At 66.9% G+C, this 53,736-nt stretch carries 56 protein-coding genes and 1 tRNA gene (1 of these 57 only partly in view); 29 read left to right on the top strand and 28 right to left on the bottom strand.

What is annotated here, in order from left to right; translation table 11 throughout:
• Positions 1-152 precede the first annotated feature (152 nt).
• Positions 153-983 carry a MipA/OmpV family protein gene (locus tag FBZ89_RS09695; protein WP_145749814.1) on the bottom strand — a complete coding sequence of 277 codons (831 nt, stop codon included), beginning with the start codon at positions 981-983 and terminating at the stop codon, positions 153-155.
• A gap of 210 nt (positions 984-1,193) precedes the next feature.
• Between FBZ89_RS09695 and FBZ89_RS09700 the strand changes: the two genes are divergently transcribed.
• Both FBZ89_RS09700 and FBZ89_RS09705 read left to right on the top strand, forming a co-directional pair.
• Positions 1,194-1,940, top strand: coding sequence for a response regulator (locus tag FBZ89_RS09700; RefSeq protein ID WP_145749815.1), 747 nt, complete (start codon positions 1,194-1,196; stop codon positions 1,938-1,940).
• Entirely contained in the window at positions 1,937-3,328 is a 1,392-nt protein-coding gene (locus FBZ89_RS09705) for an ATP-binding protein (RefSeq protein WP_145749816.1), read from the top strand. Before FBZ89_RS09700 ends, FBZ89_RS09705 begins: the two co-directional genes overlap by 4 nt.
• A gap of 66 nt (positions 3,329-3,394) precedes the next feature.
• On the opposite strand, the gene FBZ89_RS09710 is transcribed toward FBZ89_RS09705, so the two are convergent.
• From FBZ89_RS09710 to ggt (FBZ89_RS09730), 5 genes are all read right to left on the bottom strand, one after another.
• The gene (locus tag FBZ89_RS09710; protein ID WP_145749817.1) at positions 3,395-4,207 is read right to left on the bottom strand and encodes an inositol monophosphatase family protein; all 813 of its coding nucleotides are present in this window, start codon (positions 4,205-4,207) and stop codon (positions 3,395-3,397) included.
• Between the two features lie 139 nt (positions 4,208-4,346).
• Positions 4,347-4,916: an elongation factor P gene (efp, locus tag FBZ89_RS09715; protein ID WP_004271878.1), complete on the bottom strand. Its 570-nt coding sequence runs from the start codon at positions 4,914-4,916 to the stop codon at positions 4,347-4,349.
• Positions 4,917-5,192: 276 nt separating this feature from the next.
• Entirely contained in the window at positions 5,193-5,405 is a 213-nt protein-coding gene (locus tag FBZ89_RS09720; protein WP_145729569.1) for a hypothetical protein, read from the bottom strand.
• Positions 5,406-5,520: 115 nt separating this feature from the next.
• The gene (locus tag FBZ89_RS09725) at positions 5,521-5,835 is read right to left on the bottom strand and encodes a hypothetical protein (protein WP_186457279.1); all 315 of its coding nucleotides are present in this window, start codon (positions 5,833-5,835) and stop codon (positions 5,521-5,523) included.
• Between the two features lie 187 nt (positions 5,836-6,022).
• Positions 6,023-7,765 carry a gamma-glutamyltransferase gene (gene ggt / locus FBZ89_RS09730; RefSeq protein WP_246172117.1) on the bottom strand — a complete coding sequence of 581 codons (1,743 nt, stop codon included), beginning with the start codon at positions 7,763-7,765 and terminating at the stop codon, positions 6,023-6,025.
• A gap of 152 nt (positions 7,766-7,917) precedes the next feature.
• Here ggt (FBZ89_RS09730) and FBZ89_RS09735 point away from each other — a divergent pair, with 152 nt between their 5' ends.
• From FBZ89_RS09735 to FBZ89_RS09760, 6 genes are all read left to right on the top strand, one after another.
• Positions 7,918-8,487, top strand: coding sequence for a helix-turn-helix domain-containing protein (locus FBZ89_RS09735; RefSeq protein ID WP_186457280.1), 570 nt, complete (start codon positions 7,918-7,920; stop codon positions 8,485-8,487).
• A 19-nt stretch (positions 8,488-8,506) separates the two neighbouring features.
• Positions 8,507-9,031 (top strand): GNAT family N-acetyltransferase, encoded by a 525-nt coding sequence (locus tag FBZ89_RS09740; RefSeq protein ID WP_145749819.1) that lies wholly within the window; start codon positions 8,507-8,509, stop codon positions 9,029-9,031.
• Between the two features lie 227 nt (positions 9,032-9,258).
• Complete coding sequence (locus tag FBZ89_RS09745; protein WP_004273582.1) at positions 9,259-10,191, top strand: ABC transporter permease subunit; 933 nt, start codon at positions 9,259-9,261, stop codon at positions 10,189-10,191.
• Positions 10,192-10,195: 4 nt separating this feature from the next.
• Positions 10,196-11,509 carry a high-affinity branched-chain amino acid ABC transporter permease LivM gene (gene livM / locus FBZ89_RS09750; RefSeq protein WP_145749820.1) on the top strand — a complete coding sequence of 438 codons (1,314 nt, stop codon included), beginning with the start codon at positions 10,196-10,198 and terminating at the stop codon, positions 11,507-11,509.
• A 1-nt stretch (position 11,510) separates the two neighbouring features.
• The gene (gene livG, locus FBZ89_RS09755) at positions 11,511-12,353 is read left to right on the top strand and encodes a high-affinity branched-chain amino acid ABC transporter ATP-binding protein LivG (protein WP_281292011.1); all 843 of its coding nucleotides are present in this window, start codon (positions 11,511-11,513) and stop codon (positions 12,351-12,353) included.
• Positions 12,353-13,078 carry an ABC transporter ATP-binding protein gene (locus FBZ89_RS09760; protein ID WP_145749821.1) on the top strand — a complete coding sequence of 242 codons (726 nt, stop codon included), beginning with the start codon at positions 12,353-12,355 and terminating at the stop codon, positions 13,076-13,078. Before livG ends, FBZ89_RS09760 begins: the two co-directional genes overlap by 1 nt.
• A 2-nt stretch (positions 13,079-13,080) precedes the next feature.
• On the opposite strand, the gene FBZ89_RS09765 is transcribed toward FBZ89_RS09760, so the two are convergent.
• The 3 genes from FBZ89_RS09765 to FBZ89_RS09775 all read right to left on the bottom strand — a co-directional run bounded on the left by FBZ89_RS09765 (position 13,081) and on the right by FBZ89_RS09775 (position 15,685).
• Positions 13,081-13,413: a helix-turn-helix domain-containing protein gene (locus tag FBZ89_RS09765; protein ID WP_145749822.1), complete on the bottom strand. Its 333-nt coding sequence runs from the start codon at positions 13,411-13,413 to the stop codon at positions 13,081-13,083.
• Positions 13,394-13,777 (bottom strand): type II toxin-antitoxin system RelE/ParE family toxin, encoded by a 384-nt coding sequence (locus FBZ89_RS09770; RefSeq protein ID WP_145749823.1) that lies wholly within the window; start codon positions 13,775-13,777, stop codon positions 13,394-13,396. Before FBZ89_RS09770 ends, FBZ89_RS09765 begins: the two co-directional genes overlap by 20 nt.
• A 69-nt stretch (positions 13,778-13,846) precedes the next feature.
• Positions 13,847-15,685, bottom strand: coding sequence for an ABC transporter transmembrane domain-containing protein (locus tag FBZ89_RS09775; RefSeq protein WP_246172118.1), 1,839 nt, complete (start codon positions 15,683-15,685; stop codon positions 13,847-13,849).
• A gap of 285 nt (positions 15,686-15,970) precedes the next feature.
• Here FBZ89_RS09775 and rpmE point away from each other — a divergent pair, with 285 nt between their 5' ends.
• Positions 15,971-16,192 carry a 50S ribosomal protein L31 gene (rpmE, locus tag FBZ89_RS09780; protein WP_040848326.1) on the top strand — a complete coding sequence of 74 codons (222 nt, stop codon included), beginning with the start codon at positions 15,971-15,973 and terminating at the stop codon, positions 16,190-16,192.
• Positions 16,193-16,398: 206 nt separating this feature from the next.
• Here the strand turns inward: rpmE and FBZ89_RS09785 are convergent, their stop codons facing one another.
• Positions 16,399-16,800, bottom strand: a complete 402-nt coding sequence (locus tag FBZ89_RS09785; RefSeq protein ID WP_145749824.1) for a DUF1465 family protein — start codon at positions 16,798-16,800, stop codon at positions 16,399-16,401.
• 407 nt (positions 16,801-17,207) lie between these two features.
• On the opposite strand from FBZ89_RS09785, the gene FBZ89_RS09790 reads away from it, so the two are divergent.
• Positions 17,208-17,684, top strand: a complete 477-nt coding sequence (locus tag FBZ89_RS09790) for an Hsp20 family protein (RefSeq protein ID WP_145749825.1) — start codon at positions 17,208-17,210, stop codon at positions 17,682-17,684.
• A gap of 322 nt (positions 17,685-18,006) precedes the next feature.
• Here the strand turns inward: FBZ89_RS09790 and FBZ89_RS09795 are convergent, their stop codons facing one another.
• Together FBZ89_RS09795 and FBZ89_RS09800 are read right to left on the bottom strand one after the other, a co-directional pair.
• Complete coding sequence (locus FBZ89_RS09795) at positions 18,007-19,908, bottom strand: propionyl-CoA synthetase (protein WP_145749826.1); 1,902 nt, start codon at positions 19,906-19,908, stop codon at positions 18,007-18,009.
• A 349-nt stretch (positions 19,909-20,257) separates the two neighbouring features.
• Positions 20,258-21,376 carry a patatin-like phospholipase family protein gene (locus FBZ89_RS09800; protein WP_246172120.1) on the bottom strand — a complete coding sequence of 373 codons (1,119 nt, stop codon included), beginning with the start codon at positions 21,374-21,376 and terminating at the stop codon, positions 20,258-20,260.
• A 319-nt stretch (positions 21,377-21,695) separates the two neighbouring features.
• Between FBZ89_RS09800 and FBZ89_RS09805 the strand changes: the two genes are divergently transcribed.
• The gene (locus tag FBZ89_RS09805) at positions 21,696-21,887 is read left to right on the top strand and encodes a DUF4169 family protein (RefSeq protein WP_145749828.1); all 192 of its coding nucleotides are present in this window, start codon (positions 21,696-21,698) and stop codon (positions 21,885-21,887) included.
• Between the two features lie 46 nt (positions 21,888-21,933).
• Here FBZ89_RS09805 and FBZ89_RS09810 read toward each other — a convergent pair whose 3' ends face one another.
• Positions 21,934-22,311 carry a VOC family protein gene (locus FBZ89_RS09810; protein ID WP_145749829.1) on the bottom strand — a complete coding sequence of 126 codons (378 nt, stop codon included), beginning with the start codon at positions 22,309-22,311 and terminating at the stop codon, positions 21,934-21,936.
• 113 nt (positions 22,312-22,424) lie between these two features.
• Here FBZ89_RS09810 and FBZ89_RS09815 point away from each other — a divergent pair, with 113 nt between their 5' ends.
• The gene (locus FBZ89_RS09815; protein WP_145749830.1) at positions 22,425-22,991 is read left to right on the top strand and encodes a TetR/AcrR family transcriptional regulator; all 567 of its coding nucleotides are present in this window, start codon (positions 22,425-22,427) and stop codon (positions 22,989-22,991) included.
• A gap of 26 nt (positions 22,992-23,017) precedes the next feature.
• Here FBZ89_RS09815 and FBZ89_RS09820 read toward each other — a convergent pair whose 3' ends face one another.
• The 3 genes from FBZ89_RS09820 to FBZ89_RS09830 all read right to left on the bottom strand — a co-directional run bounded on the left by FBZ89_RS09820 (position 23,018) and on the right by FBZ89_RS09830 (position 24,934).
• A complete protein-coding gene (locus FBZ89_RS09820) occupies positions 23,018-24,097 on the bottom strand; it encodes a 5-(carboxyamino)imidazole ribonucleotide synthase (protein WP_145749831.1) in 1,080 nt (359 codons plus the stop codon).
• Complete coding sequence (purE, locus tag FBZ89_RS09825; RefSeq protein WP_040848330.1) at positions 24,094-24,558, bottom strand: 5-(carboxyamino)imidazole ribonucleotide mutase; 465 nt, start codon at positions 24,556-24,558, stop codon at positions 24,094-24,096. The genes FBZ89_RS09820 and purE overlap by 4 nt, the downstream gene beginning before the upstream one ends.
• 175 nt (positions 24,559-24,733) lie before the next feature.
• On the bottom strand, positions 24,734-24,934 hold the full coding sequence (locus tag FBZ89_RS09830) for a YdcH family protein (protein ID WP_040848320.1): 201 nt from the start codon (positions 24,932-24,934) through the stop codon (positions 24,734-24,736).
• A 164-nt stretch (positions 24,935-25,098) separates the two neighbouring features.
• Here FBZ89_RS09830 and FBZ89_RS09840 point away from each other — a divergent pair, with 164 nt between their 5' ends.
• From FBZ89_RS09840 to FBZ89_RS09855, 4 genes are all read left to right on the top strand, one after another.
• The gene (locus FBZ89_RS09840) at positions 25,099-26,193 is read left to right on the top strand and encodes an ATP-dependent 6-phosphofructokinase (RefSeq protein WP_145749832.1); all 1,095 of its coding nucleotides are present in this window, start codon (positions 25,099-25,101) and stop codon (positions 26,191-26,193) included.
• A complete protein-coding gene (locus FBZ89_RS09845) occupies positions 26,186-26,656 on the top strand; it encodes a TIGR02444 family protein (RefSeq protein ID WP_211115178.1) in 471 nt (156 codons plus the stop codon). Before FBZ89_RS09840 ends, FBZ89_RS09845 begins: the two co-directional genes overlap by 8 nt.
• A gap of 181 nt (positions 26,657-26,837) precedes the next feature.
• A complete protein-coding gene (locus FBZ89_RS09850) occupies positions 26,838-28,901 on the top strand; it encodes a M13 family metallopeptidase (protein ID WP_246172121.1) in 2,064 nt (687 codons plus the stop codon).
• 97 nt (positions 28,902-28,998) lie between these two features.
• A complete protein-coding gene (locus tag FBZ89_RS09855; RefSeq protein ID WP_246172122.1) occupies positions 28,999-31,077 on the top strand; it encodes a M13 family metallopeptidase in 2,079 nt (692 codons plus the stop codon).
• A gap of 228 nt (positions 31,078-31,305) precedes the next feature.
• Here the strand turns inward: FBZ89_RS09855 and ykgO are convergent, their stop codons facing one another.
• Together ykgO and FBZ89_RS09865 are read right to left on the bottom strand one after the other, a co-directional pair.
• Positions 31,306-31,431, bottom strand: coding sequence for a type B 50S ribosomal protein L36 (gene ykgO / locus FBZ89_RS09860; protein ID WP_012973122.1), 126 nt, complete (start codon positions 31,429-31,431; stop codon positions 31,306-31,308).
• Positions 31,432-31,528: 97 nt separating this feature from the next.
• Complete coding sequence (locus tag FBZ89_RS09865) at positions 31,529-32,530, bottom strand: methyltransferase domain-containing protein (RefSeq protein WP_145749834.1); 1,002 nt, start codon at positions 32,528-32,530, stop codon at positions 31,529-31,531.
• A gap of 237 nt (positions 32,531-32,767) precedes the next feature.
• Here FBZ89_RS09865 and FBZ89_RS09870 point away from each other — a divergent pair, with 237 nt between their 5' ends.
• The 3 genes from FBZ89_RS09870 (at position 32,768) to ggt (FBZ89_RS09880) (ending at position 37,230) form a co-directional block, all read left to right on the top strand.
• Positions 32,768-34,216: a sigma-54-dependent transcriptional regulator gene (locus tag FBZ89_RS09870; protein ID WP_145749835.1), complete on the top strand. Its 1,449-nt coding sequence runs from the start codon at positions 32,768-32,770 to the stop codon at positions 34,214-34,216.
• A 294-nt stretch (positions 34,217-34,510) separates the two neighbouring features.
• A complete protein-coding gene (locus tag FBZ89_RS09875) occupies positions 34,511-35,089 on the top strand; it encodes a cold-shock protein (RefSeq protein ID WP_145749836.1) in 579 nt (192 codons plus the stop codon).
• Between the two features lie 308 nt (positions 35,090-35,397).
• Complete coding sequence (gene ggt / locus FBZ89_RS09880) at positions 35,398-37,230, top strand: gamma-glutamyltransferase (protein WP_246172123.1); 1,833 nt, start codon at positions 35,398-35,400, stop codon at positions 37,228-37,230.
• 10 nt (positions 37,231-37,240) lie between these two features.
• Here the strand turns inward: ggt (FBZ89_RS09880) and FBZ89_RS09885 are convergent, their stop codons facing one another.
• A complete protein-coding gene (locus FBZ89_RS09885) occupies positions 37,241-38,206 on the bottom strand; it encodes an RNA polymerase factor sigma-32 (RefSeq protein WP_145749837.1) in 966 nt (321 codons plus the stop codon).
• Between the two features lie 367 nt (positions 38,207-38,573).
• On the opposite strand from FBZ89_RS09885, the gene FBZ89_RS09890 reads away from it, so the two are divergent.
• Positions 38,574-39,323: an enoyl-CoA hydratase-related protein gene (locus FBZ89_RS09890; protein WP_145749838.1), complete on the top strand. Its 750-nt coding sequence runs from the start codon at positions 38,574-38,576 to the stop codon at positions 39,321-39,323.
• A 162-nt stretch (positions 39,324-39,485) separates the two neighbouring features.
• Here FBZ89_RS09890 and FBZ89_RS09895 read toward each other — a convergent pair.
• A tRNA-Val gene (locus FBZ89_RS09895) sits at positions 39,486-39,560 on the bottom strand.
• A gap of 704 nt (positions 39,561-40,264) precedes the next feature.
• Here FBZ89_RS09895 and FBZ89_RS09900 point away from each other — a divergent pair.
• Positions 40,265-40,693 carry a hypothetical protein gene (locus FBZ89_RS09900; protein ID WP_145749839.1) on the top strand — a complete coding sequence of 143 codons (429 nt, stop codon included), beginning with the start codon at positions 40,265-40,267 and terminating at the stop codon, positions 40,691-40,693.
• Positions 40,694-40,950: 257 nt separating this feature from the next.
• Positions 40,951-41,247: a hypothetical protein gene (locus FBZ89_RS09905; protein WP_145749840.1), complete on the top strand. Its 297-nt coding sequence runs from the start codon at positions 40,951-40,953 to the stop codon at positions 41,245-41,247.
• Between the two features lie 6 nt (positions 41,248-41,253).
• Here FBZ89_RS09905 and FBZ89_RS09910 read toward each other — a convergent pair whose 3' ends face one another.
• Positions 41,254-42,231 (bottom strand): IS1595 family transposase, encoded by a 978-nt coding sequence (locus tag FBZ89_RS09910; RefSeq protein WP_145749841.1) that lies wholly within the window; start codon positions 42,229-42,231, stop codon positions 41,254-41,256.
• 113 nt (positions 42,232-42,344) lie between these two features.
• On the opposite strand from FBZ89_RS09910, the gene FBZ89_RS09915 reads away from it, so the two are divergent.
• From FBZ89_RS09915 to FBZ89_RS09925, 3 genes are all read left to right on the top strand, one after another.
• Positions 42,345-42,572: a DUF6471 domain-containing protein gene (locus FBZ89_RS09915; RefSeq protein ID WP_145749842.1), complete on the top strand. Its 228-nt coding sequence runs from the start codon at positions 42,345-42,347 to the stop codon at positions 42,570-42,572.
• An 11-nt stretch (positions 42,573-42,583) separates the two neighbouring features.
• Complete coding sequence (locus FBZ89_RS09920; RefSeq protein ID WP_145749843.1) at positions 42,584-43,543, top strand: hypothetical protein; 960 nt, start codon at positions 42,584-42,586, stop codon at positions 43,541-43,543.
• Positions 43,544-43,867: 324 nt separating this feature from the next.
• The gene (locus FBZ89_RS09925) at positions 43,868-44,896 is read left to right on the top strand and encodes a glucokinase (RefSeq protein WP_281292012.1); all 1,029 of its coding nucleotides are present in this window, start codon (positions 43,868-43,870) and stop codon (positions 44,894-44,896) included.
• Positions 44,897-44,955: 59 nt separating this feature from the next.
• Here FBZ89_RS09925 and FBZ89_RS09930 read toward each other — a convergent pair whose 3' ends face one another.
• Positions 44,956-45,555 carry a UbiX family flavin prenyltransferase gene (locus FBZ89_RS09930; protein ID WP_145749845.1) on the bottom strand — a complete coding sequence of 200 codons (600 nt, stop codon included), beginning with the start codon at positions 45,553-45,555 and terminating at the stop codon, positions 44,956-44,958.
• 214 nt (positions 45,556-45,769) lie between these two features.
• Between FBZ89_RS09930 and FBZ89_RS09935 the strand changes: the two genes are divergently transcribed.
• Positions 45,770-46,858 (top strand): alkene reductase, encoded by a 1,089-nt coding sequence (locus FBZ89_RS09935; protein WP_145749846.1) that lies wholly within the window; start codon positions 45,770-45,772, stop codon positions 46,856-46,858.
• Positions 46,859-47,000: 142 nt separating this feature from the next.
• Here the strand turns inward: FBZ89_RS09935 and FBZ89_RS09940 are convergent, their stop codons facing one another.
• Positions 47,001-47,636, bottom strand: a complete 636-nt coding sequence (locus FBZ89_RS09940; protein ID WP_145749847.1) for a DUF1013 domain-containing protein — start codon at positions 47,634-47,636, stop codon at positions 47,001-47,003.
• A 215-nt stretch (positions 47,637-47,851) separates the two neighbouring features.
• The gene (locus FBZ89_RS09945) at positions 47,852-48,829 is read right to left on the bottom strand and encodes an NAD(P)H-quinone oxidoreductase (RefSeq protein ID WP_145749848.1); all 978 of its coding nucleotides are present in this window, start codon (positions 48,827-48,829) and stop codon (positions 47,852-47,854) included.
• 140 nt (positions 48,830-48,969) lie between these two features.
• Between FBZ89_RS09945 and FBZ89_RS09950 the strand changes: the two genes are divergently transcribed.
• The gene (locus tag FBZ89_RS09950; protein ID WP_040847295.1) at positions 48,970-49,155 is read left to right on the top strand and encodes a DUF1192 domain-containing protein; all 186 of its coding nucleotides are present in this window, start codon (positions 48,970-48,972) and stop codon (positions 49,153-49,155) included.
• Between the two features lie 7 nt (positions 49,156-49,162).
• On the opposite strand, the gene FBZ89_RS09955 is transcribed toward FBZ89_RS09950, so the two are convergent.
• Entirely contained in the window at positions 49,163-49,957 is a 795-nt protein-coding gene (locus FBZ89_RS09955) for a class I SAM-dependent methyltransferase (RefSeq protein WP_145749849.1), read from the bottom strand.
• A 137-nt stretch (positions 49,958-50,094) separates the two neighbouring features.
• Here FBZ89_RS09955 and FBZ89_RS09960 point away from each other — a divergent pair, with 137 nt between their 5' ends.
• Complete coding sequence (locus FBZ89_RS09960; RefSeq protein WP_145749850.1) at positions 50,095-50,919, top strand: helix-turn-helix transcriptional regulator; 825 nt, start codon at positions 50,095-50,097, stop codon at positions 50,917-50,919.
• On the opposite strand, the gene FBZ89_RS09965 is transcribed toward FBZ89_RS09960, so the two are convergent.
• The 3 genes from FBZ89_RS09965 to bioB are packed head-to-tail and all read right to left on the bottom strand — an operon-like array spanning position 50,920 to position 53,518.
• Entirely contained in the window at positions 50,920-51,135 is a 216-nt protein-coding gene (locus FBZ89_RS09965; RefSeq protein ID WP_145749851.1) for a ribbon-helix-helix domain-containing protein, read from the bottom strand.
• Positions 51,132-52,442: an adenosylmethionine--8-amino-7-oxononanoate transaminase gene (locus tag FBZ89_RS09970; RefSeq protein ID WP_145749852.1), complete on the bottom strand. Its 1,311-nt coding sequence runs from the start codon at positions 52,440-52,442 to the stop codon at positions 51,132-51,134. The genes FBZ89_RS09965 and FBZ89_RS09970 overlap by 4 nt, the downstream gene beginning before the upstream one ends.
• A 2-nt stretch (positions 52,443-52,444) precedes the next feature.
• Complete coding sequence (gene bioB / locus FBZ89_RS09975) at positions 52,445-53,518, bottom strand: biotin synthase BioB (protein ID WP_425465954.1); 1,074 nt, start codon at positions 53,516-53,518, stop codon at positions 52,445-52,447.
• 215 nt (positions 53,519-53,733) lie between these two features.
• Between bioB and FBZ89_RS09980 the strand changes: the two genes are divergently transcribed.
• On the top strand, positions 53,734-53,736 hold the 5' portion of the coding sequence (locus FBZ89_RS09980; RefSeq protein WP_145749853.1) for an aminotransferase class I/II-fold pyridoxal phosphate-dependent enzyme. 1,179 nt of this gene lie beyond the right edge of the window; the window shows 3 of its 1,182 coding nt (coding positions 1-3); the start codon lies at positions 53,734-53,736; its stop codon lies off the right edge, out of view.

Below are 53,736 nucleotides of genomic sequence, written 5' to 3' on the forward strand. Positions count from 1 at the left end.
TCCGTCGACATGACTTCCATGGCGAATGGAACTACACCATTTCGCCAAACACACCGACCAGATTGAAGCGATAATTTATCAACAGACCCTAAGCGTCTGCGCGGATGGATGAAAACGCCCCCGGAGCCGCTGGCGCCGGGGGCGTTCCGCTTTCAGAAGCGATAACCCACCGCCGCGAAGGCGCGGGCGCTGGTGGCGTCGTAGGTGACGGGGCTGTCGGCGGCGTCGCCCAACAGGCGCTTCACCGACACGTCGCCCGTGACGAACCAGTGCTCGTTGAAACGGTACAGGGCGCCGACACCGGCGCTGACATCCTTGAAGCCGGAGCCGGCGGTGTAGGCCGCGAAGCGGGAATGGGCGGCCTGCACCGGCGTGACGCCGAAGTAGGTCTGCATGTAATTGTCGTTGGCCCAGGTGGTGCCCACGTGCGGCGTCAGGATCAAATGGTCGGCCAGCTTGAACGGCAGGCCCGCACCGGCCGTCAGCACCACGCCGTCGTTCTGGTCGCCCGTGTACTTGGTGACGGACGCGTCCAGGCTGATGCGGCCCAGCTGATAGGCGCCGAACAGCTTGACGCCCAGCGACGTGTCGATGTCGCCCAGGCCCTTGAGGCGATCATCGCCGTTGCTGAAAAGGCCGTTGGTATTGCTGTCATTCCGGCCGGGATCAAAGGTCAGGGCGGCACCGACACGCACATTGCCCTGGTGCCAATAGGCGCTGAGCCCCTCCGGCCCCAGGGCCAGCATGTCGTCATAGCGGATGGTGACCAGCGGCAGCGGTGTCGTCCGGTAGCGGTCGCTGCCCTCGTAGTTTGGGCGCACGGCGACGCCGCCGCCGACGGTGATGTCCCAGACCGGCGGCTGCCGGGCCTGGGGAGCGGCCTGGGAAGTGACCGAATCGTCGGCCAGGGCCGGGCCGGCGGAAAGGGCGGTGCCGGCCAGCAGCGCGACGCCAAAAACGGAAACGGATGTGCGGAAAAGCATGGGGCGCGTGGCCTCTCGGCTTTGGGGAAACGGCGCCCGGCGGCCAGGCCCCAACCCACCGGCCCCGGAACGAGGCTGGACCCTAAGCCCCGATTTTTGATGGCTGATGTCGCCTTTGCTGCCGGATGGGCACAATGTGTCCAGACTGAAACAATCGCTTGGGACAACCGACACAACGGGCGGCGCCGGCGCGTGCTAGCATGCCGCCCCATGACGCTACCGCCCGCCCCACTGCCCGCCCCTGCCCAGCAGCCGACCCTGCTGATCGTCGACGATGACGAGGACATCCTGTCCCTGCTGACGCTGTTCTTCCAACGGCACGGCTATGCCGTGCGGGTGGCGGAGGATGGCGGTGCCATGCGGGCAGCCCTGGCGGCGGGCCCCATCGACCTGGTGATCCTGGACATCATGCTGCGGGGGGAGGACGGGTTCAGCCTGTGCCGCACCTTGCGCGCGGCGTCGCGCGTGCCGGTCATCATGCTGACCGCCATGGCCGACCACACCGACCGCGTCGTGGGACTGGAGATCGGCGCCGACGACTACCTGACCAAGCCTTTCGACGCGCGTGAGCTGCTGGCCCGGGTCAAGGCCGTGCTGCGCCGGACGGGCGAGGCCGGCGGCTGGCCGGCGGAAACCCGCCCCTGCCTCAGCTTCGCCGGCTGGCGGCTGGACGTGGCGCGGCGGGAACTGCGATCGGAGGATGGCACCCTGGTGCTGCTGTCGGGTGGGGAGTTCGACCTGCTGCTGGCCTTCGTGGAGCATCCCCAGCGCGTGCTGACCCGTGACCAGCTGTTGGACCTGGCGCGCGGCCTGAGCCATGCGGCTTACGACCGCAGCATCGACGTGCAGGTCAGCCGCCTGCGCCACAAGCTGGAGGAAGATCCCAAGAGTCCGGCGCTGATCCGCACTGTGCGCAACGGCGGCTATATCTTCACGCCGCAGGTCCGCCGCCAATGATACCGCGCCGGTGTGTACCAACCTGGTCGCAGGACACCATCGCACGGCGATTCGCCCTGACCATCATGGCGGCCGTGACGGTGGCCGTCATCCTGAGCGCCCTGGTGGTCAGCTTGGCCGGCGCCTGGCTGGCGACGCCGGCCAACGACGCCGGGCTGGTACAGGTCGTGGCCAGCGTCACCCACGCCATCGAGGCCGCCCCGCCGCCCCTGCGACCCTCGTTGGCCGCAGCCGCGAGCGCGCGGCTCTACAGCATTGAATGGCACCCGGCTGATGATCCCATAGCGGCGCTGCTTCGCCAGGAGATCAGCTTGGATGACTTCCATCCGTTGGAGAGCGCGTGGCTGAGCCTCTTCCAGGCAACCGGAACCGACCCGGCGGCGGCGTTGCTGTGGCACGACCTTTCATACGGTTCCCATGTACGGTTCCCAGCCCGGTTCCCAGACAAGTTCCTGGCCGTGCGGCTGAAGGACGACAGCTGGCTGGTCTACCTTCCCCTGGGCCACAGCCGCGACACCATCCGCGCCTTCCGCATCGGCATCGCACTGATCCTGCTGCTGCTGTCGGCCGCCGCGGTGTCGCTGATCGCCGCCCGGCAGCTGTCCCGCCCCATCGAGCGCATCGCCGATGCCGCCCGGCAATTCGGCACCAATCCCAAGGCCCCGCCCATCGTCGAGTCGGGCCCGCACGAACTGCGCGGCGTCATCCGCGCCTTCAACGCCATGCAGGGGCAAATCCAGAAGTTCGTGGGCTATCGCACCGCCATGCTGGCCGCCATTTCCCACGACCTGCGCACGCCGCTGACCCGCATGCGCCTGCGCGGCGAGTTCGTGGAAGATGCGGAACAGCAGGCGCGACTGTTCCGCGACGTGGACGAGATGCAGGCCATGGTCGATGGTGCCCTGGCCTTTTTCCGCGACGACGCGGATGAGGAGGCGGTGACCGCCTTCGACCTGGGCGGCCTGCTGACCACCATCGCCGACGAGTATGCCGACCAGGGCGTGGCCGTCGCCTATGAGGGGCCCAGCCATGCCGTCTATCGCGGCCGGCCCTTCGCGCTGAAACGGGCGGTCACCAACCTGATCGAGAACGCGGTAAAGCACGCCACCCCGCCGGCCGTGACGCTGGAGCGGGTGTCGGGGGAGCAACCGCCGGGAACGGTGGCCATCATCGTGCGGGACGATGGCCCCGGTATTCCGGACGACGCGCTGGAGCAGGTGTTCAGCCCCTTTTTCCGCCTGGACCGGTCGCGCAACCGGGTGTCCGGCGGCGTGGGCCTGGGCCTGACGGCGGCGCTGGCCATCGTACGCGGCCACGGTGGCGACATCGTCCTGAGCAACCGTCTTGCCGGTGGGCTGGAGGCGCGGGTGACGTTGCCGGCCGGCTGAAACGACAAACGGCCCGGACGCTGATGTCCGGGCTGTTTGCGAAAAACCAGGCAAAAGCCGTGGCTGTCAGCCGGCGGCCTTCTTCTTGCCGGCGTTGCGCAGCAGGGTACCCAGCGGCAGGTGCAGGTGGGAATTGGCGGCCAGCACGCTGGCGCCGCTCTGCGGAACCTTGCCGCCACCGATCTCGGTGGCGAAACCGCCGGCCTCGGTCACCATCAGCAGGCCCGCGGCCACGTCCCAAGGCTTCAGGTTGGTCTCGAAGAAGCCATCGAAGCGGCCGGCGGCGACATAGGCCAGGTCCAGGGCGGCGGCGCCCAGGCGGCGGATGCCGGCCACCTCGCCCATCACCGCCTGCAGCTGCGGCAGGTAGGCGGCATGGTCGCCATGGCCCTTGAAGGGGATGCCGGTGGCGATCAGCGCGTCGGGCAGGTTGCGGCGGGCGGAGACGCGCAGACGGGTGTGGTTGAGGAAGGCGCCGGCGCCCTTCTCCGTCCAGAACATCTCATCATGCACCGGCTCGTACACCACGCCGGCGACGATTTCGCCTTCCTTCTCCAGCGCGATGGTGATGGCCCAGTGCGGCAGGCCGTGCAGGAAGTTGGTGGTGCCGTCCAGCGGATCGACGATCCAGCGGTGCGACGGGTCGCTGCCGGCCACGCTGCCCGCTTCCTCCAGCAGGAAGCCGAAGCTGGGGCGGGCCTTGGACAGTTCCTCGCGGATGATGTTTTCCGACTTGCGGTCGGCGGCGGATACGAAGTCCGCCGGGCCCTTGCGGGAAACCTGCAGCTGCTCCACCTCACCGAAGTCGCGCACCAGGGCGCGGCCCGCCTTCTCGGCGGCTTTGGTCATGACGTTGAGGATGGCGGAACGGGCGGCCATGGGGTGTCCCTTTTGATCTCATCACAGGCAGGTCCCCGGGGGACCGCCCTACCATAAAAGCCGAGAGCGAATTCCACCGGAAGGCGGAATTCGCTCTGGCAACGAACCTGTCGCCCCGAGGGCGACGGCGGAAGGAGGCTTAGTCCTTCGCGCGTTCCATGTATTCGCCCTCGGCGGTGCTGACCACCACGCGGGTGCCGGCCTCGATGTGCGGCGGAACCAGAATGCGCACACCGTTTTCCAGCACAGCCGGCTTGTACGAGGAAGAGGCCGTCTGGCCCTTCACCACCGGGTCGGCCTCGGTGATCCGCAGGGTCACGGTCTGCGGCAGCTCGACCGACAGGGGCGCGCCTTCGAAGGTCTGCACCGTCACTTCCATGCCATCGGTCAGGAAGACCTTGCCGTCGCCGACGACATCGCCGGGGATGGAGACCTGCTCGAAGGTTTCCTTGTCCATGAAGGTGTAGCTGTCGCCCTCTTCGGCGAACAGGAAGGTCATCTCATGTTCGTCCAGGCGAGCACGCTCCACGCTTTCCTGGGTGCGGAAGCGCTCGATCGTCTTGGTGCCCGTGCGCACGTCCTTCATCTCGATCTGGATGAAGGCGCCGCCCTTGCCGGGCTGCACGATCTGCGTCTTCACGACCACCCACAGCTTGCCGTTATTCTCCATAACGTGGCCGGGGCGCATGGTGTTGGCGTTAACCTTCATGGTGCTTCAACTTTAACCTGGGTGTTTGCGAGCGGCGGGGACCCTAGCAGCTTGTTGCCAGCCGGACAAGATCAGCCGGAATTCCCAAGGCGCATGCCCCTTCGGCGTTATCCCGCAAACAATCCTGGGGAATGCCCCACCCCCTCCAGGAAACCGGCGCAGAAAAAAGCCCGGCGGGTCGAAACCGGCCGGGCTTGCAAGGGTATGGGACGGGAAACAGGGAATGAGAAGAACTACAGGGAAATGAACTGGAACCAACCTCGGGCCTTGATCCCCTTAGGGCTTAATCAGGGCGCCCACGGCCGCACCACCGGCCGCGCCGATGGCGGCGCCCGCCAGGACCGGGCCACCGACGATGGCCGTCAGGGCGGCACCACCCGCGGCGCCGATGGCGCCACCGGACAGGGCGCGCTGCTGGCGGGCGTTCAGACCGGAACAGCCGGCCAGCAGGGACCCGGCCACGACGACGATGACAGCTTTCTTCAACATGATGGCCTCACTGCTTCCAAGGCTGGGGCGGAACCAGGCAGGGCTCCGCCCCGGGGCCGGGCTTGATGCCGGCTAAATCATTGGCGTTAGGGGTTGGGGCGTTAAGGGGTTGGCGTTAACGGATGGGAATGACCACGTTCAGGCCAGCCGACGGATAGTAGACCGGGGGCGGCGGCGGGGCGTAGTAGGCCGGGGGCGGCACGTACACCGGACGCGGCGGGCCGTAGTAGTACGGCGGGGCCACGTAGACCCGCGGGCCACGATAGTAGTCGTGGTAGCGGTAGTAGTCGTGGTGATGGTGGCGCCAATACTCGTCGGCCTTCGCCTTGGTCGCGGTCAGACCGGATGATGCGGCGACCCCGACCACGACCAGTGCGGCAACCGCGGCAAAGCGCTTCACCTTCGCCAGACGCAGGAAATCGCTCGTCATGATCTTACCTCCAAAAAGGGGATGCTCGCTTGTCGGCTCGTGCCGTCATCGGCTTCCCATGGCTCGTATCTTGGAGGCGGATGTTGACGATTTAAGGGCGATGTTTGCCTTAATGCGACCGTAATTATGAATTGGCCGGGAACTTTGTGTGACCAGCCAATTCATCAACAAAAACAAATGGTTATTCTTAGTGCACCACCTGCCCCGCCCCGCGCCCTCGCGGATCGGACGCGGTTTGCAGCTCGGTTCCGGTCACCTGCACGGCCTCCACATCCCCCATGTTCCAGCCCTGGTCGACCAGGGTGTAGCCCATGGCCTTCAACGCGTCGGCTTCCGGCCCTTTCAGGGGCGCGTAGGGATCGTAGTAGATGGTGTCCTTGGGCAGCAGTTGATGGTGCACCCGCTGGGCCGCCACCGCCGCCTGCAAGGGCATGTGAAAGTCATAGACGTCGCTCATCACCTGAAAGACGCCGGTGAAGATGCGCGAGCCGCCGGGCGTGCCCAGCACCAGGCTGACCTTGCCGTCGCGGGTGACGATGGTGGGGGTCATGGAGGACAGCATGCGCTTGCCCGGCTGAATGGCGTTGGCGTCCTTGCCCACCACGCCGAAGCCGTTGGGCACGCCTGGCTTGGCGCTGAAGTCATCCATCTCGTCATTCATCAGGAAGCCGGCGCCGCTGACCACCTCGCCATTCCCGAACTCGAAATTCAGGGTGTAGGTGTTGGAAACGGCGTTGCCCCACTTATCGACCACGGAGAAGTGCGTGGTCTCGTTGGGCTCCAGCCCCGGCTTCACGTCGGGCGTGGGGGAAATGGCGGTGGGGTTGATCTCCCCCGCCCGCTTGGCCAGGTAATCGTCGCTGATCAGCTTTTCCACCGGCACCTTGTAGAAGTCCGGGTCGCCCAGGTACTCGGCGCGGTCGGCGAACACCCGCTTCTCGATCTCCGCCAGCAGGTGAATGTATTTGGCGGAGTTGAGCGGCACGTCCTTGAAGTCCGCGGCGCGCAGCTCCTTCATTTTCAGCAACTGGGCCAGCGCCTCCCCGCCCGAGCTGGGCGGCGGCGCGGTGTAGACGACGTTGCCCTGCCAGGTGAACCGGATGGGCTCCCGCCACTTGGCCTTATAGTCCGCCAGGTCCTGCGCCGTGATCAGGCCGCCGTCCTTCTTCATTTGCGCGACCAGCAGCTGCGCCGTCTTGCCGGTATAGAACTCCTTGGGCCCGTCCTTGGCGATGCGCTTCAGCGTCTCGGCCAATTCCGGCTGGGTGAAGGTCCTGCCCGGCGCCATCTTGCCGAAGTACTGGGCGAAGTTGGTGCCCGCGAACTGCGCCATCATGTCGGTGCGGTAGGCGATGATCTTGTCGGACGGCAGGAAGCCCTTCTCCGCCAGGGTGATGGCCGGCTGGATGACCCGGTCCCACGGCAGCGTGCCGAAGCGGTGGTGCGCCTCCCACAGGCCCATGACGGTGCCGGGCACGCCGGCGGCCTTGGCCCCCACCAGGCTGAGCTTGGGGACCACATTGCCCTGGGCATCCAGGTACATGGTGCGGGTCGCGGCCTTGGGCGCCACCTCGCGGTAGTCGATGAAATAGGGCTTGCCGTCCACGAACAGGGTCATGAAGCCGCCGCCGCCGATATTGCCGGCCTCGGGATAGGTGACGGCCAGGGCGAAGGCGGTGGCCACGGCGGCGTCCACGGCGTTGCCGCCCGCCTTCAGGATCTCCGCCCCGGCGCCCGTGCCGAAGGTGTCGGCCGAGGCCACGACGCCCCCCGACAGCAGGGCGGCCGGCGCAGTCGCCGTCTCCTTGGCGTGCGGCCCACTGATGGGCCCGACCAGCGCCACGCCCAGCGCCAGCGCGGCGGCCGCATTGACCCAACGACGCGTGATGCCCTTACCCGATTGCCCCTTGCCACTCTGCCAGGCCCGCATCGGTCACCCCTCTTGTTCTGGAATCGTTGTCCCGCCTGCCGGCCGGGAGAAACCAGCATGCCCAGGTCGCGGGCGAAAGATAAGATGATTTTGCGGTGCGGCATGATCAGCGGGGCTTGACGATTATCTCATATATGGGAAATATTCCCATTATGGAACAGACTCCCGATCCCTTCGACCAACGCCTGGCCGCCCGCCTCTCCAGCCTGCGCCTGGAGCGCGGCTGGACCCTGGAGCTGTTGGCGGAGCGCAGCGGTATCAGCCGCGCCACCCTGTCCCGGCTGGAGCGGGGGGAGACCAGCCCCACCGCCGCCTTGCTGGGGCGGCTGTGCACCGCCTACGAACGCCCCATGTCCCGCCTGCTGGCGGAGGTGGAGGCCGACCCGCAGCAGTTCATCCCCCGCGAGTCCCAGCCCACCTGGACCGACCCCGAAACCGGCTTCCACCGCCGGGGCGTCTCCCCGCCCGCCGGCGGCTATATGACGGAGATGGTGGAGGGCACCCTGCCCGTGGGCGCCGTCATCGCCTATCAGGCGCCGCCGGTGGCGGGGCTGGAGCATCATTTGTGGATGCTGGCTGGGCGGCTGGAACTGGCCTTGGACTGTATCCCCCACGCGCTGTCGGCGGGGGACACGCTGCGTTACCGCCTGACCGGCGGCAGCCGCTTCCACTGCCCCGGCCCCGAGGCCGCGCATTACGTCATCGCCATCACCCGCCCCTGAGAAAGCCCCCCGAGCCACCATGACCGCCCTGGCCATCCGCGAAATCCCCGCCACCGAGTTGGACGCCCAGACCCCCGCCCTGAGCCGCATCCTGCATGCCTGCGTCCTGGGCGGGGCCAGCGTCGGCTTCATCCTGCCCTTCGCCGAGGACGAGGCCACCGCCTTCTGGCAAGGGCTGCGGCCCGGCCTGGAGACGGGCGGGCGGCGCCTGCTGGGCGCGTGGCTGGGTGACCGCCTGGTGGGCACGGTGCAACTGCTGCTGGCCGGCCCGCCCAACGGCCGCCACCGGGCGGAGGTGGCCAAGATGCTGGTCCATCCCGACACCCGCCAGCGCGGCATCGGCCGGGCCTTGATGACCGCCGTCGAGGCGCTGGCCCGGACGGAAGGCCGCACCCTGCTGCTGCTGGATACGGGTAGTGATGAAGGCCGGGCGCTGTACCGCAGCGCCGGGTTCCAGACCGTGGGCGACATCCCGGGCTATGCCATCCATGTCGATGGTTCGGCCCTGGCGACGACCCTGCTGTACAAGCATTTAACAGCTTAAATATCGGAGAATTACGCCGCCTGGCCGACGTCAGACCCCGCAATTACCCGTCGCCATCAGTAAAAAATGTTGCGGCGCCCGTGTTTTTACCCCCGCCGCCTTGCCGCCCCCGCGCGCTGAGGTTAAGGTCGCAGCCGGTCCCGGCATGGCGGACCCGCGCCAAGGCCGGCGCGGGAATCGGCCCGAAGCACGCCGGACAGCCATGGATGGGGGCGGTTAAGGCGGCAATGGGTTTCACGCTGGCAGTCGGCACATTCCTACAGCATTTGATCAACGGCCTGACCCTGGGCGCCATCTATGGACTGATCGCCATCGGCTACACCATGGTGTACGGCATCATCCGCATGATCAATTTCGCCCATGGCGAGATTTACATGATCGGCGCCTTCATCGCGGTCACCACCTTCACCCTGCTGCTGGGGGCCGGTGTCACCTCGGTGCCGCTGGCCTTGGTCATCGTGCTGGCCATCTCCTGCACCTTTACCGCCGCCTATGGCTGGACCATCGAGCGCGTGGCCTATCGTCCGCTGCGCACGGCGCCCAAGCTGGCGCCCTTCATCTCCGCCATCGGCATGTCCATCCTGCTGCAGAACTTCGTCATGCTGACCCAGGGCGCGCGGTCGAAGTCGCTGCCCCCGGTCATGACGGGCGGCGTCACCCTGTGGCACGACGGCGACTTCAGCCTGGGCCTGACCAACATCCAGATGTTCATCATCCTGCTGACCGTGGCGCTGATGGCCGGCTTCACGCTGGTCATCAACCGCACGGCCCTGGGCCGCGCCCAGCGGGCGTGTGAGCAGGACCGGACCATGGCGGCCCTGCTGGGCATCAATGTCGACCGCACCATCTCCCTCACCTTCGTGCTGGGGGCCGGGCTGGCGGCGGTGGCCGGCGTCATGGTCACGCTCTACTACGGCGTCATCGACTTCTACATCGGCTTCCTCGCCGGCATGAAGGCCTTCACCGCCGCCGTCCTGGGCGGCATCGGCAGCCTGCCGGGCGCCATGCTGGGCGGCCTGCTGATCGGCCTGATCGAGGCCTTCTTCTCCGGCTACGTCTCCAGCGCCTACAAGGACGTGGCGGCGTTTTCCATCCTGATCCTGGTGCTGGTGGTCCGCCCCTCGGGCCTGCTGGGCCGCCCTGACATCGAGAAGGTGTGAGGTCATGGCCGCACCCGCATCCCCGTCCACCGGCACCCCGTTTCCCTTGGCCCATCGCCTGCGCGACGCCGGCATCGCCGGTCTGGTCGCCATGGTATTGGCCATCCCGTTCCTGGGCCTGCGCACCGTCAACCTGGACCAGGGCCTGGTGGTGCAGGCCAACCTGGCCTATGTGCCCCTGGCCGGCGTCCTCGTCTTCCTGGGCCGCCTGATCCTGGGCCTGCTGGCGGCGCCCTTGGCCAAGGCGGTGGCGCCCCTGACGGCGTGGCGCCCACCCGCCAGCGCCCAGCGCCTGCGCCCCTGGGGCGGGCCGCTGCTGGTGCTGGCAGCCATGGCTCTCCCCTTCCTGCCCTTCGCCAACCGCTATGTCATCGACCTGGGCACCACGGCGCTGATCTACATCCTGTTGGCGACGGGCCTGAACATCACGGTGGGCTTGGCCGGCCTGCTGGATCTGGGCTTCGCCGCCTTCTACGCCATCGGCGCCTACACCTGCGCTTTAACAACCACGCAGCTGCACTGGGGCTTCTGGCCGGCGCTGGCGGCGGGCGGCCTGGCGTCCAGCCTGTTCGCGGTCCTGCTGTCCCTGCCCATCCTGCGGCTGCGGGGCGATTACCTGGCCATCGTCACCCTGGGCTTCGGCGAGATCACCCGCATCATCATCCTGAACTGGCAGGGCCTGACCGGCGGGCCCAACGGCGTGTCGGGCATCGCCCGCCCCACCCTGTTCGGCCTGACCTTCGACCGGCGGGCGCCGGCCGGGGGCCAGACCTTCAGCGAGGTGACGGGCATCGCCTATGCCCCCGAACACCGGCTGATCTTCCTCTACCTGGTCATCCTGGCGCTGACCGTGCTGGCGGCCTACACCGTGGCCCGCCTGCGCCGCCTGCCCATCGGCCGCGCCTGGGAGGCGCTGCGCGAGGATGAGATCGCCTGCCGCTCCCTGGGCATCAACCCCACCATGGTGAAGGTTTCCGCCTATGCCACCGGCGCCCTGATGGGCGGCTTGGCCGGATGCTTCTTCGCCGCCCGCCAGGGCTTCGTCAGCCCGGAGAGCTTCGGCTTCATGGAGTCGGCCACCATCCTGGCCATCGTCGTGCTCGGCGGCATGGGCAGCCAGGCGGGCGTGATCATCGCCGCGCTGTTCATCGTCGTGTTGCCGGAACTGGCGCGCGGCTTCGCCGACTACCGCATGCTGGCCTTCGGCCTGGCCATGATCCTGATCATGATCTGGAAGCCGGGCGGCCTGCTGTCCGGCCGCCTGCCCACCATCCGGCTGTCCACCGCCAAGCCCAAGCCCGTGGCGGAGGCTGCCTGAGATGACCGAACCCCTTCTGGATACGCCCCTTTTGGATGTCCGGGGCCTCACCATGCGCTTCGGCGGCCTGCTGGCCGTCGACAGCGTGGACCTGACGGCGGAGCGCAACCGCATCACCGCATTGATCGGCCCCAACGGTGCCGGCAAGACCACCATCTTCAACTGCCTGACCGGCTTCTACAAACCCACGGCCGGCCGGCTGCTGCTGCGCCACCCGACCCGGGGGGAAATCGAACTGCAGACGCTGAAGGGCTACGGTGTCGCCCGCACGGGCGTGGTGCGCACCTTCCAGAACATTCGCCTGTTCCCCAGCATGACGGTGCTGGAAAACCTGCTGGTGGCCCAGCACCAGGCGCTGATGCCCAAGTCCGTCTTCTCCCTGGCCGGCCTCTTGAACCTGAAGGGCTGGCGCGCGGCGGAAGAGGCGGCGGTGGACACCGCCCGCGACTGGCTGCACCGGCTGGACCTGCTGGCGGTGGCGGATGAGGAAGCGGGCAACCTGTCCTACGGCATGCAGCGCCGTGTGGAGATCGCCCGCGCCATGAGCACCAACCCGCTGCTGCTGTGCCTGGATGAGCCGGCCGCCGGCCTGAACCCCCGCGAAACCCGGGCGCTGGCCGAGCTGCTGGCCGGCATCCGCGCTGAACACGGCATCGGCATCCTGCTGATCGAACATGACATGGGCCTGGTCATGGATATCTCCGACCGCATCTTCGTCGTCGACCATGGCGCCCGCATCGCCGCCGGCACGCCGGCCGAAATCCGCAATGACGAGCGGGTGATCAAGGCCTATCTGGGCGAGCCTGACGCCGAAGACATGGCCGCCGGGGGGAGCGCGCCCTGATGGCCGGCCCGCTGCTGCAACTGTCCGACGTCCACGCCAGCTATGGCCCCGTGCACGCCCTGCGCGGCGTCAACGTGACGGTGAACGAGGGGGAGATCGTCACCCTCATCGGCGCCAATGGCGCTGGCAAGTCCACGCTGCTGATGACCATCTGCGGCAACCCGAAGCCGGCGCAGGGCCAGATCCTGTTCCAGGACAAGAGCCTGGTGGGCATGCCCCCGCACCTGATCGCCAGACAGGGCATCGCCCAGGTGCCGGAGGGGCGGCGCATCTTCCCGCGCATGACGGTGCTGGAAAACCTGCAGCTGGGCGCCACCCTGGCCGACCCCGCCCATTTCGCCGAGGATCTGGCCATCTGCTACGGCCTGTTCCCCATCCTGGAGAAGCGCCAGGCCCAGCGCGCCGGCACCCTGTCGGGCGGGGAGCAGCAGATGCTGGCCATCTCCCGCGCGCTGATGAGCCGGCCGCGCATGCTGCTGCTGGACGAGCCCTCGCTGGGCCTCGCCCCCCTCATCATCCGCCAGATCTTCCAGGTCATCGAGCAGCTGAACCGGGAACGCGGCATGACCATCCTGCTGGTGGAGCAGAACGCCTACCACGCCCTGAAGCTGGCCCACCGCGCCTATGTCCTGGCCTCGGGCGAAGTGGTGTTGACGGGTTCGGGCAGGGAACTGCTGGCGAACGAGCAGGTGCGCGCGGCCTACCTGGAGGGTGGGGCGCATTGAACTTATAGAAGCGCCTCGATGCCCTTGCGGCGAATCACGTTCAACAGCACGAGTGCCGCTCCCTTGGCCTGCTTGGTGCCACGCTCAAGCTGCGAGACATAACCAGTCGTCAGATTCAGATACTTGGCGAGCGCGGCCTGACTCAGGTGCGCTTGTTCCCGCATCGCCTTGACCTCGTCACCCGTGATAGGTTCCGCCATGGGCAAGGCGTCAGAACCCAAATGACGCACGGTGATCTTGCGATGCATGGCCTCGTCCATGATCCCAAGGCGGCGCTGACCAGCAGCCATTTCCAGAAGCTCTTGGGTCAACCGACTAGGTTTCTTGGTCGTCATCGGCGATCTCCTTCAACTCTCCATCTTCCACGGCCTGTGCGATATTTTCAGCCGCCGCCGCCAGCCAGATCGCGCCGATGGTGCGAAGGGTCTGCAACTCATCGTCCTCAATGTTCTCACGATCGTTCTTGGCAAACCCATAAAGAAACACGGCACGGCCAGCGGCCCGATAGGCCACGACCATCCGGAAGCCACCAGACCGGCCTTGGCCCGGCCGCGCGACACGCTGCTTGATGAGGCCACCGCCCAAGTCAGCGTCGATGATGCCACGCTCGGCCCGTTCGATCGCCTCCTTCAAACAGGCGTCGGCGATCCCCTCGCGGCGGGTGAATCGCGTCACTCCCTTGGTCTTGAAAATCCGCACATCGCCACCTCATAGCACCACAAACTATAGTACACAGCGCTATGAATTCCAGTCCATTCGAGCGTGGCCCTACTCCGCCGCCTCGCCGGCTCCCTCACCCGCCCCCTTGGCCGCCCCACCGGCAGCATCGAACTGCAGCGCCGCCAGGCGGGCGTAGAGGCCGCCCTGACGGATCAGTTCCTCGTGCCGGCCGCTGGCGACAATCTTGCCCTTGTCCAGGACGATGATGCGGTCGGCATTCAGCACGGTGGCCAGGCGGTGGGCGATGATCAGGGTGGTGCGGTCCTTCATCAGGGTTTCCAGGGCCAGTTGCACCCCACGCTCGCTCTCCGCGTCCAGGGCGGAGGTCGCCTCGTCCAGCAGCAGGATCTTGGGGTTGCGCAAGATGGCGCGGGCGATGGCGATGCGCTGGCGCTGGCCGCCGGACAGGCGCACGCCCTTTTCCCCCAAATAGGTGCCCAAACCCTCGGGCAAGGCCTCCAGGAAGTCCAGCGCGTGGGCGGCGCGGGCGGCGGCGCGCACCTCCTCGTCCGTGGCGTCGGGACGGCCGTAGCGGATGTTCTCCCACGCGTTGGTGGAGAAGATCACCGCCTCCTGCGGGACGATGCCCAGGCGGGCGCGCACGTCGGCCGGAGTGGCCGTGCGCACGTCCACGCCATCCACCAGCACGCGGCCGTCCCGGGGGTCGTAGAAGCGCAGCAGCAGCTGGAACAGGGTGGTCTTGCCGGCGCCACTGGGGCCGACGATGGCCACGGTCTCGCCCGGCGCCACCGTCAGGTCCAGGCCCTCCAGCGCGGCATGGTCGGGCCGCGCCGGGTAGTGGAAGCGCACGCCCTCGAACGCCACGGTGCCGATGGCCGGGGTGGGCAGCGCCACCGGGTTGGGCGGGGCGACGATGTCAGGCTTGGTTTCCAGCAGGTCCACCAGCCGCTCCATGGCGCCGGCCGCGCGCTGCAGTTCGCCGGTGACTTCCGAGATGGCGCCCACGGCGCCGGCCACCAGCACGGAATAGAAGATGAAGGCGGAGAGCTGGCCGGCGGAGATGCGGCCGGCCAGCACGTCGTGCCCACCGATCCACAGGATGACGCCGATGGCCCCCATCACCAGCGAGATGATGATCATGGCCATCAATGCCCGCACGCGGATGCGGCGCACGGCGGTGGTGAAGGCATCCTCCACGCGGTCGCCGAAGCGCGCCGTCTCGATGGCCTCATGCCCGAAGGCCTGGACGATGCGGATGCCGCCCAGCGTCTCATCCACCTGGGCGCCCACGTCGGCCACGCGATCCTGGCTGGCCTTGCTGAGCTTGCGCAAGCTGCGGCCCAGAATGACGATGGGCAGCACCACCAGGGGCACGACGATCAGCACCAGACCCGTCAGCTTGGCGCTGGTGATGGCCAGCATGATCAGGCCGCCCATCAGCATCAGCGAATTGCGCAGGGCGATGGAAACGGTGGAGCCCACCACCGTCTGCAGCAGGGTGGTGTCGGTGGTCAGGCGCGACAGCACCTCACCCGTGCGGGTCGATTCGAAGAATCCGGGCGATAAGGTCACCAGATGGTCGAAAACCGCCCGCCGGATATCGGCCACCACCCGCTCGCCCACCCAAGAAACCAGGGAGAATCGCACGTAGGTGGACCCGGCCAGCACCAGGATGACGCCCAGCATGACCAACAGCGCGTGGTCCAGCAGTTGCGGGTTGCTGGTGACGAAGCCCTGGTCCACCACCGCCTGGAGGCCGCGGCCCATGCCGATGGTGGTGGCCGCCGCCAGCAGCAGCGCGATGCCCGCCCCCACCGAGCGCCAAATGTAAGGCCGCACGAAGGGCAGCAGAAAGGCCAGGGGCCGCAGGGACTTGCGCCCCGGGGCGGGCGTGCCCGGGGTGGGTGTCAGGGTGGCGTCGGTCACCGGCGATGTTCCCAATCTGTCTGAGCGGGGCGCGGAACCGTCCCATTATTCAAGCGTCCCCGAACAATCAGCTTGGCCCCGCGCGCGTGATGGCTTAGGTAATGCGTCCAAGGCCGTGGGGCAACCATCGCCAACCCTTTCCTTCATCGCCACGGGGCGTCAGCCATGCGTGGTTGTGGTGTCGTGCGTATGAGAAGCGCACGATCGGGTGTTGATCCCGGGGACGGTTTTGGCTATAAGCCCGGCTTCGCATTTCGAGATTTTTGTTTTGGGACTTGGGCGATCATGAAAGCTGACATTCACCCGGACTACCATGAGATCACCGTCGTCATGACCGACGGCACCTCGTTCAAGACCCGGAGCACCATGGGCAAGGCCGGCGACACGCTGCGCCTGGACATCGACCCGAAGTCGCACCCGGCGTGGACGGGCGTGCAGAAGCTGGTCGACACCGGCGGCCAGATCGCCAAGTTCAACCGCCGCTTCTCGGGCCTGGGCCTGAAGTAAGCTGCGGGCGGCCCACGCCGCACGTCGCTCACGCTTTCAAAAAAGGGCGTCCCATTCGGGGCGCTCTTTTTTGCTGCCCGCGCGCCAGTGAAAGACGCCTGGGCCTGCGGCCGCCGGCCCAGGAGATTTCGGGGAGCCGAAGGCGGACTGGAAATCGAGGACAGCCAAAGGCGCGGATGCGCCTGCCGGCGCCTGAGGCGAAAGCGTCAAGCCACGCTGCGGCGGTACTGGTCTTCCAGGCGTTCGGCGCGCATGTACAGGCTGTGGCTGCGTTGCAGCAGGGAGCGCAGGCCGGTCGGCAGCTCGCCATTGTCGGGACCCGAAGGGTCGCTGCAAATGGTGCCACCGGACAGGGCGAACTGTTCGCCCAGCACCTGGTCAGCCGTCAGCTCATGGGCATGCACGGCCTTCAGGGCCAGCAGCCAGGCCATGACCTGGGTCAGCCGACTGGTGACCCGCAGCGATTCGTAGCTGATCTGCAATCGGACCTGGGGTGGCAACCCCCGCTGGTCCTTGGCTTCCTGGAAGGCCACGTAGTTGCGCGCCTCAACCAGGAGGGCCATCGTCTCCTCGTACGTCCGGTCGAAAAAGGCATTGGACTCGAGCAACGAGGAACCTTTCTCCGGGCTGGACCTGGATGCCGCACGGGGGGTGGTCCCTTGGGCGTAACTCAGGCGGGGGATAACCCGGGCACGGACGACAACTGTAGGGTCGAAATGCCCAAACCCGCAATACGCGGCGGGTTGGGGTCACCTTCTGATCACAGCCGATGACGCTTCAGGGTGCCACCAAAGGCTTAAATCTTCGGAAATAGGGCGGCGGGTTTCCAAGCCCGGGCGTCCTCCATTTTTCGGATTCCGGCCCCTATTGAAATCCGCGAAGGGCGTTCACAGATGAAATTGCGTCGGCGGGAATGCCCAGGAGGGGTTCCTAGAGCCGGCATGAAACCCCACCCAACGGGACGGCCAGGATGGCGCCCAAGGGGCCGGGGTGATCGCTCTACCGGAGGATTATCATGCGCAGTTACGACCTGTCCCCGCTGTTCCGTTCCACCGTCGGTTTCGACCGCCTGACCCGCCTGATGGAGTCGGCGCTGAAGACCGAGGACCAGGGCAACGCCTACCCGCCCTACAACATCGAGAAGCGCGGGGACGACGACTATCGCATCACCATGGCGGTCGCGGGCTTCAGCCAGGAAGAGATCGACATCGTGACGCAGGAGAACGCGCTGACGGTCATCGGCAAGTCCCGCAAGGATGACCAGGCCGCCCCGCAGACACAGTACCTGCACCGGGGCATCGCCGGCCGCGCCTTCGAGCGGCGCTTCCAGCTGGCCGAGCATATCCGGGTGACGGGTGCGGCGCTGGAAAATGGCCTGCTGCACATCGACCTGGTGCGGGAGGTGCCGGAGACGGCAAAGCCGCGCCATATCCCCATCGCCAACCTGGGCCAGAGCTCGACCGCCCTGCCCACCGGGCAGGCGGCCAACTAAGCCTTCACAAGGCCGGGAAGGGTCAGGACGGGTAATCGTCCTGACCCTTCCAGCCACCGCGTTTTCGGAACGTAAAAATGGAAAGGGCCGCAGCTATTGCGCTGCGGCCCTTTCGCATTCCCAGCGGCGCCGGTTTTCCGGCTGCCTGATTTTGCCCGCCCGTTCAACCCGTACCAAACTTCGAAACGGACGGTATGCAGGGCACGCGGGCCAGTCAACCCACTTCGGCAACGAAGACCGCAGATCAGTCAACGCACCGTCACAATTTTGCCACATGGAAGGCACCCAGAAGCGGCAGGTGCAGGCTCACACCTCATTGATTCTAAATCGTTTTCCGCCCGAATCCGGCAGTGGTCAGGGCCGCCCCGATTTCCTCTAGAACAACCGGATCATCGATGGTGGCCGGCATCGCCCAGGCCTCCTGGTCCGCGATCTTTTGCATGGTCGCCCGCAGGATTTTCCCTGAGCGGGTTTTGGGCAGCCGCTCCACCACCAGGGCCTGGCGGAAGGCGGCGACAGGGCCGATGACCTCCCGCACCCGCTGCACGACCTCGGCCACGATGGTCTCGTGACCGCGGGTCACCCCAGCCTTCAACACCAGGAAGCCCAGAGGCAGCTGACCCTTCAGCGCGTCGTGCACGCCGATGACGGCGCACTCCGCCACGTCGGGATGACCGGCCAACACCTCTTCCATGGCGCCGGTGGACAGGCGGTGGCCGGCCACGTTGATGATGTCGTCGGTGCGCGCCATGATGAACAGGTAGCCGTCCTCATCGACATAGCCGGCGTCCGAGGTCTGGTAGAAACCCGGATATTCGGAGAGGTAGCTGCGGATGAAGCGCTCCTCCGCGTTCCACAGCGTGGGCAGGGCACCCGGCGGCAGCGGCAGGCGTATGGTAACCGCCCCCAGCGTGCCCGCCGGCACCTCGTGCCCCTGCCCGTCCAGCACCCGCACATCCCAACCTGGCAGCGGCCGGGTGACGGAGCCATGCTTGACGGGCATGAGGCCCAGCCCAACCGGGTTGCCCGCCACCGGCCAGCCGGTTTCCGTCTGCCACCAATTGTCGATGACCGGCACCTTCAGATGGGCTTCCGCCCAGCGCAGGGTGTCGCTGTCCGACCGTTCCCCCGCCAGGTACAGCTGGCGGAAATGGCTGAGGTCATGCCCTTTGAGCAGCAGGCCCTCCGGATCCTCACGCTTGATGGCGCGAAGGGCGGTGGGGGCGGTGAACAGCATGGCCACCTTGTGCTGGCTGATCACCCGCCAGTAAACGCCGGCGTCCGGCGTCCCCACAGGCTTTCCCTCATACAACACGGTGGTAGCGCCCTGCAGCAGGGGGCCATAGACGATGTAGCTGTGCCCGACCACCCAGCCCACGTCGCTGGCCGCCCAAAACACCTCCCCCGGTTTCAGCCCATAAAAATGTTCCATGGTCCATTTCAGGGCCACGGCATGGCCGCCGTTGTCGCGGACCACGCCCTTGGGCTGACCCGTGGTGCCGGAGGTGTACAGGATGTACAGCGGGTCCGTGGCGGCCACCGGCACGCAATCGTGCGGCGTCGCCGTTTCGGCCTCTGTCCAGTCGATGTCGCGGCCAGGCTTCAGGGGCGCCTGTTCCTGCGGCCGCTGCAGGATGATGCAGCAGGTCGGCTTGTGCGTCGCCTGGTCGATGGCGCTGTCCAGCAGGGGCTTGTAGGGAATAACGCGGGCGCCCTCGATTCCGCAGGAGGCGGACACCACCACCTTGGGCTTGGCGTCGTCCAGGCGGGTGGCCAGCTCACGCGCGGCGAATCCACCGAAGACGACGGAATGGATGGCGCCCAACCGGGCGCAGGCCAGCATGGCGACGGCCGCCTCGGCCACCATGGGCATGTAGAGGATGACCCGGTCACCCTTCCCCACCCCCTGGGCCGCCAACAAGCCGGCGAAGCGCGCCGTCAGGTCCAGCAGCTCGCGATAGGTGTATGTGACCACGGTGTTGGTGATGGGCCGGTCATGGATCAGCGCCACCTGGTCCCCCCGCCCCGCCGCCACGTGACGGTCCAGCGCGTTCCAACAGGTGTTCAGCTGCCCGCCAGCGAACCAGCGGAACAGGGGCGCGCGGCTATCATCCAGCACATGATCCCAGGGGCGGATCCAGTCGATGGCCCGCGCGGCCTCTCCCCAGAAGCCCTCGGGATCGTCCAGGGACCGGTTGTACACTTCCGCATAGCGTCCGCTCATCCGCTTACCCCCCTTTAGGGACCCCGGAGGCCCCCTATTCTTACTTGGTCCCGCCACCATCGCAGGCCGCCCAGGGGGACGACCATGAGACAGATCAACGGCCTGCCTTCATCTTACCGGCTCGGTGACGAGGGCCAACACGAAACCGCCCCGCTCACCCGAAAGGACAGGGCAGTGCGGCGGCGGGTGGCATAGGGCGGACGTGCATGTGGGAGAAGGCTGGGGCGCCAAAGGACTTGAAAGATCAGTCGAATCGGCTGGACGGTATAGCCAGGCGTCCGCCGCCGCCCCTTAAGAAGGGGCGCGAAGCCACCGTGACGTCCAAGGTGGTGCCCCGACAGACGGCACGTCAGATGATCGCCCGGCCCGCCGCGAAGCTGCTTTCACGGCCCACCTGGCCATAGCAGCGGGTGAGCCAGTCTCCGGCCGCCGCACGTCCCATGTCGCGCAGCTCGGTCAGGAAGCCCCAGTCGGCGTTCAGCTTGCTGGAGACGCCCAGATCCGCCATGCCCGGCCCAGGCTCCACCATGTGCAGGTAGACGGGGCGCACGCCGGCCTCCGCCGGGTCGATGCCGTGGTCCGCGCACAGGCGGTTCACCAGCTCCAGCGACTTGAGCTCGCGCAACAGGGTGGCGTTGAAGCCGATCTCGCTCATGCGATCGACGATGGCGCTCGGGGCCGTGGGCACGGCGGGCCGCTGCAGCGGCGTAACCTGCACCACCAGGATGTCGGTCGCCGTGCAATCATGCAGCAGGGGATAAAGCGTCGGGTTACCCATATAGCCGCCATCCCAGTACGGCTCGCCCTCGATCTCCACCGCCTGGAACAGGATGGGCACGCAGGCCGAGGCCAGCAGCGCCTCGATGGACAAGTCCGCGCCCTTGAACACCCGCAGCTGGCCGCGGTTGACGTTGGTGGCGCTGACGAAAAGGCGCACACTGTCGGACCGGCGCAGCACGTCGAAGTCGATCAGCCCGTCCAGCACGTCGCGCATGGGGTTCAGGCCCAGCGGGTTGAACTGATAGGGCGACATCATACGCACCATCATGTCCAGGCCGGCATAGACGGGGGAATGGTCCAGGTTGCGCCGTCCGGCCCCGCCCGTCATCCAATCCAGCCAGGTGGGCTGCAGCGGACCGGTGGCGGAGCTTTTGGCCATGCGCCGCCATAGCCGGTGCAGCAGGGCGCGCGCCCCCTCCGCCCCGCCGGTCAACAGGCCATAGGCCAGCAGCGCGCCGTTGACGGCGCCGGCGCTGGTGCCGCTGATGCCTTCGACATCCAGCCGGCCATCCTCCAGCAGGCGGTCCAGCACACCCCAGGTGAAGGCCCCGTGGGAGCCGCCGCCCTGCAGCGCCAGATTGATCGTGCGCCGCGCCGGCGCCCCGGTTACCGGAGGGGCCGCCGGAGTCGGAGACACCGGTGTCGCCCGCCGCCGCCGCTTGGCCACATCGCCCACAGAACCGTCCATACCGCCCTGACCCTCGAAGAAAAGCGGCCCAGCATTGAAGGCGAAGCACAGAATTCGCCGGTCCGCCGGGACCAACATGGTTAACAATTGCCTGGGCTTATCGACAAAATGCCGCCCAATTCGTGGGCTAATTCATACCGCGATACGGGTGGCGGAACAAACCCGTCTTGAACAATGCTGAACCTGGGTTAAGGTTAGGTTAGTGACTTGAGACGCAATGGCATCCGGGGACATCCGGGCCCGCCCTTTGGGGACGACGCCCGACCGCCATCCTCAGCGATCAGGCGTTCCAGAGCATCATGACGAGGGAAAGACGGCCGTGGGCGACGTAGTCAACCTGAACCGGTTCCGTAAGCAGAAGGCCAAGGAAGAGCGGGAGGCCAAGGCGGCCGAGAACCGCGTCGTCCACGGCCGCACCAAGGCCGAGCGCACGGCCGAGCAAAAACGCCAGGACAGCCAGATGGCGGACCTGGATGGCAAGAAGCTGGACCCCGCCGACAGCGACGACTAGGGACAGGAAGCCGAACAGGTTCCAGGCATCCCAGGCAGCGATAAACTCAGCTGTTCGCGGCAGAAGGCCGGAAGAAGTTGATCATGTTGCCATCAGGGTCGCAGAACAGCATGGAGCGGTTGCCCCAAGGCATGTCCTTGGGCTGCTGCAACCAGTTGGTCACAAGGGTGTCGATACGGTCACGCTCCCGATCGACGTCATCGACCTGAAATTCCAGGATCGCCGATTGGTTGGAACCGGCGACCCAATCCCCGCCATGCATGAATTCACAGGCCTTCCGGCTGGCCAGCGCGAGGATCGCGCCCCCAGGGCGGAACTCCACATAATCGTCGTTACCGGTCGATGGCGTTGCCAGCAGCTTCTCGTAGAACGCCGCGAGCTTGGGAACGTCTTCGGTGACGAGGCGCGTGTAGGCGAACTTCATGGGGGCATCCTTTCCACTTGCGGCGCCATACCGGGGCTTCGATAGTGAACGCCATCGTTATTATGATACGCTACGGTAGCGTACTGTTTCCTGTCAAGAGAGGAAGGAGTCCCATGTCGGGGCCTACGCAGATCACGGATAAGCGGGTCGAGCGCTCGAAAGCGAAAGTGCTGGCCGAAACCTACCGGCAGTTGGTGCACAGCGGGATCGCCGGGGTGAGCGTCGATGAAGTTTCCCGCATCTCGGGGATTTCGAAGACGACAATTTATCGCCACTGGCCCTCGCGCTCGGCCCTGCTGATCGATGCCTGTTCCCGGCTGGGGGGCACGCCCGTCGCGCCCGACACCGGCAGCCTGCGAGGGGATGCCCGGGCCCTGCTCTCTCACCTCGCCCATCAGCTGCAGACGGCGAACTGGGGTTCCGTTTATCCCTCGATCATTGACGCGGCAGAGCGCGACGGCGAGCTGAGCACCATGCAGGCAGCGCTGCACAAGACCTTCATGGCGCCATTTGAGGCCATTATAGAACGCGCCAAGGCTAAAGGAGAGGTTCCCCGGGACCGCGTCACCAACGATGTCGTCGCCCTGCTGGTCGGGCCCTTCTTCTTCCGCCGCTGGTTCGCCAAGGAGGGGATGGACGACCGTTTCATCGATGCGGTCATCGAAGCGGCAATTCGATAGCCAAAGCCAAGGTAACGCCCGCCCGATTATCTCGGGCGGTTGACATGCCCCATCTTGCGGCCTGGCCGCGCCTCCGCCTTGCCGTAGAGGTGTAGGCGGGCGCCGGGTTCGGCCAGCAGGTCGTGCCACTGGTCGGCGGCGTCGCCGATCAGGTTCTTCATCATGCAGGGCGCCGTGATGTCGGTGGCGCCCAAGGGCAGGCCGCAGACGGCGCGCACCAGCTGCTCGAACTGGCTGGTGGCGCAGAAATCCATGGTCCAGTGGCCGGAATTGTGCGGCCGGGGCGCCACCTCGTTCACCAGCACCTGGCCGTCCGGCGTCACGAACATCTCCACCGCCAGCAGGCCGACGACGCCCAGCGCCTCCGTCAGCGTCCGGGCGATGCGCGCGGCCTCGGCCGCCACCGCCGGGGTCACGGCCGCCGGCACCAGCGTCTCATCCAGGATGCCCTTGGCGTGGCGGTTCTCCACCACCGGGAAGGCCGCCATGACGCCATCGGCGCGGCGCGCGACGATGACCGAAACCTCGCAGGCGAAAGTGACGAAACCCTCCAGCACGGCGCTGTCGGTGCGCAGCGCCTCCCAGGCGGCGACCAGGTCGCTGTCGGGCCCCAGGCGCACCTGGCCCTTGCCGTCATAGCCCATGCGGGCGGACTTGAGGATAGCCGGCGTGCCCAGGTCGGCCACGGCGGCGCGCAGGCTGTCGACGCCGGTCACCGCGCGGAAGGGCGCGGTGCCGATACCGAGATTGTTGGCGAAGGTCTTCTCTTCCAGGCGATCCTGGGCCACGGCCAGGACGTGGGCGCCCGGGAAGGTCGGCACGCGGGCGGCCAGGAAGTCGATGGTGGCCGTGGGGATGTTCTCCCACTCCAGCGTCACGACATCGACGGCCTTGGCGAAGGCCTCCAGCGCCGCCCAGTCATCGAAGGCTGCCAGGGTCTCAACCGACACCACCTGGGCGCAGGGGCTGTCCCTGTCCGGCCCGTAGGCATGGGTGCGGTAACCCAGGTTGGCGGCGGCCAACGCCGTCATGCGGCCCAGTTGGCCATTGCCCAGCATGCCGATGGTCGAACCCGGCGGGACGACGGTGAGGGGGGGAAGGGTCATTCCTCGTCCCGGGGTTCCAGGGCCACGCGATCGGTCTGGGCGGCGCGCCAGGCGTCCAGGGCGTCGGCCAGGCGCTTGTCGTTCAGCGCCAGGACGGCGGCGGCCAGCAAGGCGGCGTTGATGGCGCCGGCCTTGCCGATGGCCAGGGTGCCCACAGGGATGCCGCCCGGCATCTGCGCGATGGACAGCAGGCTGTCCATGCCCTTCAGCGCGTGGCTTTCCACCGGCACGCCGAACACGGGCAGCGGGGTCATGGCGGCCGCCATGCCCGGCAGGTGCGCGGCACCACCGGCGCCGGCGACGATGACCTTCAGGCCGCGATCGCGGGCGGTGGTGGCGTAATCGACCAGGCGGTGCGGGGTGCGATGGGCGGAGACGATGCGCGTCTCGAACGGGACGCCCAATTCCTCAAGCACGGCGGCGCCGTGGCGCATGGTCGCCCAATCAGACTGGCTGCCCATGATGATGCCGACCAGCGGCGCGCTTTCAGGCTTCTGGCTCACCGGTGTTGCTCCCCCCGGACTAAAGGAAGCGCCGGATTATAGGAAGGGCAAGCGGCCTTGCAAGTGCCGGCACCGCATGCCGGCCACGCCCGGACGGGGGCCCCGCAGGGCCTGCCCAGGATGGAAAATGACATCAAGCGATGATGTCGGGCAGCAGTTCACTTTCCAGGCGGGCGATCAAGTCCTTGAGCAGCAGCTTGCGCTTCTTCAGCCGCTGGATCTGCAACTGATCCACCGGGAACTGGCCCGTCAGGCGGGTGATGATGTCGTCGAGGTCACGATGCTCCACCCGAAGCGTCGCCAGCTTCTCCTTCAGGGTGTGTTGTTCAGTCATCCGTGCCTTTTAGCGTTCGCTGATCTCGATCACCGGGCGATCTATACCAGAAATCCGGCGATAGGGGTGCTGCCTTTCGGCATGCCTCTCGGCGATTGCGGGCAGGTCCGGTTTTCCTCAAACTCACGTCTCGATCATCATTTCGTCAAAGGATGGGCACAGGTATGAGCAGCGGCAAGCGCATCGGCATCCTGACCAGCGGCGGTGATTGCGCCGGCCTGAACGCCGTCATCCGCGCCGTGGTCCACCGCGCCGTCACCACCTACAGCTGGCAGGTGCTGGGCATCGAGGAAGGCACGCACGGGCTGCTGGACCGGCCGGTGCGCCACCGCGTGCTGCTGCCGGCGCATGTGGACGGGAACATCCTGCGCCAGGGCGGCACTGTGCTGGGCACGACCAACAAGGGCGATCCCTTCGCCTACCCCATGCCCGACGGAACGAAGAGGGACCGGTCGCAGGAAATCATCAGCGGCTGTAGGGAACTGGGCCTGGACGCGCTGATCGGCATCGGCGGCGACGGCAGCCTGGCCATCCTGCGCCGCCTGGCGCAGGAGGGCGGCCTGAACCTGGTGGGCATCCCCAAGACCATCGACAACGATTTGGGCCTGACCGAGGTCTCCGTCGGCTACGACACTGCCGTGGCCGTGGCGACGGAGGCGCTGGATCGCCTGCAGCCCACGGCCGCCAGCCACGCCCGCGTCATGGTGCTGGAGGTCATGGGACGGGACGCCGGCCACATCGCGCTGGCGGCCGGCATCGCCGGTGGTGCCGACGTCATCCTGCTGCCGGAGATCCCCTGGACGGTGGACGGGGTGGCCAACCGCATCCGCCAGATTCGCGCCCAGGGTCGCAACTTCGCCCTGGTGGTGGTGTCGGAGGCGGCCGCCCTGCCGGGCGGCGGCAAGGCCCGGCAGGAGTTCACCGACGGGCAGAAGCGCTATGGCGGCATCGGCAGCTACATCGGCCATCTGATCGCCGAGGCGACAGGGGCGGAAACCCGGGTCACCGTGCTGGGCCACGTGCAGCGCGGCGGGTCGCCCAACCCCCGCGACCGGCTGATCGCGTCGGCCTTCGGCGTGCACGCCGTCGATTTGATCGCCCAGGGCAAGTACGACCGCATGGTGGCCTGGTCCAACCGCAAGGTCATCGACGTGCCTATCGCCGACGCCATCAAGGCCTATGCGGCGGTGGAGGTGGACGGCACACTGGTGCGCACCGCCCGGGGCCTGGGCATCTATGTGGGCGAGCCCGTTGCCTGACTCCCCCGCGGCCTTCTGGCCCTACGCCCTGGACGCCTATGCCCGGCCCGGCGTCGCCCAGGCATGCCTGGCGGCGCAGGACGCGCACGGCGCCGATGTGCCCTTGCTGCTGTGGGGTGCCTGGGCGGCGGGCCGGGGCCACACCTTGACCGAAGCGGATCTGACCGCAGCCGCCACGGCCGCCGCCCGCTGGCGCGCGCCCGTCATCGAACCGCTGCGCCAGGCCCGCCGCGCCTTGAAGGCGCTGGCGGCCGGCGCACCCGAAAACGAAGCCCTGCGTCAGGCAGTCAAGGCGGCGGAACTGGAGGCCGAGCGGCTGTACATGGCGGCCTTGGAACAGGTCGCGGACGGCTGGCCGGCCCCCGCCCCACCGTGCCAGCGGACCTTGCGCGACAATCTGGCGCGTCTGCTGCCGCCGGAAGCGGCCTTGGTTACAGAGCGGTTACATAAGGCGCTTTCCTGACCGTGCGATGCCTATGGTAGGGTCGCCCCCATCAAATCATTTCACCTGGAATCATATTTTCGGGCGGCCTTGATTTTGACCCCTTCGGGGTCCCTGGCCTGGTTGCCGTGGGCAGCGGCACCGGCCGGCAGGGGGACCCCGTGGGCCCAACGACAACAACAGACGACAGACGATGGATCACATGTCTGGGGTACGCAGCCTTTCCACATCGGCCGCACTGGCCGCCCTGATCGCCGCCGCCGGCCTGGCCGGCTGCCAATCCACCGACACCAAGGCCCCGGCGCCCCCCGCCGCCCAGCCGGCATCGCCCCCCCAGGGCGCCGGCATGCCGGTGGTCGATAACGACGTCAATCCCTGCGAGAACTTCTTCCTGCATGCGTGCAGCGTGTGGAACAAGCGCAACCCCATCCCGGCGGACCAGCCGCGCTGGGGCACCTTCAACAAGCTGGCCGACGACAACCTGGCCCTGCTGCACGACGAGTTGGAGAAGCTGGCGACCCATCCGACACCGGACAGCCAGCGGGTCGCCGACTTCTACGCCGCCTGCATGGACGAGAAGGGCATCGAGGCGCGGGGTCTGGCGCCGCTGCAGCCCCTGCTGGGCCGCATCAACGGCCTGAAGAGCAAGAAGGGCCTGACCGGCCTGCTGGTCGACCTGCACATCGCCGGCGTCAACGCCTTCCACCGCGTGGGCCAGCAGCAGGACTACAAGGACGCGACCCAGGTCATCGCCGAGGTCTACCAGGGTGGCCTGGGTCTGCCGGACAAGCCCTATTATTTCCGCGACGACGAGAAGTCCAAGCAGCAGCGCGCCGCCTATGTCGCCCACATCCAAAAGATGATGGAACTGGCCGGCCTGCCCGACGCGGCCGCCAAGGCCCAGACGGTCATGGGCATCGAGACGCGCCTGGCCGACGCCTCGCTGGACCGCGTCGCCATGCGCGAGCCGGAGAACCGCTATCATATCAAGACCTTCGCCGAGCTGCGGAAGCTGGACCCGGCCATCGACTGGACGGCTTACGTCCGCGGGGCCGGGGTCAAGCAGCCGGCCACGCTGAACGTCAGCAATCCCGATTATATGAAGCGGGAAAACGAGCTGATCCACAGCCTGAGCCTGGCCGACATCAAGACCTATCTGACGTGGCGCACCCTGAGCGCCTACGCCAACTGGCTGCCCGACGCCTTCGTGCAGGAAAACTTCAACTTCTATGAGCGCACCATGCGCGGCGCCAAGGAGATGAAGCCCCGATGGAAGCGTTGCGTCAGCGCCACCGACGCCGCCTTGGGCGAGGATCTGGGCAAGTACTTCGTGGCCCGCGCCTTCGGACCGGAGAAGAAGGCCCGCATGCTGCAGATGGTGGCCGATATCCGCAAGTCGCTGGATGAGACCTTCCCCACCCTGACGTGGATGAGCAAGGAAACCCAGGCCAAGGCCCATGCCAAGCTGGACGCCTTCACCGCCAAGATCGGCTACCCCGACAAGTGGCGGGACTACGGCGCCCTGACGGTCAGCCGCGGCGACGCCCTGGGCAACGCGCTGCGGGCCGAGTCCTTCAAGTTCCACTACGACATGGCCAAGATCGGCAAGCCGGTGGACAAGGGCGAGTGGGGCATGACCCCGCCCACCGTCAACGCCTATTATTCCCCCACCCACAACGACATCAACTTCCCCGCCGGCATCCTGCAGCCACCCTTCTTCGACAGCGCGGCCGACGACGCTGTGAACTACGGCGCCATCGGCGTGGTCATCGGCCATGAGATCAGCCATGGCTTCGACGACCAGGGCCGCAAGTTCGATGGCGACGGCAACCTGAAGGACTGGTGGACAGCCGACGACGCGGCCCAGTTCAAGACCCGTGCCCAATGCCTGGTCGACCAGTACGGCGGCTATGTCGCCGACGGCGACGTGAAGGAGAACGGCAAGCTGAAGCTGGGTGAGAACACCGCCGACAACGGTGGCATCCGTGTCGCCTACCGCGCCCTGATGGAACGGCTGGGCGCGAAGAAGGATGAGAAGATCGGCGGCCTGACGGCGGCCCAGCGCTTCTTCTACGGCTTCGCCCAGGTCTGGTGCGGCGAGGCGCGTCCGGAGTACCGGCGCCTGCAGGCCCAGACCGACCCGCACTCCCTGGGTGAGTATCGCGTGAACGGCACCCTCTCGAACATGAAGGAGTTCGCGGAGGCGTTTAACTGCAAGCCCACCGACAAGATGGTGGCCGGCGACAAGGCCTGCCGCGTCTGGTGACGGGCGCCTGACAGGGGTGCCGACAGGGGCACCGGTGCGGACCACCGGCGCCCCTGCTCATTTGAAAAAACATAATGACAGAAGGTAGAGCATCCACATGAGCAAGCCTATCGCGGGGATACTGAACCGGGCAGCGCCCATCGCCCTGGCCACCGCCCTGGTGGCGCTACCCCTGGTGGCGGCCCCGGCGGCCCGAGCAGCCGAATCGGCGAAGCCCGCGGCCAAGGCGTCCGCCACGGACGCGGCCCTGCCCCAGGTCGATGACTCGGTCGACCCCTGCCAGAACTTCTACCAGTACGCCTGCGGTCCCTGGATCAAGGCCAACCCCATCCCCAGCGACCAGTCGCGGTGGGGCAGCTTCAACGCCCTGCATGAGCGCAACCAGCAGATCCTGAAAGCGGCGCTGGAGGATATCGTCGCCCACCCCAACGCCGACAACCAGCGCGTGGGCGATTTCTACGCCGCCTGCATGGATGAGGCCGGGGCCGACGCCAAGGGCGCCGCCCCCGTCCAGCCCCTACTGGACAAGGTCAAAGCCCTGACGTCCAAGGACCAGTTGCCGGCCCTGGTGGCGGAGCTGCACGCCGTGGGCGTGGACGTGTTCTTCAACTTCGATGCCCAGACCGACTTCCAGGACGCCCGCCAGGACATCGCCGCGGTGCAGCAGGGCGGTCTGGGCATGTCCAACCGTGACTACTACCTGCGCGACGGCGCCAAGTTCGACAGCATTCGCCAAGCCTATCTGGAGCACATATCCCATGTCTTCCAGTTGCTGGGAGACGCCCCGGCGGCGGCAGACGCCAAGGCCCAAGTGGTCATGCGGATGGAGACGGAGCTGGCACGCGTCTCGCTCGGTCTGGCGGACCTCAACGATCCGCAGCAGACCAACCATAAGGAGCCGGTGGCGACGCTGACCAAGCTGGCCCCCAGCTTTGGCTGGGAGGCCTATTTCAAGGCGTCCGGCGCGCCGGCCTTCAAGACGCTCAACGTCGCCGAGCCCGGATTTCTGGAAAAGGGCATGGAGGCGGTCCTGGCGGCAGCCTCGGTCGACGACGTGAAGACGTACATGTCCTGGCAAGTGGAACGCACCTTCGCCAGCTGGCTGTCCAAGCCCTTCGTGGATGAGCGGTTCAACTTCTTCTCCAAGAAGGTACGCGGCGTGGAGCAGAACCTGCCCCGCTGGAAGCGATGCGTGGCCGCGACGGACGGCGCCCTGGGCGAGGATCTGGGCAAGTATTATGTGAAAACCGCGTTCGGCGCCGGCCAAAAAGCCAAGATGCTGACCATGGTGAAGAACCTGAAGGCGGCGTATTCAGTCGACATCGACCAGTTGGACTGGATGAGCCCCGCGACCAAGAAGCGCGCGCACGAGAAGCTGGACGCCATCGTCGACAAGATCGGCTACCCCGACCAGTGGCGGGACTATTCCAAGCTGACGACCAGGAAGGAGGACCTGGTGGGCAACGTCCAGCGCGCCAACGCGTTCGAGACGGCACGTCGGCTGGCCAAGATTGGCAAGCCGCACGATCGGAAGGAGTGGGAGATGAGCCCGCCGACCGTGAACGCCTATTACGACCCGACCGAGAACGACATCAACTTCCCGGCCGGCATCCTGCAGCCGCCCTTCTATTTCGCGGGCGCCGACGACGCCATCAACTACGGCGCCATTGGTGCCGTCATCGGCCATGAGATGACCCACGGCTTCGACGACCAGGGCCGCCAGTACGACAAGGACGGCAACCTGAAGGACTGGTGGACGGCCGAGGACGCCAAGAAGTTCGAGGCCCGCGCCCAGTGCGTGGTGGACGAGTACGACGGCTTCGTCGCCATCGACGACGTGCACCTGAACGGCAAGGCCACGCTGGGCGAGAACCTGGCCGACAATGGCGGCCACGCCATCGCCCTGAAGGCCCTGATGGCCACCCTGAAGGGCAAGGCGGCCAAGAAGGACGGCCGCTTCACCACCGAACAGAAGTTCTTCCTGGGCTATGCCCAGGTGTGGTGCAGCAACCAGCGCGACGACGCCAAGCGCGACCAGGCGATCACCGACGTCCATTCCCTGTCGGAATACCGGGTGAACGGCGTCGTCTCCAACAATCCGGAGTTCGCCAAGGCCTTCAACTGCAAGGCCGACGCGGCCATGAACCGCGGCGCCAAGGCCTGCAAGGTCTGGTAAGCGGCCGGGACCCCCGTGGCTTCCCCGGAAGCCACGGGCCGAGTCTCAAAGGAAGATCCCCGCCGGCCCGTGCTGGCGGGGCTTCTGCATGGCTGGGCGGCAATCACCGCCGAATCGCGCCCGAGCCGCAAGAAATCCCAAAGCCTCAAAACAAAAACCGCGCCTTCATCCAGGCGCGGTTTTTGGTTCCGATGGCCGGCGAACCAGCCACGGGGCAGAAACGCCTTATCAGCCCTGGCGGGCCTTGAAGCGCGGGTTCTGCTTGTTGATGACGTACACGCGACCCTTGCGGCGGATAACGCGGCAAGCCTTGTGGCGGGTCTTCATCGACTTCAGGGAGTTCACGATCTTCATGATTTGGACTCGGGCACTTGGATTGGATCACGGTTCGAGGCCGGGAAAATAGTAAGGGCCGGCCCCGCTGTCAACCTGAGTCATATCGTAAAATCGATCAGCTGATATCCGCCGGCTTCAACACATAGAAACGGTAGAGGCGGATGCCGGCGTCCAGCACCGCCACGCGGCGGGCCCACAGCTCCACCTCCTCCACCACCGCGATCTTGGTCTCGTGATCCATGCTGTGCTGTTCCAGGTGAGTCACCAGCCCCTGGATGGCGGTCAGAATCAGGCTGCGGTGCAGGTCGGACAGGTCCTCGGTGATGCGGATGTCCAGGTTGCGCTGCTGCAGGCCCTGGGCGTACTGGTCCACCGTCCAGGGATGCGGCTCAACCGGTTCATGGTCCAGCCAGCCCTTGAAGACGGGGCCGCTGGCCTTGGCCTTGTCCAGAACGTAGTCGGTGAACAGAAAATGGCCGCGCGGCTTCAGCGCCGCCTCCACCGCGTCCAGCAGGCCGTCCTTGTTGCGGACGGTGTAGAAGCCCTCCTTGGCGAACACGGCATCCACGCGCTTGGGCCAGGAGAAGGTTTCCGGGTCGAAGGGCTGGATGGGCGCCTGGCGGGCCATGCCGGCCTTGTGCGAACGGAACATGCCGGCCTCCGCCAGCACGGGATTGGATTCCAGGCCCGTCACCCAGGCGCCGAACTGCGAGGCCATGCTGCGGGTGGACCCGCCCAGGCCGGCGGCCAAGTCCAGCACGCTCATGGCAGGGTTCAGGCCCAGGGGCTTCACCAGGGTGGGAATGTGTTCGTTGCCGCCGGGGGTGGCGTAGCCGTCGCCCCAAATCTTTTCCGCCACCTGCACACGGGTGGCCGTCCACAGGGGTTTGCCGGAGCGGTTCAGAGTGCGCCGCTCCGTGGAGGACTGGGGCGACTGCTTGGCGGAACCGCCCTGGACGCCGCCCGCCCCCTGTTCCTCGTCGGCACGCGGACGGCGGCTGAGCACCGCAGCCAGGTCGTAGCCTTCCCACCAGGCGACAAAGCGATCCTTCAGGGTCGCTTGCGGCAAGGTCGCCGGTGGCAGCGCCGCACCCTTGGAGCCCTGCTGGGCAGACATGCGTGGAACCAGCCCCTTGGAACATTAATGCGGAAACATATTGTACAGTCATTGCGTGACGGTTGAAATGGCAATGCTGAAACGCGCGCGCGGTCCGAGGGCACCTGGATGGGGCGGAAATCGGCCCCCCTCCGCCGGCCTTAAGCCGCCGGCGCCGCGAATACGCTACGGTTCCAGGCGCTTGCGTTGCACACATGCCTTCGCCCGGGGCATCCACCCGCTACACCAGATAGGCCCATGACCGAGTCGGATCTCAACCGGGTGCTGCTCGTCGAGGACACCGCGCCCCTGGCTCGGGTCTACACCGAATACCTGCATAGCGAGGGGTACGAGGTGGAGCACCGGGAGACGGGCACCCAGGCGCTGGAAAGCCTGCGCCTGCGGCAGCCAGGCGCCCTGGTGCTGGACCTGAAGCTGCCGGACATCGATGGGCTGGAGGTGCTGCGCGCCGCCCGGGAGAGCCACCCCGACCTGCCGGTCATCGTGGTGACGGCCCACGGCTCCATCAGCGTGGCGGTGGAGGCCATGCGCGACGGCGCCTTCGATTTCCTGGTGAAGCCCTTCACCGCCGCCCGCCTGATCGTCACCGTGCGCAACGCGCTGGAGCGGCGGCGCCTGACCCGCATCGTCGCCCATTACCGGCGGGAGTTGGACCGGGGCAGCTTCCATTCCTTCATCGGCGCCTCCACCCCCATGCAGACGGTCTACCGCCTGATCGAAAGCGTGGCGCCGAGCCGGGCCAGCGTTTTCCTGACCGGGGAAAGTGGCACAGGCAAGGAGCTGGCGGCCGATGCCATCCACCGCTGCAGCCCCCGCCGCGATCATCCCTTCATCGCCATCAACTGCGCCGCCATCCCCAAGGACCTGCTGGAAAGCGAGATCTTCGGCCATGTGAAGGGTGCCTTCACCGGGGCGGTCGGCGACCGCGCGGGCGCCGCGCGCCAGGCCGACGGCGGCACCCTGTTCCTGGACGAGGTGTGCGAGATGCCGATGGAGCTGCAGGCCAAGATCCTGCGCTTCGTCCAGACCGGCACTTTCCAGCCGGTGGGCGGCACGCAGATGGAGAAGGTGGATGTCCGCTTCATCTCCGCCACCAACCGCGACCCGCTGGCCGAGGTGGCGGCCGGCCGCTTCCGCGAGGATTTGTACTATCGCCTGCACGTGGTGCCCATCCATCTGCCGCCCTTGCGCGAGCGGGAGGGCGACGTCTGCCTGATCGCGCGGCATTTCCTGGCGGACATGGCGAAGGAGGAGGGCAAGGCCTTCCAGCGACTGGATGGCGATGCCGAATCGGCGCTGATGGCATACGAATTCCCCGGCAACGTCCGGCAGTTGCAGAACATCCTGCGCAACGTGGTCGTGCTGAACGACGGGGCCGCCGTCACCCGCGCCATGCTGCCGGAACCGCTGCGCAGCGCCATGGCGGATACCGCCGCAACCCGCAGCAACCCGCCTGAGTCGATCGCCGCGCCGTCCCCGGAGCGGACGCCGGCCGCGCCGGCCGCCGCGGACCCGCTGGCCTCCTCGACCGAGGTCGTGCCCCTATGGCAGCTGGAAAAGCAGGCGATTCAACGTGCGCTTGCGCTGACGGGCGATGATGTGCCCCGAGCCGCGGCGCTGTTGGAAATCAGCCCGTCGACCATTTATCGCAAGCTGCAACAGTGGAAAATTAAGATCACCGGCTGACCAAAGGAGAGCCCCCTACATCTGGGGCCCGGACACCAACATTGCTACCCGTTATTGCGGCCTATTCAGGTTGATGGCGCAAGTGCGCCCAGCGGGGCCCAGCTACCTCCGAAATGACTTGGGCATCCGGCATCGCATGGCTGGTGCAGTCCCGTTTTTTTCGGTATAAGCTCCCACACAGGAGAGAATCCTGCGCAGCCAGATCCGGCTTGGGAGGGGCGCGTGTTAGGGCCTTTCCTTGCGACCGGTGCCCCCGGCCAAGCACTTTATCGACTACATTCGAGTTCAAATCACATGTATGAGCGCCGTTCTCCGCAGAGCCCGCAGATCACCCGCCGGGGCGTCAACGCCACCGTCAAGTGGTACAACCCCACGAAAGGTTTTGGTTTCGTGACCCTGTCCGACGGGTCGCCGGACGCCTTCTTGCACGCTTCCGTCGTGCAGGCCTTCGGCCATGACAGCCTGGCGGACGGCACCACCATCAATTGCGACCTGTCCCAGGGCCAGAAGGGCCCGCAGGTTGCCGCCATCCACAGCGTGGATGAGTCCACCGCCACCCCGGGCGGCGGCGGCATGGGCGGTGGCATGGGCGGCGGTCGCCGCGACAGCTTCGGTGGTGGCGCCCCGCGCCGTGCCGCCGGTGGCTGGGAATCCAGCGGCCCGACCGAGACCGTTGAAGGCACTGTGAAGTTCTACAGCGCCGACAAGGGCTTCGGTTTCGTGACCCCCGATGGCGGCGGGAAGGACGTGTTCGTCCACATCACCGCGCTGGAGCGTTCGGGCGTCCGCGCCCTGACGCCGGAGCAGCGGGTGCGCCTGACGACCAGCATGGGTCAGAAGGGTCCGCAGGCCAATCGCGTGGAAGTCCTCTGATCCATCCGATCTGGTAGAACGGGATTGACGGCGCCGGGAAGCCCCGGCGCCGGATTTCCTGTTTCCTGACAGATGGGTTCGTCCTCGACCCGCTGGCATCTGGCAGCATCCCCTTTGGGATCAGCCGGGTGCCGGCGCTGGGGAGCTTAATTCGCGGGCCGGAGACACGGAACGCGCCGTCCGGCCGGACGGCGCGTTTTGTCTTGCCCGCATGGTAGCGGTAGCAGGGCGCGGCGGGGTGACGCCCCTCCTCCCTCCGCCACCTCTCCCCTGTTCCCTGGCCGGCGGCGGCATGCCATTGTTGCGGCATGCATAAAAAGCCCCGGCAGCCCGCCCCCGCCCCCACCCGCCGCCCATTTACCGCCGCCCTTCTGGCCGGCGCACTGATCCTGGCACCGCTGGCGGCGATCGGCCCGGCCCATGCCCAGGGTGGCGATCCGGAACTGGCCTCGCCCTTCACGCCACGGCCGGTGGTACGCACCAAGTCGGACATGGTGGTGGCGGCCAACCCGCTGGCGGCGGAGGCCGGGCACGCCATGCTGCGGCAGGGCGGCAGCGCCGTGGATGCGGCCATCGCCGTGCAGCTGGTGCTGGGCCTGGTGGAGCCGCAATCCTCTGGCCTGGGCGGGGGCGGCTATATGCTGATCTGGGATCCCAAGACCAAGAAGCTGGTGTCCCTGGATGGACGGGAAACGGCGCCCGCGGGATCGGCCGCCGATCGGTTCGTCGGCCCCGACGGCCGCCCCATGCCGTTGATGCGCGCCTTTGACGGTGGGCGCGCCGTGGGTACGCCGGGCATCCCCGCCCTGCTGGCGGAGGCGCACAAGCGCTATGGCAAGCTGCCCTGGGCCACCCTGTTCCAGCCGGCCATCCAGCTGGCTCGCGACGGCTTCGTCGTCAGCCCGCGCCTGGCCCTGTTGCTGAAGGGGCTGACGCCGCAATTGAAGGACCGGCCCGACATGCTGGCCCTGTTCTTCCATACCGGGCCCGACGGCAGCCTGACGCCGCTGCAGGCGGGGGAGACTTTCCGTAACCCGGCCATGGCACACACGCTGGAGGTCTTGGCCGCGCAAGGCCCCGACGCCTACTACCACGGCATTCTGGGCCAGGATCTGGCCAAGCATCTGGCCGACAGTGCCCTTCCGGCCGACACGCCCGGGGGGGCTCCGGCCCTGGTTACCGTCCAGGATCTGGCGGCCTACAAGGTCGAGGAACGCGATCCCCTGTGCACGCCCTACCGCCAGTGGAAGGTGTGCAGCATGGGCCCCAGCAGTTCCGGCGGCATCGCCATTGTGGAGATGCTGGGCCTGCTGGAACATTTCGACATGAAGGGCCTGGGCAAGGACTCCCCCACCGCCTGGCACCTGATGGTCGAGGCCAGCCGCCTGGCCTACGCCGACCGCGACCTCTATGTCGGCGATCCCGCCTTCGTCACCGTGCCCAAGGGGCTGCTGGACAAGGGCTACCTGGCCGAGCGCGCCAAGCTGATCGATCCGGCGCACGCGGCCAAGGGCCCCGTGCCCGCCGGCGTGCCGCCGCAGAAGCAGGGGGCGCTGTACGGTCCCGGCTGGCAGGCGGACATCCCGTCGACCTCGCACATGTCCTTGATGGACGACAGCGGCATGGCCGTGTCCTTCACCACGTCGGTGGAGTTCGCCTTCGGCTCGGGCATGGCGGTGGACGGCTATGTGCTGAACAACCAGCTGACCGACTTCTCCTTCATCCCCACCAGCCCGGGAACAGGCCTGCCCGTGGCCAACGCCGTGGCGGCGGGCAAGCGCCCGCGCTCCTCCATGGCGCCTACCATCGTCTTCGACCAGACGGGCAAGCCCATGCTGCTGGTGGGCTCGCCCGGCGGGCCGGCCATCATCGGCTATGTCGCGGAAACCATCGTGGCGGCACTGGATTGGGGCCTGGACGCGCAGGAGGCGGTGAACCTGCCGCGCATCGTCAACCGCAACGGCACCACCGCCCTGGAAAGCGGCCCCTGGGCCCCGTCCCTGAAGGCCGGGCTGGAAGCGCTGGGCCAGACGGTGGAGCTGAAGGCCATGCCCAGCGGCCTGCACGTCATCAAGCGCACCGCCACCGGCCTGGAAGGCGGCGTCGACCCCCGCCGCGAGGGATTGGCGGCGGGGGACTGAGGAACCCGCCTCAAGCCGCCGAGCGGGCGGCCTGGGCCATGATGTCGTTGGCGGTGGGCACGCGGCCCATGCCGGACTTCGCGCGCTTGGCCGCCATGGGCAGGATGGGGGCGGTGATGACGCCGCCCTCGGCCGCGCGGCGCACGCTGCGCGCCACCTTGCTGTAGGCGCCGGTCTCGATCTGGCGGATGCGTTCCTTGCTGACGCCGTAATGCTGGGCCAGCCGCTCCAGCGTCACCGGCTCGTCCGCCAGGTTGCGGGAAATGAAGATATGGCGCTCACGGTCGCCCAGGGACTTCAGGGCATCCAGCATCAGGCCCTTGCGCTGGCGCAGCTCACTGCCTTCGGCCAGGCGGCTTTCCACCGATTCGGCGTCGTCGGCCAGCAAGTCCATGGCCTCCTGGTCATTATCCTCACCCATGGAGACGTTCAGGGAGGCAACGGGGGTGGCGAAGCGATGCTCCATCTCCCGCACTTCCTCCACCGTGGCGTCCATCTCCACCGCGATGCGCTCCGCCTCCTCGTCCGTCATCATGCGGTCGTGGACGCCCAGCCGGCGCTGGGCCTGGCGCAGGTTGAAGAACAAGCGCTTCAGGGCGGCGGTGTTGCCCCCCTTCAGCATGGACCAGTTGTGCAGGACGTAGGACTGCACCTCCGCCCGGATCCACCACAGCGCGTAGGTGGCGAGGCGGAAGCCGCGCGACGGGTCGAAGCGCTGCACCGCCTTCACCAGGCCGATGTTGGCCTCCGACACCAGATCGCCCACGGGCAGGCCGGACCGGGCATAGCGGGAGGCGATCTTGATGGCCAGGCGCATATGGCTGTGCACCAGTTCATCGGCGGCGCGCTGGTCCTGGTTGACAGTCCAGCGGTTGGCAAGCTCAAGCTCTCGCTCGGGCGACAGCATGGGGTAGCGGTTGGCCTGGGCCGTGTAGGCCCGCAGCAGGTCGACCGACTCAGAAGAGAATGAACCCATCGCCCGTCCCCTTTCAGTACCGTCCTGGCCGCATATCGGCACCGGACTTGGCCCAGAGTAAGGTGGTGGGGGGCAGCAAATCCGACGCGCCCCGTTCACCACGCTGTCATCTTTTGCCGGGACATCTAAAGATTGGGTTAACGGCCTTGAACAAGCACGCGGCGTACCCAACGCCCTTTCCAACCGCCGCCGCGACCGGATGGTTCCGGCGTGCTTGATATCCCAGGGGCGGATCATTCCAGTGAATGTCATCATGCAAGCCTTGCCCGCCGTGCCCGGCTGCGGCAGCATCCCGGGATAAGCAATCACTAACCGCCGGGCCGGACGCCGCAGCGCCGCCGCCGGGGACACCTTGGGAGATGAGAAGATGAGTCACGCCGCGGTCCTGGTGGAGGACGGGAACGGGGTCCGCACCCTGGTGCTGAACCGGCCGGAAAAGCGCAACGCCCTGACCGGCGCCATGTATTCGGCCCTGGCCGAGGCGCTGACCGGCGCCGCCACGGATGACACCGTGGGCGCGGTGCTGATCCAGGGATCGGGCGGCAGCTTCACCGCCGGCAACGACCTGGCGGACTTCCTGGCCAGCCCCACGCTGTCGGCCGACACCCCGGTGATGCGTTTCCTGCGCGCGCTGGCGACATTCCCCAAGCCCGTGGTGGCGGCGGTGGAAGGCCACGCGGTGGGCGTGGGCACCACCCTGCTGATGCATTGCGACCTGGTCTACGCCGCCCCCACCGCGCACTTCGCCATGCCCTTCGTCAGCCTGGGCCTGGTGCCGGAGGCGGGATCCAGCGTGCTGGCCGCCCGGCTGCTGGGCCACCCCCGCGCCGCCGCCATGCTGATGGCGGGTGAGGCGCTGACGGCCGATGGGGCGGAGGCGGCGGGCCTGATCAACGCCGTCATCCCCTCAGAAACACTGTATGAGCATGCGGCGGCCAAGGCGGCAGCGCTGGCGGCCAAGCCCCGCGCGGCCATGGCCAACACCAAGGCCCTGATGCGCCATGACACCCCCCAGGTGCTGGAAGCCATGGCGCGTGAGGCCACCCTGTTCGCCCAGGCGCTGACCAGCCCCGAGGCCAAGGCCGCCTTCCAGGCCTTCCTGTCCAAGGGCCGCTGATCGGGGCCGCTGCCGGCGGCGGTTCCGCCCGTGTCCCCAAGCGTCGGGGATACGGGCGGGCCAAGCCCGTGGGGCAACGTCGGTCGCGTTCGGACCAGAGACGCAAAAGCCGCGCCCGGTTGCCCGTCGCGGCTTCAACATATTGATTTTTCTGGGGAAGGATGGTGGGCGCGACAGGGATTGAACCTGTGACCCCTACCATGTCAAGGTAGTGCTCTCCCGCTGAGCTACGCGCCCATCCTTCGAAATCCACCGATTTTTGCGGGGCCCCGTTACTGGGGTCATCGGCGTGGGCGGCTGTGTAGCATCGCCCGAACCGGCTGGCAACCCTTCTGTTTCATCAAATCGAAAATTTTCTTCCCCGTGCCGCTGACGGGCGCGGCGGTGCGGGGGAATGAAGCATTTCAATGCAGCGGTGGGGTTCGCCTTCCCTGGTGGCGGGGGCGATACTGGCGACCCGGGGGGCGGCTCACCGCCTGCGTGAGGGCCGGGGCGCGAAAACAGTCCGCGTCGCTTGGCGCAGGGTAGTCGGGCTTCCGCCCATCGGACGGCGGCGGGACGGACGGCCCGAGACCCGGAAATAAAGAAGGCCGCGCCTATTGGCGCGGCCTTGAGTTTAGGGAGGAAACGCCCAAGAAGTGCGTTACGACAGAACCACAATCGCGGCCATGTCGCACTGCACAATATGCCGATCAGGACCCGCTTGATCAAGCGGAAAATGCATCTCGGCCGAAGAATCTTGATTATTCAGGCTATTGCCTCTGGCCGCTGAAAATCGGCTTGCCCCAACCGTTGTGCGACGCAACACATTGATTCAAGAGAAGATCGTGTAATTGCGTTACATCGCCAGGGGTCCCCCGGCCCCAATTTTCCGGCCTTATGGCGCAAACGCAACCACGGCGCCCGCGCCATGACCAGCGGCCTCCCCTACAATCTGGGGCATGACCGACACGCACCTGATATCCGGCCTGGTGACCAAGCGAGCCGAGCTGGGCGGCGAGATCGCGAAACTTCGGCGTCAGCTCCAGGCGCTGCTGAACGATCTTGATGCTATCGGCCGGGTTCTCTTGATGGTGGGCTATGACAAGTCGCCGAATGCCATCAAGCCCATAGAGCGGCGTCCGGGCGGCCACCGCGATCCGTTCACCCATGTGCTAATCGATCTCCTTCGCGAGACTGACGGGCCCATGGCCAGCAGCGCGCTTGTCCAACTGGTGATGCGGGCCGAGAACCAGGATGAAAGCGACCACGGCGCCTATCTCAACGCCAACAATGATGTGCGCATCGCGCTAAGGCGACTGCGCTCCAAGGGCATCGTCGAACGGCTCGGCGATGGATTGGAGTGCACCTGGCGACTCGCACAACAATGAGCATTGCTCATGGAAATGATTCCGGCACCCATGTCATAGTGCCGGCGCCGTCACCGGGCTTGGTCGCTTGATGACGGCACGCAGTGCGCGTTCACACGGGGTTCCCGCTATGTCGGGCGGCCCACGGAATACAACACCCTCACACAACGGCGGGTCGCTCCCGGCGTTGGGGAATACGTGGGGCATGTCTCCCTGTGTGCATGCGACCAACCGCCCGGCGCCAGCTGGCTGGGGACGGGCAAGCACGGGGATAGGTCATGAAGCGTTTCTTCATTGCGTGCGCTGTCGCCGGCAGCGCAACGGTTACTGCTGCCTGGGCGGGAGATGCCCAGCAGAAAATCGAGCTGACCGGCGAACAGGTCGCCCCACCCCTGGATGCTGGGAGCGCTCAGGTGTTCGTCGACTTCGTCAGGGTCAACAATTTCCAGTGCCGTCATGTGGACTTGGTACGGCGGTGCATCCTGGATCGATGCTTCGAGGTCCGCTGCGACCTTCAATGGACTTATGAGGTCCGCGAGTTCGCGAGAGGCGGCTATTACATCGTCGTGAAGTAGGGAGCCTCAGGCCGCGCGCTTCTGCCACCGGCCGGTGAAGTCGATCGACATCGGCGACCGGCCGGCCTGGCCCACGAGCCGCGAGAATAGAACCCCATTGGGCTGGCGGCGGTGATCCTCCCGCCAGCCCATCTCGGCCGCATATCTTCCCAGATAGAGATCGCTGATCTGGTGGTACTGGCCCCACTCGGCGCGCCGCAACCGGCTGAAGAAGCTCTCCGCCTGGTTCGTGCAGGCGTCGTCGTGGCTGTAGGCGAAGCTGTGGTTGATCTGGCGGATCCGGAACTTGGTGCGCAGTGGTTCCCAGGAATGGGCTTCATCCGTATGCACGGTGGTTCCCTTCTCGACACGGGCCTTGATGAAATCGGCCGACGCTTCCTCCGTCGGGAAGACGGCGGCGACCGTGCGGCCGCCGCGTTCCCGGATCGCCACCACAACCTTGCGCTTGCCGGTCTGGTGCTGGGCCAGGCGCCGGTCCTTGCGGTTGGCCTTGTAGTTCGCCGGACGGACATGGCCGCCAACATAGCAGCCGTCCACCTCGACAGTCTCGCCTGAGCCGCCAACGCTGGCGCCCTTCATCTCCGACGCCATCGCCTCGCGCAGCTTGTGGCAGAGCACCCAGGCGGCCTTGTAGGAGATGTCCATGTCCCGGCCGAGCTGAAGGGCGCTGATGCCCTTCACGGCGTTCACGAACAGCACGATCGCCGCCAGGTAATCCCGGATCGAGAGCTTATGGTAGGCGAACAGCGTGCCGCTGGTCGGGCTGAAGTCCTTCCGGCAGGCAGCACAACGGAAGCGCGGAGTCGCGCCTCGCGTCACGTCATAGCACCGACCATTGCCGCAGCAGGGGCACACCGGCGCACCATCGGTGTCCGGCCAGCGCAGACGCTGAAACAGCTTCCACGCATCCGCGTCCGTCAGGGACAGAACAGCCTTCAGGCTGATCGTCCGCGCGGCGGCAGAAAGGAGGAAGTGTTGGGACACGGGATATCACCAGATGTGATGTTGTTACATCGAATATGATGATGTTTAGGCGGTGCCTTGTCAACGGTGATTACATCGAATATGGTGATGTTCATACCGAATATGGAGTTGACATGACTGGAATCGAATGGTCGGAGAGGGCCAAGGCCCTGCTGAAGGCCGAGCTGAAGCGGCGCAACGTCGGGTATCGCGAGTTGGCAGAGAAGCTTACCGCCATGGGAATCCCGGAGACGGAACGCAACATTGCGAATAAGATCAGCCGTGGGGGATTCACGGCGGCGTTCTTACTGCAATGTCTATCAGCTATCGACTGTCATACGCTGCGGCTGTCGGATGGATAGGCGCGAACGCATTGTTCGCCCCGATCTCCTTGGCGTCAGTAATCCAAGATGGGCAACAGCCATCCAAGCCAAGTCGGGACGCTACCAATAGCGAACAGAAAATAGGTAGTGGTGAGCGACCAGGAGAAAAAGAAGAATCCGGAAGCGCAGAGTATGCGTTTCCAGTTAAGATTATTGAGAGCCCAGATGATGCCGAACGCGCCAGGGAGCGCGAAAATAAATCCAACGACCGTGAAGATAAAAGTCTCGAGATGAGTCGGCGGTCTACGGTAGCAGCTGAAGAACAAGCATGGCTTGGTAACTGGCAAACGGTCTCTGGTGGCATTGGTGCCATTGCTGGTATTGTAGGTGTTGTGCTCGCTTATCTTGCGTTTAAAGCCGCCAGTGATTCCGCGAAGGCCGCTTGGCGGGCAGTCAAAGTTACGGAAGGTGCAAATAAAATTTCTGAAGAAAACTCCAAAAAGTCTATCGAATTGATGGAGACTGCTCTCATCGAAACCGATAGAGCGTGGATTACCGTTTCCACAAGTGTCGCTGAACTGACAATGCACCAAGGCTATATAGAAATAAAGGCGAATTATCATATTGAGAATGTCGGCGGGCGAGTTTGTCCATATTATATAAGGACTGAAGCGTTTGGTAGTATTGGAGATGTCGCCAAATATACAAACGGCCTCAGGTTTGATGAAACCAATGGCAGCATTATGGGGTTTATTTTTCCAAATAAAGATAAGATCAGTGGAATAGCCAATCCCACTATTAGCTCCGAAAAAGTCGGCAATTCTTACATCGTGATATGTGTTGTTTACAAGCTGAATGGATTCAATAATTTCAGATATACGGCTATGGCTTATAGGGTTGGACATGCGACCAATGGAGGAAACGCTGGGCCGGATGTGGCCGCCCTGCAGAACAATGGTCGGGTTGGCGCCAAGCTGTCGTGTGTGAATCATCTGTGCATGATAACGTAACAGCTCCTCAGCAACCCTTACATCATCTGCTGGACCACCGACGGCCGGCGCGACGAAGAGGAAGAGCCCGAGAAGGGCTGAGACGGCTGCGGCCGCCACGCGGTGGAGCGGGCGCCTCATATCACCGCCCTCCCGCCGCCGGTGGTGTTTGCGCCATAAGACCGCAATTTTCTTACACCAATGATATTGACAGCGCTGTCTCCGCCACGCTCTAAGTCGGGTGCGAAAAACGCGCGCGGGCGGGGTTTCCCCCGGGCGCACACCCTATCTGTATAATGGGGTACGCACCCGGCGGCCGGACATAAGGCCGGCCGGGTCGTTGGAATGGGAAGGAAACGGAAAAGGAAGGCGTCACCCATGCAGGGCCTCTCGCTCTTGGCGGACATCGGCGGCACCAACGCCCGGTTTGCCCTCTCCGAATCCTCGGAAACAGCGCCGCACGACGCCCACGCCGCCAGCATCTCGGGCGTGCGCATCCTGCCCTGTGCCGACTACCCCTCGCTGGAGGCGGCGGCAGAGGCCTATCTGGCGCTGGAAGCGCCGGGCGCCCGGCCCAAACAGGCCGCCATCGCCCTGGCGGGTCCCGTGACCGGCGACCGGATCCGCATGACCAACCTGCCGTGGGAATTCTCGATCGACGGCGTGCGCCGCTCGCTGTCGCTGGACCGGCTGGAGGTCGTCAACGACTTCACCGCCGTGGCCCTGTCCATCCCCGCCCTGGGCGCCAACGACCGGGCGCAGGTGGGGGACGGCGCGCCTGTGGCGGACGCGCCCATCGCCGTCCTGGGCCCGGGCAGCGGCCTGGGCGTCTCCTCCCTGATCCCGCGCAAGCGCAGCAACGGCCAGCCCGGCTGGACCGCGCTGGCCACCGAAGGCGGCCACGTCACCATGGCCCCGGTGAATGACCGGGAGTCGGCCATCCTGGGCGTGCTACGCAAGCAGTTCGACCATGTGTCGGCGGAGCGCGTGCTGTCCGGCCCCGGCCTGGTCAACCTCTATGAGGCGGTGTGCCTGGCCGATGGCAAGGAGCCGGCGCGCCTGACCGCCGCCCAGGTCACGGCCGCCGGCACCCAGCATGCCGGCGATCCCGCCTGCATCGAGGCGCTGGAAACCTTCTGCGGCATGCTGGGCACCGTGGCCGGCAACCTGGCCCTGTCCATCGGTGCGCGCGGCGGCGTCTACATCGCCGGCGGTATCGCGCCGCGCATCCTGTCCTTCTTCACCCACAGCCGCTTCCGCAAGCGCTTCGTGGAAAAGGGCCGCATGCGCGACTATCTGGGCCCCATCCCCACCTATGTGGTGACCCACCCGCTGCCGGCCTTCCTGGGCCTGACCGCCAAGCTGGACGGCTGAGGAGACCGAGCGCCACGGACCACCCGCGGCGCTCAGTTTTCTTCAAGTCCAAGACAGCGTCAGTCCCCCGTCTCGGCATCCTCCGGCGGTGCCTCGCCCCAGCGGCGCAGGCGGCCGCTGTCGATGTCGAACAGGTCCAGGACGCGGCCGACGGTGTGGTCCACCAACTCGTCCACGCTGTCCGGCCGGATGTATAGGGCCGGCACCGGCGGGGCGATGATGGCGCCCATCTCGGCCAGGGCCGTCAGGCTGCGCAGATGGCCCAGGTGCAGCGGCGTCTCGCGCACCATCAGCACCAGGCGCCGCCGTTCCTTCAGCACCACGTCCGCCGCCCGCGTCAGCAGGCTGGAGGTCACGCCGGTGGCGATCTCGCTCATGGTGCGGATGGAGCAGGGCGCGATGACCATGCCCAGGGTACGGAAGCTGCCGCTGGAGATGGCGGCGCCCACGTCGGCGACGGCATGGTTGACGTCGGCCAGGGCCCGCACCTCGGCGGGCTTCAAATCCGTCTCATGCGCCAGCGTCATCTCCGCCGACCGGCTCATCACCAGGTGGGTTTCGATGGGTAGGGGGCGCAGGGTTTCCAGCAGGCGCACGCCGTATCGCACGCCGGAGGCGCCGCTGATGCCGACGATGAGGCGGGAGGGGGCGTTGGTCATGATGCTGCGATGTAGCGCCGCGCCGCCGCCGCCGTCCACCGGAATTGTTTTTGGATGAAACGGCGCCGCGCGGTACGAACCCACCATTATTTCCCGATCGCGAAGGGTCATGTCACGACAGCGGTCTAAAAGCGGCGCCGTCGTGGACCTATGTTCATGGGCGTGCCGTTAACCATGGCCTTTCAAGCCATCCCCAGAAGGAACGGGTTCGACCATGACCACCACTCCCGATCTTTTCGCGCCCGCCCATATTGGCGCCATCCCCGTCGCCAACCGCATCGCCATGGCGCCCCTGACGCGTGCCCGCGCCGGCATGGACGGGGTACACACCCCCCTGGCCGTGGACTATTACCGCCAGCGCGCCACCGCCGGCTTGATCATCACCGAGGCCACCAACATCTCGCGCCAGGGGCGCGGCTACGCCTACACCCCCGGCATCTACACGCCGGAGCATGTGACGGCGTGGAAGGCGGTGACGGACGCCGTGCACCAGGCCGGCGGCCACATCGTGCTGCAGCTGTGGCACGTGGGCCGCATCTCCCACACCAGCCTGCAGGAGGGCGGGGCCGCCCCGGTGGCGCCCAGCGCCCTGCAAGCTGGCGGTGAGACCTATGTCGAAGGCGGCTTCGCCCAGCCCTCCCCGCCCCGCGCGCTGGAGACGGCGGAGATCGCCGGCATCATCGACGACTACCGCAATGCCGCCCGCAACGCCAAGGCCGCCGGCTTCGACGGGGTGGAGGTGCATTCCGCCAACAACTACCTGCTGGAGCAGTTCATCCGCGACAGCACCAACCATCGCACCGACCGCTACGGCGGCGGCGTGGAGAACCGCACCCGCCTGACGGTGGAGGTGGCCCAGGCGGTGGCCGAGATCTGGGGATCGGACCGCGTGGGCGTGCGCCTGTCGCCCATCACCCAGGCGGCGGGGAACACGCCGCTGGACAGCGACCCCAACGGCACCTACGGCTTCCTGGCCGAGCGGCTGGGTGAACTGAACCTGGCCTACCTGCACTGCGTGGAAGGCCAGACGCGCGGCCCCAATGGCGCCCAGAACTTCGACTTCCAGGCCCTGCGCCGGAAGTTCGGTGGCGGCTACATCGCCAACAACGGCTATGACCGCGACCTGGCGGCCCGCACCATCGCCGAGGGTCGCGCCGACATGGTGGCCTTCGGCCGCCCCTTCATCGCCAACCCCGACCTGGTGCACCGGCTGAAGACCGGCGCGCCGTTGGCCCAGGCCCCGCAGGAGGCCTTCTACGGCGGCGGCGCCAAGGGCTACACCGACTGGCCCAGCGCGGCTTGACGCCGCTTGCCTCAAACGCCGGCGGGCCATCCGGCATGACACCTCATGCCGGTGGGCTTGCCGTGGTACCATTGCCCCAGAACAAAAAGGGCGGCCTCTCGCGGGGCCGCCCTTTTGCTGTATGCGGGATGAGATCAGAGGATCAGTCCTCGATCTCCTCCTCGCGGTCCTCGTCCTCAAGGGCCGCCTGCTCGGCGGCCAGGGCGCGGTCCTCGGCCGTTTCCAGCAGGGTGGTCGTTTCCAGCTCCGGCTCCGGCAGGCCGCGGCGGGCGCGGGACAGGGCGGCCTCCAGCTCACGCTGGCTGCACAGGCCCAGCAGCACGGGGCTGCGCGGCTTGATGTTGCTGGTGTTCCAGTGGGTCTTGTCGCGTACCGCGGCGATGGTCGGCTTGGTGGTGCCGATCAGGCGGGAAATGGCGGCGTCCGACAGTTCCGGATGGCTTTTCAGCAGCCAGGCGATGCCATCGGGCTTGTCGCCGCGCTTGGTCACCGGGGTGTAGCGCGGACCCTTGGAGCGCGCGATCGGCTGCGGCAGGTCGTGGATGCGAATCTGCAGCTTCAGGTCCGGGTTCTTCTCGCAGCGCTCGATCTCATCCTTGGTCAACTCGCCGTTGCCCACCGGATCGCGCCCGACCATGCCGATCGCCACCTCGCCATCGGCGATGGCCTGCACTTCCAGCGAGTGCATGCCGCAGAACTCGGCGATCTGCTCAAAGGACAGCGCGGTGTTCTCAACCAACCAGACCGCGGTCGCCTTCGGCATCAAGGGCAGTGCCATGCTTCCTCCTAACCCGTGGCGGAACGTCCCGCCAACACGCATCAAAACCCGTGAACAAGGTCGCGAAAAGCAATATCCGCCCGTCGCGCGGGCTGAAGGCCCCACGCAGCCGGACGGAAAACTGTGACGCGTACATGAGCTATATAGAGGCACGCGACGGGCGAGGCCACGCCTTTTTATGGGCGCGCCTCCCCTTGCCGTAGAGTTTTCCAGACTTAAACAGTCAGAACAATTTTGCCGACATGGCTGCTGCTTTCCATCAGCGCGTGCGCCGCCGCCGCCTCTTCCAAGGGGAAGGTCTTGAAGATGACCGGACGGACCTCTCCTCGCGCCAGCAGCGGCCACACCTTTTCCGCCAAGCTGGCGGCGATGGCGGCCTTCTCCTCCGCCGAACGCGGGCGCAGCGTCGATCCGGTCAGGACCAGGCGCTTGGTCATCACCGGCGCGATGTTCAGCGTCACCTTGGCCCCGCGCAGGAAGGCGATGGTGACGTGGCGGCCCTGGTCGGCCAGGGCGTCGATGTTGCGCGGCACATAATCGCCGCCCACCATGTCCAGGATGACGTCCACCCCCCGGCCGCCCGTCGCCTCCTTCACCACGGCGACGAAATCCTCCGCCTTGTAGTCGATGCCGCGATCGGCGCCGATGTCCTCACAGGCCTTGGCCTTGTCCGGCCCACCGGCGGTGGCGAAGACGCGGGCGCCGAAGGCCTTGGCCAGTTGGATGGCCGTGGTGCCGATGCCGCTGGTGCCGCCGTGGACCAGGAAGCTCTCCCCCGCCGCCAGCCGGCCGCGATCGAAGACATTGGTCCAGACGGTGAAGAAGGTTTCCGGCAGGGCGGCCGCCTCCACCATGCTGAAGCCTTCGGGCACGGGCAGGCACTGGCCGGCCGGCGCCACGGCATGGTCGGCATAACCGCCACCGTTGACCAAGGCGCAGACGGCGTCGCCCACGGTCCAGCCCGTCACCCCCTCGCCCAGCGCGGCGACGGTGCCCGCCACCTCCAGCCCCGGCAGGTCGGACGCGCCGGGCGGCGGCGGGTAGCTGCCGGCGCGCTGCAGGCAATCCGGCCGGTTGACGCCGGCGGCGGCCACACGGATCAGGATCTGGCCCGGGCCCGGCTGCGGCGTCGGCCGCTCGATGGGCTTCAAAACCTCGGGACCGCCGGGTTGGGTGATGGCGATGGCGCGCATGGCTGCAGGATCTCCGCGACTACGTCCGGCGGGGGATGGTCCCCTCGCCGCTTGGGGTCTTGCACCATGTAGGCCCCCGGCGGCACAGTGACAACCGACACGCCGGAGGGTCGGCCCTCCGCAGGAAAGGCAGCCGCCCCATGGACACCGACGACATCGCCCCGCCGCCGAGCCGCCCCAGCAGCTTCCTGGACATCGCCCGCCTGTCGGTGGGGGAACTGCGCGAATACCGCAACAGCCTGGAAGCGGAGATCGCGCGGGTGGACGACGCCATCAAGGCCAAGCAGGCCTCGCTGAACGCCGCCGCCGCGTTTTTCAAAAGCTAGACGGGCCCTAAACCGGTACAGCCTCGAAGGTCGCCGTGTCCAGGGTGAAGGTGCCATCGGCCTCGATGGCGAAATGCCCCGTGACGGCGTCCGCCATGCGCCCCTGCAGGGACCGGATGGCCGCCACATGGCTGTCCGGCGGGCTCATGCGCGCGACCCAGCTGGCGAACTCCAGGCGCAGGCGCCGCTGCGTCACGCTGGTGATACGGAAGCCCGCCCCCACCAGTGCTGTCCGCCATTCCGCCACCGAGTAATTGCGGACATGCGACGGGTCGCGCAGCAGCTCGATGCTTTGCAGGAAGGTGTCCAGCAGCGGCTGGCCCGGCGTCACCACATCCATGAAGACGGCGACGCCGCCCGGCTTCACCACCCGCCGCGCCTCCCTCAGGCCCGCCGGCAAGTCCGGCCAGTGGTGGGCGCTGTAGCGGCTGACCACGGCGCAGAAGTCGGCGTCATCGGCCGGCACGGCATCGGCACGGCCCACCCGCGTCTCGATATTGGCCAGGCCCCGCCGTCCGGCCTCCGCCGCCACGGCGGCCAGCATGTCGGACGATAGGTCGCAGGCGACCACCTGGCCCACATGCGGCGCCACGGTGAAGGCGACGTGTCCGCCGCCACAGCCCAAGTCCAGGACCGTCTTGTAGCCCTTGCCCACCACCAGGTCGGCCAGCTGCCGCAAATCCTCCCCCTGGGCGTGGACGGCGCTGGCGACATAGGCGGCGGCCTGCGGCCCGAATTGGCCGGCCACCAGCGATTCCTGGTCGCGGCCCCCAACCGTTTGAGGTGCGTGCTGGGTGATCATTCCCTACTCCGTTTCTTGGTCAAGACTGCCCCCGGTTCGGCGGGGCGGAACGGCAGGATGACAGCGCCTTAAACTGGTACCAGATCCGGGTTTATACTGGTATCAGCCGCTACCACCTTACTTTAAGGCCCACGCCCATGGACATCCTGGACACCTCGAAACGGCGCGAGTTGGGGGAGTTTGTGCGGGCGCAAAGGGAGCGGCTGTCGCCGGCGGCCCTGGGCCTGGCGCCCGGCCCCCGCCGCCGCACGCCGGGCCTGCGGCGGGAGGAGCTGGCGCAGCTGAGCGGGGTCAGCGTCACTTGGTACACCTGGATCGAGCAGGGCCGCGATGTCTCCATCTCCCCCGGCGCCCTGGCCCGCCTGGCGGTAGCCCTGCGCCTGTCGGCGGCGGAACGCGCCTATCTGTTCGACCTGGCGGGCAAGCGCGACCCGGACGGGGCCGCCACCGGGGATGACGCGCCGGTGCCGGCGGCGCTGGACGCCCTGGTGCGGGGCATCACCCACCCCGCTTATCTGCTGGGCCGAACCTGGAACGCCCTGGCCTGGAACGCCGCCGCCGCGCGCCTGTTCACCGGCTGGCTGACCCCGCCGGACCAGGGGAACGACCGCAACCAGCTGCGCTATCTGTTCCTGAACCCCGCCGCCCAGGCCCTGATCCCCGATTGGACGGAGCGGGCGCGGCGGGTGGTGGCGGAGTTTCGGGTGGATTACAGCCACCACCTGAATGATCCCGGAATGCGGGCGCTGGTGGCGGACCTCAACCAGCGCAGCCCCCTGTTCGCCGACCTCTGGCACGCCCACGCCGTCACCGCCCGGGCCGGTGGCGAGCGCGCCTTCCACCACCCGGCCGACGGCCCCCTGCGTTATGAGCAACTGACCTTCACCCTGGCGGGACAGGCGGATGTGAAGCTGGTGACGTTGGTGCCCACGGGGGTGCCCACGGGGGTGCCGGCCGGCTGATCAGGCCGGGACTCGCGCCTTCACCCACAAGAGCGCCGCGACGCGCAGCGCGCTGGACAGGTTGCCGTCGCGGTTGCCGTCGATCTCCTCCACCAGGGCATTGATCGACAGCCCGCGGGCCACAGCCATGTCCTTCAGCGTTTCCCAGAACGGCTCCTCCAGCGTCACGCTGGTGGGGTGGCCGGCGATCAGGACGGAACGCTTGCGCAAGGTCATGCGGTGGCTCGCTGATGCTCGGTCACGGCGTCGACCACGGCCCGGGTGAGGAAGGCCAGGTCGTCGGCGTCCATGGTGTAGGACGGGGTAAGGTAGACGATGCGGCCGAAGGGCCGGACCCAGACGCCCCGGTCGATCAAGCGCCGCTTCAGGCCGTTCATGTCGGCGATGCGCTCCAGCTCCACCACGCCGATGGCGCCCAGGGTACGCACGTCCGTCACGCCGGGCAGGTCGCGGCAGGGCTCCAGGCCCGCCGCCAGGCCCTGCGAGATCGCGGCCACCTGGGCCAGCCGGGGCTCGCTCTCGAACAGGTCGAGGGAGGCGTTGGCGGCGGCGCAGGCCAGGGGGTTGGCCATGTAGGTGGGGCCGTGCATCAGCGCCGCCTGGGCGTTGTCCGACCAGAAGGCCTGGAACACACGGTCGCTGGCCACGGTGGCGGCCAGGGCCATGGTGCCGCCGGTCAGGGCCTTGGACAGGGTGATGATGTCCGGCACCACCCCGGCGGCCTGGCACGCGACCATTGTGCCGGTGCGGCCGAAGCCGGTGAAGATCTCATCGAAGATCAGCAGCAAGCCGTGGCGGTCGGCGGCGGCGCGCAAGGTGCGCAGCACCTGGGCGTCATGGAACAGCATGCCCCCCGCCCCCTGCACCAGCGGTTCCACCAGGATGGCGGACAGGGTGTGGGCATGCTGGGCCAGGTCGCGCTCAAACCGCGCCGTGGATTCCTCATCCACCGGCAGGTCCAGGATAAGGTGTTCGGGCAGCAATCCTGAGAACAGGCTGTGCATGCCCTCCTCCGGGTCGCACACCGCCATGGTGGCGATGGTGTCGCCGTGATAGCCGCCACGGAAAGCCGCCAGCTTGGTGCGGCCGGGCACGCCCCGGTTCAGCCAATATTGCGTCGCCATCTTCATGGCGATCTCGACGGAGACGGAACCGCTGTCGCAGAAGAACACGCGGTTCAGGTCGCCGGGCAGCAGCGCGGCCAAGCGCGTGGCCAGGGTATAGGCGGGCTCATGCGCCAGGCCGCCGAACATGACGTGCGGCATGCGCGCCAGCTGTTCAGCCACCTTTTCGCGGATGTGGGGGTGGTTGTAGCCGTGGCAGGCCGTCCACCAGCTGGCCACCCCATCCACCAAGCGCCGGCCATCGGCCAGGGTCAGGCGCACCCCCTCCGTCGCCACCACGGGCAGGGGCGGCAGCGCCGTCTTCATCTGGGTATAGGGCAGCCAGATATGCCGTCCGCCCTTCTGAAACCAATCGTTCCGACCCTCATTCCGGACGGGAAACGATTCAGGATTAGCCATGATCAGTGGCCGCACGCCCCGGAGCAGCCATCCTCAGCGTGGTGGGCATGGTCCTCATCGGTGCCGCCCTCTTCCACAATGTCCATGGTGGTCATGCCCAGGCGGGCCAGCAGCCGCTTGTCATGGTCCGCCAACGGGTTGGCGGTGGTCAGCAGCTTGGGCCCATAGAAGATGGAATTGGCGCCGGCCAGGAAGCACAGGGCCTGGGTCTCATCGCTCATGCCCTCGCGGCCGGCCGACAGGCGGACCATGGAGGCCGGCATGGTGATGCGGGCCACGGCGATGGTGCGCACGAAATCGATCGCATCCAACGCGTCCTTGCCGCCCAAAGGGGTGCCGTCCACCTTCATCAGCATGTTGATCGGCACGCTTTCGGGATGCTGCGGCAGGGTGGCCAGCGTGTGGATCATGCCCACGCGGTCGGTCAGATCCTCCCCCATGCCGACGATGCCGCCGCAGCAGACGTTGATGCCGGCCTCACGCACGTTGGCCAGGGTGTCCAGCCGATCCTGGTAGGTGCGGGTGGTGATGACGTTGCCGTAATACTCGGGCGAGGTGTCGATGTTGTGGTTGTAATAGTCCAGGCCCGCTTCCTTCAGCCGCAGGGCCTGGCCGGCGTTCAGCATGCCCAGCGTGACGCAGGATTCCATGCCCAGCGCCTTCACACCCTCAACCATGGCGCAGACCGATTCCAGATCCTGGTCCTTGGGGCTGCGCCAGGCGGCCCCCATGCAGAAGCGGGTGGCGCCAGCGTCCTTGGCGGCCTTGGCCTCGGCCAGCACCTTCCGCACCTCCATAAGCTTGGACGCCTTCAGGCCCGTCTCATGGTGCGCGCTCTGCGAGCAATAGCCGCAGTCCTCCGGGCAGCCACCGGTCTTGATGGACAGCAGGGTGGAGATCTGGACCTGGGTGGGGTCGAAGCGGCGGCGATGCACGGCGGCGGCCCGGAACACCAGCTCGGTGAAGGGCAGGTCGAACAGCGCCTGGATCTCGGCGCGCGTCCAGTCGGTGCGCACGTCGTCGCTATCCAAAACCGGGGCGAAGGCGGCGGGGCGGCTGATGTCGATGGCGGTCACGGGTGCGTTTCCTTGGGGAATACCGGGGGGAATACCGGGGCCGGGCCGAAGCTCCAGGCCAGCCCGCACCTAACGGCAGCGGCGGGGACCGGTCAAGAAAAACTGGACCCCACGCCGATGGCTTTGGGCCGCAACCCAGGCGCCGCACTTTCGCACGCGTATCGCGGACTCTTGCGGCTAAGCTCCGGCCGACCTTCTCAATCAATGGCCCGCCCATG

It is taken from the genome of Nitrospirillum amazonense, from assembly GCF_007828045.1.
GTDB lineage: Bacteria > Pseudomonadota > Alphaproteobacteria > Azospirillales > Azospirillaceae > Nitrospirillum > Nitrospirillum amazonense_C.

Excerpts from the sequence above, each read along its gene's own strand:
- FBZ89_RS09695 (WP_145749814.1), bottom strand. The coding sequence starts at position 983 with ATGCTTTTCCGCACATCCGTTTCCGTTTTTGGCGTCGCGCTGCTGGCC.
- FBZ89_RS09700 (WP_145749815.1), top strand. The coding sequence starts at position 1,194 with ATGACGCTACCGCCCGCCCCACTGCCCGCCCCTGCCCAGCAGCCGACC.
- FBZ89_RS09705 (WP_145749816.1), top strand. The coding sequence starts at position 1,937 with ATGATACCGCGCCGGTGTGTACCAACCTGGTCGCAGGACACCATCGCA.
- FBZ89_RS09710 (WP_145749817.1), bottom strand. The coding sequence starts at position 4,207 with ATGGCCGCCCGTTCCGCCATCCTCAACGTCATGACCAAAGCCGCCGAG.
- efp (WP_004271878.1), bottom strand. The coding sequence starts at position 4,916 with ATGAAGGTTAACGCCAACACCATGCGCCCCGGCCACGTTATGGAGAAT.
- FBZ89_RS09720 (WP_145729569.1), bottom strand. The coding sequence starts at position 5,405 with ATGTTGAAGAAAGCTGTCATCGTCGTCGTGGCCGGGTCCCTGCTGGCC.
- FBZ89_RS09725 (WP_186457279.1), bottom strand. The coding sequence starts at position 5,835 with ATGACGAGCGATTTCCTGCGTCTGGCGAAGGTGAAGCGCTTTGCCGCG.
- ggt (WP_246172117.1), bottom strand. The coding sequence starts at position 7,765 with ATGCGGGCCTGGCAGAGTGGCAAGGGGCAATCGGGTAAGGGCATCACG.
- FBZ89_RS09735 (WP_186457280.1), top strand. The coding sequence starts at position 7,918 with ATGGAACAGACTCCCGATCCCTTCGACCAACGCCTGGCCGCCCGCCTC.
- FBZ89_RS09740 (WP_145749819.1), top strand. The coding sequence starts at position 8,507 with ATGACCGCCCTGGCCATCCGCGAAATCCCCGCCACCGAGTTGGACGCC.
- FBZ89_RS09745 (WP_004273582.1), top strand. The coding sequence starts at position 9,259 with ATGGGTTTCACGCTGGCAGTCGGCACATTCCTACAGCATTTGATCAAC.
- livM (WP_145749820.1), top strand. The coding sequence starts at position 10,196 with ATGGCCGCACCCGCATCCCCGTCCACCGGCACCCCGTTTCCCTTGGCC.
- livG (WP_281292011.1), top strand. The coding sequence starts at position 11,511 with ATGACCGAACCCCTTCTGGATACGCCCCTTTTGGATGTCCGGGGCCTC.
- FBZ89_RS09760 (WP_145749821.1), top strand. The coding sequence starts at position 12,353 with ATGGCCGGCCCGCTGCTGCAACTGTCCGACGTCCACGCCAGCTATGGC.
- FBZ89_RS09765 (WP_145749822.1), bottom strand. The coding sequence starts at position 13,413 with ATGACGACCAAGAAACCTAGTCGGTTGACCCAAGAGCTTCTGGAAATG.
- rpmE (WP_040848326.1), top strand. The coding sequence starts at position 15,971 with ATGAAAGCTGACATTCACCCGGACTACCATGAGATCACCGTCGTCATG.
- FBZ89_RS09790 (WP_145749825.1), top strand. The coding sequence starts at position 17,208 with ATGCGCAGTTACGACCTGTCCCCGCTGTTCCGTTCCACCGTCGGTTTC.
- FBZ89_RS09795 (WP_145749826.1), bottom strand. The coding sequence starts at position 19,908 with ATGAGCGGACGCTATGCGGAAGTGTACAACCGGTCCCTGGACGATCCC.
- FBZ89_RS09800 (WP_246172120.1), bottom strand. The coding sequence starts at position 21,376 with ATGGACGGTTCTGTGGGCGATGTGGCCAAGCGGCGGCGGCGGGCGACA.
- FBZ89_RS09810 (WP_145749829.1), bottom strand. The coding sequence starts at position 22,311 with ATGAAGTTCGCCTACACGCGCCTCGTCACCGAAGACGTTCCCAAGCTC.
- FBZ89_RS09815 (WP_145749830.1), top strand. The coding sequence starts at position 22,425 with ATGTCGGGGCCTACGCAGATCACGGATAAGCGGGTCGAGCGCTCGAAA.
- FBZ89_RS09820 (WP_145749831.1), bottom strand. The coding sequence starts at position 24,097 with ATGACCCTTCCCCCCCTCACCGTCGTCCCGCCGGGTTCGACCATCGGC.
- purE (WP_040848330.1), bottom strand. The coding sequence starts at position 24,558 with ATGGGCAGCCAGTCTGATTGGGCGACCATGCGCCACGGCGCCGCCGTG.
- FBZ89_RS09830 (WP_040848320.1), bottom strand. The coding sequence starts at position 24,934 with ATGACTGAACAACACACCCTGAAGGAGAAGCTGGCGACGCTTCGGGTG.
- FBZ89_RS09840 (WP_145749832.1), top strand. The coding sequence starts at position 25,099 with ATGAGCAGCGGCAAGCGCATCGGCATCCTGACCAGCGGCGGTGATTGC.
- FBZ89_RS09850 (WP_246172121.1), top strand. The coding sequence starts at position 26,838 with ATGTCTGGGGTACGCAGCCTTTCCACATCGGCCGCACTGGCCGCCCTG.
- FBZ89_RS09855 (WP_246172122.1), top strand. The coding sequence starts at position 28,999 with ATGAGCAAGCCTATCGCGGGGATACTGAACCGGGCAGCGCCCATCGCC.
- ykgO (WP_012973122.1), bottom strand. The coding sequence starts at position 31,431 with ATGAAGATCGTGAACTCCCTGAAGTCGATGAAGACCCGCCACAAGGCT.
- FBZ89_RS09865 (WP_145749834.1), bottom strand. The coding sequence starts at position 32,530 with ATGTCTGCCCAGCAGGGCTCCAAGGGTGCGGCGCTGCCACCGGCGACC.
- FBZ89_RS09870 (WP_145749835.1), top strand. The coding sequence starts at position 32,768 with ATGACCGAGTCGGATCTCAACCGGGTGCTGCTCGTCGAGGACACCGCG.
- FBZ89_RS09875 (WP_145749836.1), top strand. The coding sequence starts at position 34,511 with ATGTATGAGCGCCGTTCTCCGCAGAGCCCGCAGATCACCCGCCGGGGC.
- ggt (WP_246172123.1), top strand. The coding sequence starts at position 35,398 with ATGCATAAAAAGCCCCGGCAGCCCGCCCCCGCCCCCACCCGCCGCCCA.
- FBZ89_RS09885 (WP_145749837.1), bottom strand. The coding sequence starts at position 38,206 with ATGGGTTCATTCTCTTCTGAGTCGGTCGACCTGCTGCGGGCCTACACG.
- FBZ89_RS09890 (WP_145749838.1), top strand. The coding sequence starts at position 38,574 with ATGAGTCACGCCGCGGTCCTGGTGGAGGACGGGAACGGGGTCCGCACC.
- FBZ89_RS09900 (WP_145749839.1), top strand. The coding sequence starts at position 40,265 with ATGACCGACACGCACCTGATATCCGGCCTGGTGACCAAGCGAGCCGAG.
- FBZ89_RS09905 (WP_145749840.1), top strand. The coding sequence starts at position 40,951 with ATGAAGCGTTTCTTCATTGCGTGCGCTGTCGCCGGCAGCGCAACGGTT.
- FBZ89_RS09915 (WP_145749842.1), top strand. The coding sequence starts at position 42,345 with ATGACTGGAATCGAATGGTCGGAGAGGGCCAAGGCCCTGCTGAAGGCC.
- FBZ89_RS09925 (WP_281292012.1), top strand. The coding sequence starts at position 43,868 with ATGGGAAGGAAACGGAAAAGGAAGGCGTCACCCATGCAGGGCCTCTCG.
- FBZ89_RS09930 (WP_145749845.1), bottom strand. The coding sequence starts at position 45,555 with ATGACCAACGCCCCCTCCCGCCTCATCGTCGGCATCAGCGGCGCCTCC.
- FBZ89_RS09935 (WP_145749846.1), top strand. The coding sequence starts at position 45,770 with ATGACCACCACTCCCGATCTTTTCGCGCCCGCCCATATTGGCGCCATC.
- FBZ89_RS09940 (WP_145749847.1), bottom strand. The coding sequence starts at position 47,636 with ATGGCACTGCCCTTGATGCCGAAGGCGACCGCGGTCTGGTTGGTTGAG.
- FBZ89_RS09945 (WP_145749848.1), bottom strand. The coding sequence starts at position 48,829 with ATGCGCGCCATCGCCATCACCCAACCCGGCGGTCCCGAGGTTTTGAAG.
- FBZ89_RS09950 (WP_040847295.1), top strand. The coding sequence starts at position 48,970 with ATGGACACCGACGACATCGCCCCGCCGCCGAGCCGCCCCAGCAGCTTC.
- FBZ89_RS09955 (WP_145749849.1), bottom strand. The coding sequence starts at position 49,957 with ATGATCACCCAGCACGCACCTCAAACGGTTGGGGGCCGCGACCAGGAA.
- FBZ89_RS09960 (WP_145749850.1), top strand. The coding sequence starts at position 50,095 with ATGGACATCCTGGACACCTCGAAACGGCGCGAGTTGGGGGAGTTTGTG.
- FBZ89_RS09965 (WP_145749851.1), bottom strand. The coding sequence starts at position 51,135 with ATGACCTTGCGCAAGCGTTCCGTCCTGATCGCCGGCCACCCCACCAGC.
- FBZ89_RS09970 (WP_145749852.1), bottom strand. The coding sequence starts at position 52,442 with ATGGCTAATCCTGAATCGTTTCCCGTCCGGAATGAGGGTCGGAACGAT.